The 53,615-nt window shown below is 50.6% G+C and carries 70 protein-coding genes and 6 pseudogenes; 11 read left to right on the forward strand and 65 right to left on the reverse strand.

What is annotated here, in order from left to right:
- The 4 genes from VU18_RS20145 to rpsU form a co-directional block, all read right to left on the reverse strand.
- A partial coding sequence (locus VU18_RS20145; protein WP_236687363.1) for a sporulation protein YqfD occupies window positions 1-196 on the reverse strand: 196 nt, incomplete at its 3' end.
- A 15-nt stretch (window positions 197-211) separates the two neighbouring features.
- Window positions 212-496 (reverse strand): sporulation protein YqfC, encoded by a 285-nt coding sequence (yqfC, locus tag VU18_RS10610; protein WP_013144709.1) that lies wholly within the window; start codon window positions 494-496, stop codon window positions 212-214.
- Between the two features lie 101 nt (window positions 497-597).
- Window positions 598-1,044 (reverse strand): GatB/YqeY domain-containing protein, encoded by a 447-nt coding sequence (locus tag VU18_RS10615; RefSeq protein ID WP_011231976.1) that lies wholly within the window; start codon window positions 1,042-1,044, stop codon window positions 598-600.
- A gap of 29 nt (window positions 1,045-1,073) precedes the next feature.
- Window positions 1,074-1,247: a 30S ribosomal protein S21 gene (gene rpsU, locus VU18_RS10620; RefSeq protein WP_008879912.1), complete on the reverse strand. Its 174-nt coding sequence runs from the start codon at window positions 1,245-1,247 to the stop codon at window positions 1,074-1,076.
- 184 nt (window positions 1,248-1,431) lie between these two features.
- On the opposite strand from rpsU, the gene VU18_RS10625 reads away from it, so the two are divergent.
- Window positions 1,432-2,367: a Na/Pi symporter gene (locus VU18_RS10625; protein WP_047758082.1), complete on the forward strand. Its 936-nt coding sequence runs from the start codon at window positions 1,432-1,434 to the stop codon at window positions 2,365-2,367.
- On the opposite strand, the gene deoC is transcribed toward VU18_RS10625, so the two are convergent.
- The 14 genes and pseudogenes from deoC to VU18_RS20155 all read right to left on the reverse strand — a co-directional run.
- A complete protein-coding gene (gene deoC, locus VU18_RS10630; RefSeq protein ID WP_047758083.1) occupies window positions 2,364-3,035 on the reverse strand; it encodes a deoxyribose-phosphate aldolase in 672 nt (223 codons plus the stop codon). The two genes, VU18_RS10625 and deoC, sit on opposite strands and share 4 nt — an antisense overlap.
- Before the next feature lie 137 nt (window positions 3,036-3,172).
- The gene (mtaB, locus tag VU18_RS10635) at window positions 3,173-4,522 is read right to left on the reverse strand and encodes a tRNA (N(6)-L-threonylcarbamoyladenosine(37)-C(2))-methylthiotransferase MtaB (RefSeq protein WP_011231979.1); all 1,350 of its coding nucleotides are present in this window, start codon (window positions 4,520-4,522) and stop codon (window positions 3,173-3,175) included.
- A gap of 76 nt (window positions 4,523-4,598) precedes the next feature.
- Entirely contained in the window at window positions 4,599-5,375 is a 777-nt protein-coding gene (locus VU18_RS10640) for a 16S rRNA (uracil(1498)-N(3))-methyltransferase (RefSeq protein WP_011231980.1), read from the reverse strand.
- A 17-nt stretch (window positions 5,376-5,392) separates the two neighbouring features.
- A complete protein-coding gene (prmA, locus tag VU18_RS10645; RefSeq protein ID WP_014196376.1) occupies window positions 5,393-6,331 on the reverse strand; it encodes a 50S ribosomal protein L11 methyltransferase in 939 nt (312 codons plus the stop codon).
- Between the two features lie 5 nt (window positions 6,332-6,336).
- Window positions 6,337-7,485 (reverse strand): molecular chaperone DnaJ, encoded by a 1,149-nt coding sequence (gene dnaJ, locus VU18_RS10650; RefSeq protein ID WP_011231982.1) that lies wholly within the window; start codon window positions 7,483-7,485, stop codon window positions 6,337-6,339.
- A gap of 129 nt (window positions 7,486-7,614) precedes the next feature.
- The gene (gene dnaK / locus VU18_RS10655) at window positions 7,615-9,438 is read right to left on the reverse strand and encodes a molecular chaperone DnaK (protein ID WP_013144701.1); all 1,824 of its coding nucleotides are present in this window, start codon (window positions 9,436-9,438) and stop codon (window positions 7,615-7,617) included.
- Between the two features lie 23 nt (window positions 9,439-9,461).
- Window positions 9,462-10,103, reverse strand: coding sequence for a nucleotide exchange factor GrpE (gene grpE / locus VU18_RS10660; RefSeq protein ID WP_011231984.1), 642 nt, complete (start codon window positions 10,101-10,103; stop codon window positions 9,462-9,464).
- Between the two features lie 98 nt (window positions 10,104-10,201).
- Window positions 10,202-11,236 carry a heat-inducible transcriptional repressor HrcA gene (hrcA, locus tag VU18_RS10665; protein ID WP_011231985.1) on the reverse strand — a complete coding sequence of 345 codons (1,035 nt, stop codon included), beginning with the start codon at window positions 11,234-11,236 and terminating at the stop codon, window positions 10,202-10,204.
- An 83-nt stretch (window positions 11,237-11,319) separates the two neighbouring features.
- Window positions 11,320-12,459, reverse strand: a complete 1,140-nt coding sequence (gene hemW / locus VU18_RS10670) for a radical SAM family heme chaperone HemW (protein ID WP_011231986.1) — start codon at window positions 12,457-12,459, stop codon at window positions 11,320-11,322.
- Between the two features lie 74 nt (window positions 12,460-12,533).
- Window positions 12,534-14,363 (reverse strand): translation elongation factor 4, encoded by a 1,830-nt coding sequence (gene lepA / locus VU18_RS10675; RefSeq protein ID WP_011231987.1) that lies wholly within the window; start codon window positions 14,361-14,363, stop codon window positions 12,534-12,536.
- A 257-nt stretch (window positions 14,364-14,620) separates the two neighbouring features.
- Window positions 14,621-14,959, reverse strand: a complete 339-nt coding sequence (locus VU18_RS10680; protein ID WP_011231988.1) for a YqxA family protein — start codon at window positions 14,957-14,959, stop codon at window positions 14,621-14,623.
- A gap of 12 nt (window positions 14,960-14,971) precedes the next feature.
- Window positions 14,972-16,171 carry a stage II sporulation protein P gene (spoIIP, locus tag VU18_RS10685; protein WP_011231989.1) on the reverse strand — a complete coding sequence of 400 codons (1,200 nt, stop codon included), beginning with the start codon at window positions 16,169-16,171 and terminating at the stop codon, window positions 14,972-14,974.
- A gap of 74 nt (window positions 16,172-16,245) precedes the next feature.
- Window positions 16,246-16,955: GPR endopeptidase (gene gpr / locus VU18_RS20150; RefSeq protein WP_236687364.1), on the reverse strand; the 710-nt coding region annotated here is incomplete at its 5' end.
- Between the two features lies 1 nt (window position 16,956).
- Window positions 16,957-17,364 (reverse strand): annotated as a pseudogene (locus tag VU18_RS20155) (GPR endopeptidase); the annotation flags it as partial.
- A gap of 183 nt (window positions 17,365-17,547) precedes the next feature.
- On the opposite strand from VU18_RS20155, the gene rpsT reads away from it, so the two are divergent.
- Window positions 17,548-17,817, forward strand: a complete 270-nt coding sequence (gene rpsT / locus VU18_RS10695) for a 30S ribosomal protein S20 (protein ID WP_011231991.1) — start codon at window positions 17,548-17,550, stop codon at window positions 17,815-17,817.
- A 71-nt stretch (window positions 17,818-17,888) separates the two neighbouring features.
- Here the strand turns inward: rpsT and holA are convergent, their stop codons facing one another.
- Window positions 17,889-18,935 carry a DNA polymerase III subunit delta gene (gene holA, locus VU18_RS10700; RefSeq protein WP_011231992.1) on the reverse strand — a complete coding sequence of 349 codons (1,047 nt, stop codon included), beginning with the start codon at window positions 18,933-18,935 and terminating at the stop codon, window positions 17,889-17,891.
- A gap of 284 nt (window positions 18,936-19,219) precedes the next feature.
- Here holA and VU18_RS17485 point away from each other — a divergent pair, with 284 nt between their 5' ends.
- Window positions 19,220-19,354 carry a YqzM family protein gene (locus VU18_RS17485; RefSeq protein WP_011231993.1) on the forward strand — a complete coding sequence of 45 codons (135 nt, stop codon included), beginning with the start codon at window positions 19,220-19,222 and terminating at the stop codon, window positions 19,352-19,354.
- Window positions 19,355-19,425: 71 nt separating this feature from the next.
- Here the strand turns inward: VU18_RS17485 and VU18_RS10710 are convergent, their stop codons facing one another.
- The 4 genes and pseudogenes from VU18_RS10710 to VU18_RS10720 form a co-directional block, all read right to left on the reverse strand.
- Window positions 19,426-21,675: a DNA internalization-related competence protein ComEC/Rec2 gene (locus VU18_RS10710; protein ID WP_047758085.1), complete on the reverse strand. Its 2,250-nt coding sequence runs from the start codon at window positions 21,673-21,675 to the stop codon at window positions 19,426-19,428.
- The coding region (locus VU18_RS20160; RefSeq protein WP_236687365.1) for a deaminase at window positions 21,672-21,963 on the reverse strand (292 nt) is incomplete at its 5' end. The genes VU18_RS20160 and VU18_RS10710, both read right to left, overlap by 4 nt.
- A 1-nt stretch (window position 21,964) precedes the next feature.
- Window positions 21,965-22,142, reverse strand: a pseudogene (locus tag VU18_RS20165) (ComE operon protein 2); the annotation flags it as partial.
- A 129-nt stretch (window positions 22,143-22,271) separates the two neighbouring features.
- Window positions 22,272-22,895, reverse strand: coding sequence for a helix-hairpin-helix domain-containing protein (locus VU18_RS10720; protein WP_047758087.1), 624 nt, complete (start codon window positions 22,893-22,895; stop codon window positions 22,272-22,274).
- A 102-nt stretch (window positions 22,896-22,997) separates the two neighbouring features.
- Between VU18_RS10720 and comER the strand changes: the two genes are divergently transcribed.
- Window positions 22,998-23,816, forward strand: coding sequence for a late competence protein ComER (gene comER, locus VU18_RS10725; RefSeq protein WP_021322006.1), 819 nt, complete (start codon window positions 22,998-23,000; stop codon window positions 23,814-23,816).
- Window positions 23,817-24,187: 371 nt separating this feature from the next.
- Here comER and VU18_RS10730 read toward each other — a convergent pair whose 3' ends face one another.
- From VU18_RS10730 to VU18_RS10765, 8 genes are read right to left on the reverse strand one after another with little or no spacing between them, the layout of a single operon-like run.
- Window positions 24,188-24,931, reverse strand: coding sequence for a class I SAM-dependent methyltransferase (locus tag VU18_RS10730; protein WP_014196386.1), 744 nt, complete (start codon window positions 24,929-24,931; stop codon window positions 24,188-24,190).
- Entirely contained in the window at window positions 24,928-25,284 is a 357-nt protein-coding gene (gene rsfS / locus VU18_RS10735; RefSeq protein ID WP_011231999.1) for a ribosome silencing factor, read from the reverse strand. The genes VU18_RS10730 and rsfS overlap by 4 nt, the downstream gene beginning before the upstream one ends.
- A complete protein-coding gene (yqeK, locus tag VU18_RS10740; protein ID WP_011232000.1) occupies window positions 25,281-25,859 on the reverse strand; it encodes a bis(5'-nucleosyl)-tetraphosphatase (symmetrical) YqeK in 579 nt (192 codons plus the stop codon). The genes rsfS and yqeK overlap by 4 nt, the downstream gene beginning before the upstream one ends.
- Window positions 25,768-26,418 (reverse strand): nicotinate-nucleotide adenylyltransferase, encoded by a 651-nt coding sequence (locus VU18_RS10745; protein WP_011232001.1) that lies wholly within the window; start codon window positions 26,416-26,418, stop codon window positions 25,768-25,770. The genes yqeK and VU18_RS10745 overlap by 92 nt, the downstream gene beginning before the upstream one ends.
- A 39-nt stretch (window positions 26,419-26,457) precedes the next feature.
- Window positions 26,458-26,751 (reverse strand): ribosome assembly RNA-binding protein YhbY, encoded by a 294-nt coding sequence (gene yhbY / locus VU18_RS10750; protein ID WP_014196388.1) that lies wholly within the window; start codon window positions 26,749-26,751, stop codon window positions 26,458-26,460.
- 3 nt (window positions 26,752-26,754) lie between these two features.
- Window positions 26,755-27,585: a shikimate dehydrogenase gene (aroE, locus tag VU18_RS10755; protein WP_011232003.1), complete on the reverse strand. Its 831-nt coding sequence runs from the start codon at window positions 27,583-27,585 to the stop codon at window positions 26,755-26,757.
- A 22-nt stretch (window positions 27,586-27,607) separates the two neighbouring features.
- Window positions 27,608-28,717 (reverse strand): ribosome biogenesis GTPase YqeH, encoded by a 1,110-nt coding sequence (gene yqeH, locus VU18_RS10760; RefSeq protein WP_011232004.1) that lies wholly within the window; start codon window positions 28,715-28,717, stop codon window positions 27,608-27,610.
- 2 nt (window positions 28,718-28,719) lie between these two features.
- Window positions 28,720-29,235: a YqeG family HAD IIIA-type phosphatase gene (locus tag VU18_RS10765; RefSeq protein ID WP_011232005.1), complete on the reverse strand. Its 516-nt coding sequence runs from the start codon at window positions 29,233-29,235 to the stop codon at window positions 28,720-28,722.
- 327 nt (window positions 29,236-29,562) lie between these two features.
- On the opposite strand from VU18_RS10765, the gene VU18_RS10770 reads away from it, so the two are divergent.
- Complete coding sequence (locus VU18_RS10770; RefSeq protein ID WP_008879941.1) at window positions 29,563-29,703, forward strand: sporulation histidine kinase inhibitor Sda; 141 nt, start codon at window positions 29,563-29,565, stop codon at window positions 29,701-29,703.
- 36 nt (window positions 29,704-29,739) lie between these two features.
- On the opposite strand, the gene VU18_RS10775 is transcribed toward VU18_RS10770, so the two are convergent.
- Entirely contained in the window at window positions 29,740-30,534 is a 795-nt protein-coding gene (locus VU18_RS10775) for a phosphatidylserine decarboxylase (protein ID WP_011232006.1), read from the reverse strand.
- A 123-nt stretch (window positions 30,535-30,657) separates the two neighbouring features.
- Between VU18_RS10775 and pssA the strand changes: the two genes are divergently transcribed.
- Entirely contained in the window at window positions 30,658-31,197 is a 540-nt protein-coding gene (pssA, locus tag VU18_RS10780; protein WP_014196390.1) for a CDP-diacylglycerol--serine O-phosphatidyltransferase, read from the forward strand.
- Between the two features lie 174 nt (window positions 31,198-31,371).
- Window positions 31,372-31,521, forward strand: a pseudogene (locus VU18_RS17970) (flagellar motor protein MotA); the annotation flags it as partial.
- On the opposite strand, the gene VU18_RS10785 reads toward VU18_RS17970, so the two are convergent.
- The 6 genes from VU18_RS10785 to VU18_RS10805 all read right to left on the reverse strand — a co-directional run bounded on the left by VU18_RS10785 (window position 31,484) and on the right by VU18_RS10805 (window position 35,240).
- On the reverse strand, window positions 31,484-31,906 hold the full coding sequence (locus tag VU18_RS10785; protein WP_047758088.1) for a hypothetical protein: 423 nt from the start codon (window positions 31,904-31,906) through the stop codon (window positions 31,484-31,486). The pseudogene VU18_RS17970 and the gene VU18_RS10785 sit on opposite strands and share 38 nt — an antisense overlap.
- A gap of 117 nt (window positions 31,907-32,023) precedes the next feature.
- The gene (locus VU18_RS10790; RefSeq protein ID WP_047758089.1) at window positions 32,024-34,315 is read right to left on the reverse strand and encodes a phage/plasmid primase, P4 family; all 2,292 of its coding nucleotides are present in this window, start codon (window positions 34,313-34,315) and stop codon (window positions 32,024-32,026) included.
- A 10-nt stretch (window positions 34,316-34,325) separates the two neighbouring features.
- On the reverse strand, window positions 34,326-34,538 hold the full coding sequence (locus VU18_RS10795) for a hypothetical protein (protein ID WP_053003356.1): 213 nt from the start codon (window positions 34,536-34,538) through the stop codon (window positions 34,326-34,328).
- Between the two features lie 94 nt (window positions 34,539-34,632).
- Entirely contained in the window at window positions 34,633-34,767 is a 135-nt protein-coding gene (locus tag VU18_RS21115) for a hypothetical protein (RefSeq protein WP_023634618.1), read from the reverse strand.
- 22 nt (window positions 34,768-34,789) lie between these two features.
- Window positions 34,790-34,984 (reverse strand): hypothetical protein, encoded by a 195-nt coding sequence (locus tag VU18_RS10800; RefSeq protein WP_053003357.1) that lies wholly within the window; start codon window positions 34,982-34,984, stop codon window positions 34,790-34,792.
- Between the two features lie 37 nt (window positions 34,985-35,021).
- Window positions 35,022-35,240: a helix-turn-helix transcriptional regulator gene (locus VU18_RS10805; RefSeq protein ID WP_047758090.1), complete on the reverse strand. Its 219-nt coding sequence runs from the start codon at window positions 35,238-35,240 to the stop codon at window positions 35,022-35,024.
- 155 nt (window positions 35,241-35,395) lie between these two features.
- On the opposite strand from VU18_RS10805, the gene VU18_RS10810 reads away from it, so the two are divergent.
- The 3 genes from VU18_RS10810 to VU18_RS10820 all read left to right on the forward strand — a co-directional run bounded on the left by VU18_RS10810 (window position 35,396) and on the right by VU18_RS10820 (window position 37,086).
- Complete coding sequence (locus VU18_RS10810) at window positions 35,396-35,731, forward strand: helix-turn-helix domain-containing protein (RefSeq protein ID WP_047758091.1); 336 nt, start codon at window positions 35,396-35,398, stop codon at window positions 35,729-35,731.
- The gene (locus VU18_RS10815; protein WP_047758092.1) at window positions 35,724-36,401 is read left to right on the forward strand and encodes a restriction endonuclease; all 678 of its coding nucleotides are present in this window, start codon (window positions 35,724-35,726) and stop codon (window positions 36,399-36,401) included. The genes VU18_RS10810 and VU18_RS10815 overlap by 8 nt, the downstream gene beginning before the upstream one ends.
- Window positions 36,402-36,609: 208 nt before the next feature.
- The gene (locus VU18_RS10820; protein ID WP_047758093.1) at window positions 36,610-37,086 is read left to right on the forward strand and encodes an ImmA/IrrE family metallo-endopeptidase; all 477 of its coding nucleotides are present in this window, start codon (window positions 36,610-36,612) and stop codon (window positions 37,084-37,086) included.
- Between the two features lie 15 nt (window positions 37,087-37,101).
- On the opposite strand, the pseudogene VU18_RS10825 reads toward VU18_RS10820, so the two are convergent.
- Window positions 37,102-37,455 (reverse strand): annotated as a pseudogene (locus tag VU18_RS10825) (sigma-70 family RNA polymerase sigma factor); the annotation flags it as partial.
- Between the two features lie 186 nt (window positions 37,456-37,641).
- On the opposite strand from VU18_RS10825, the gene VU18_RS20170 reads away from it, so the two are divergent.
- Complete coding sequence (locus tag VU18_RS20170; protein WP_236687366.1) at window positions 37,642-37,836, forward strand: hypothetical protein; 195 nt, start codon at window positions 37,642-37,644, stop codon at window positions 37,834-37,836.
- 144 nt (window positions 37,837-37,980) lie between these two features.
- Here the strand turns inward: VU18_RS20170 and VU18_RS17490 are convergent, their stop codons facing one another.
- The 26 genes and pseudogenes from VU18_RS17490 to VU18_RS20180 all read right to left on the reverse strand — a co-directional run.
- Window positions 37,981-38,124, reverse strand: a complete 144-nt coding sequence (locus tag VU18_RS17490; protein WP_011232016.1) for a YrzI family small protein — start codon at window positions 38,122-38,124, stop codon at window positions 37,981-37,983.
- A gap of 375 nt (window positions 38,125-38,499) precedes the next feature.
- The gene (locus VU18_RS10835; RefSeq protein ID WP_011232017.1) at window positions 38,500-38,748 is read right to left on the reverse strand and encodes a YrhC family protein; all 249 of its coding nucleotides are present in this window, start codon (window positions 38,746-38,748) and stop codon (window positions 38,500-38,502) included.
- Window positions 38,749-38,810: 62 nt separating this feature from the next.
- Window positions 38,811-39,350 (reverse strand): annotated as a pseudogene (locus VU18_RS10840) (PLP-dependent transferase); the annotation flags it as partial.
- A gap of 64 nt (window positions 39,351-39,414) precedes the next feature.
- On the reverse strand, window positions 39,415-40,683 hold the full coding sequence (locus tag VU18_RS10845) for a cation:dicarboxylate symporter family transporter (protein WP_011232012.1): 1,269 nt from the start codon (window positions 40,681-40,683) through the stop codon (window positions 39,415-39,417).
- Between the two features lie 197 nt (window positions 40,684-40,880).
- Window positions 40,881-41,267 (reverse strand): annotated as a pseudogene (locus VU18_RS10850) (sigma-70 family RNA polymerase sigma factor); the annotation flags it as partial.
- A 28-nt stretch (window positions 41,268-41,295) separates the two neighbouring features.
- Window positions 41,296-42,792: a recombinase family protein gene (locus VU18_RS10855; RefSeq protein ID WP_047758094.1), complete on the reverse strand. Its 1,497-nt coding sequence runs from the start codon at window positions 42,790-42,792 to the stop codon at window positions 41,296-41,298.
- A gap of 212 nt (window positions 42,793-43,004) precedes the next feature.
- Window positions 43,005-43,244, reverse strand: a complete 240-nt coding sequence (locus tag VU18_RS10860) for a hypothetical protein (RefSeq protein WP_047758095.1) — start codon at window positions 43,242-43,244, stop codon at window positions 43,005-43,007.
- Window positions 43,228-43,593: a hypothetical protein gene (locus VU18_RS10865; RefSeq protein ID WP_053003358.1), complete on the reverse strand. Its 366-nt coding sequence runs from the start codon at window positions 43,591-43,593 to the stop codon at window positions 43,228-43,230. The genes VU18_RS10860 and VU18_RS10865 overlap by 17 nt, the downstream gene beginning before the upstream one ends.
- Window positions 43,590-43,928, reverse strand: coding sequence for a hypothetical protein (locus tag VU18_RS10870; protein WP_025949282.1), 339 nt, complete (start codon window positions 43,926-43,928; stop codon window positions 43,590-43,592). Before VU18_RS10870 ends, VU18_RS10865 begins: the two co-directional genes overlap by 4 nt.
- Entirely contained in the window at window positions 43,897-44,553 is a 657-nt protein-coding gene (locus VU18_RS10875; protein ID WP_047752758.1) for an ATPase, read from the reverse strand. The genes VU18_RS10870 and VU18_RS10875 overlap by 32 nt, the downstream gene beginning before the upstream one ends.
- On the reverse strand, window positions 44,553-44,900 hold the full coding sequence (locus tag VU18_RS10880) for a hypothetical protein (protein ID WP_047758096.1): 348 nt from the start codon (window positions 44,898-44,900) through the stop codon (window positions 44,553-44,555). The genes VU18_RS10875 and VU18_RS10880 overlap by 1 nt, the downstream gene beginning before the upstream one ends.
- Window positions 44,900-45,307 (reverse strand): hypothetical protein, encoded by a 408-nt coding sequence (locus VU18_RS10885; protein ID WP_047758097.1) that lies wholly within the window; start codon window positions 45,305-45,307, stop codon window positions 44,900-44,902. The genes VU18_RS10880 and VU18_RS10885 overlap by 1 nt, the downstream gene beginning before the upstream one ends.
- Window positions 45,307-45,450 carry a hypothetical protein gene (locus VU18_RS18245; RefSeq protein ID WP_162488674.1) on the reverse strand — a complete coding sequence of 48 codons (144 nt, stop codon included), beginning with the start codon at window positions 45,448-45,450 and terminating at the stop codon, window positions 45,307-45,309. The genes VU18_RS10885 and VU18_RS18245 overlap by 1 nt, the downstream gene beginning before the upstream one ends.
- Entirely contained in the window at window positions 45,441-45,722 is a 282-nt protein-coding gene (locus VU18_RS10890) for a hypothetical protein (RefSeq protein ID WP_047758098.1), read from the reverse strand. Before VU18_RS10890 ends, VU18_RS18245 begins: the two co-directional genes overlap by 10 nt.
- A 2-nt stretch (window positions 45,723-45,724) precedes the next feature.
- Window positions 45,725-46,198, reverse strand: coding sequence for a hypothetical protein (locus VU18_RS10895; RefSeq protein ID WP_047758187.1), 474 nt, complete (start codon window positions 46,196-46,198; stop codon window positions 45,725-45,727).
- 156 nt (window positions 46,199-46,354) lie between these two features.
- A complete protein-coding gene (locus tag VU18_RS10900; RefSeq protein WP_236687367.1) occupies window positions 46,355-48,055 on the reverse strand; it encodes a fibronectin type III domain-containing protein in 1,701 nt (566 codons plus the stop codon).
- 64 nt (window positions 48,056-48,119) lie between these two features.
- Complete coding sequence (locus VU18_RS18515; RefSeq protein WP_201775863.1) at window positions 48,120-49,178, reverse strand: hypothetical protein; 1,059 nt, start codon at window positions 49,176-49,178, stop codon at window positions 48,120-48,122.
- A gap of 64 nt (window positions 49,179-49,242) precedes the next feature.
- The gene (locus tag VU18_RS10910) at window positions 49,243-49,434 is read right to left on the reverse strand and encodes a hypothetical protein (protein ID WP_023634630.1); all 192 of its coding nucleotides are present in this window, start codon (window positions 49,432-49,434) and stop codon (window positions 49,243-49,245) included.
- Window positions 49,435-49,709: 275 nt separating this feature from the next.
- The gene (locus VU18_RS20175) at window positions 49,710-49,868 is read right to left on the reverse strand and encodes a hypothetical protein (protein WP_023634628.1); all 159 of its coding nucleotides are present in this window, start codon (window positions 49,866-49,868) and stop codon (window positions 49,710-49,712) included.
- Between the two features lie 11 nt (window positions 49,869-49,879).
- Window positions 49,880-50,083 carry a hypothetical protein gene (locus VU18_RS18370; RefSeq protein ID WP_236687368.1) on the reverse strand — a complete coding sequence of 68 codons (204 nt, stop codon included), beginning with the start codon at window positions 50,081-50,083 and terminating at the stop codon, window positions 49,880-49,882.
- A 69-nt stretch (window positions 50,084-50,152) separates the two neighbouring features.
- Window positions 50,153-50,329, reverse strand: a complete 177-nt coding sequence (locus tag VU18_RS18250; RefSeq protein WP_162488675.1) for a hypothetical protein — start codon at window positions 50,327-50,329, stop codon at window positions 50,153-50,155.
- Window positions 50,330-50,686: 357 nt separating this feature from the next.
- Entirely contained in the window at window positions 50,687-50,923 is a 237-nt protein-coding gene (locus VU18_RS18255; RefSeq protein WP_047758102.1) for a hypothetical protein, read from the reverse strand.
- Between the two features lie 121 nt (window positions 50,924-51,044).
- Entirely contained in the window at window positions 51,045-51,521 is a 477-nt protein-coding gene (greA, locus tag VU18_RS10935; protein ID WP_011232025.1) for a transcription elongation factor GreA, read from the reverse strand.
- Window positions 51,522-51,628: 107 nt separating this feature from the next.
- Complete coding sequence (udk, locus tag VU18_RS10940) at window positions 51,629-52,264, reverse strand: uridine kinase (protein ID WP_011232026.1); 636 nt, start codon at window positions 52,262-52,264, stop codon at window positions 51,629-51,631.
- 1 nt (window position 52,265) lies between these two features.
- Window positions 52,266-53,534: a U32 family peptidase gene (locus VU18_RS10945; protein WP_011232027.1), complete on the reverse strand. Its 1,269-nt coding sequence runs from the start codon at window positions 53,532-53,534 to the stop codon at window positions 52,266-52,268.
- Window positions 53,535-53,552: 18 nt separating this feature from the next.
- Window positions 53,553-53,615 (reverse strand): hypothetical protein (locus VU18_RS20180; RefSeq protein ID WP_236687390.1); only part of this gene is annotated, 63 nt, incomplete at its 5' end.

The following is a 53,615-nucleotide window of genomic DNA, read 5'->3' on the forward strand; positions in this document are numbered from 1 at the left end:
TTTGCCGGGCGACATGGCGCAGCCGTTTCACGTCGCTGAGCTTAATGAAAAACGTCGCGGTATCCGCGCTATGCTTTTTCACGTTCCAGACGGCAATCCCTTGGCGGACGCAGGCGTTGATCAACCGTTCGATCCCTTTCCCTCTCGCTTTGACCCGCACGCTGCCGGCGAGCGTGTCGACCCATTCGTTTTTCATCTCCGTTCCTCCTCGCTATTCATCTATATAAACGACTTGGCTGATTTTTCCTTCCAACAAAATTTCTTCCGGCAAAATCGTTTTAATCACAAACTGTTCGCCGCGGACAACGAGCTGTCCGTTCCGCAGCAAAAGGCGGAGCTCTTTATCGCTGAACGCGAGCAGCCCGCGGTGGTTTTCAATGTAAATATGTATGTGCCCAACCATCGTAATGCGGGGCAGATCCATCATAATGTCGGCGGGAAGTTCAAGCTTTTCCGCCATCCACCGCTTCATCTGCTGGCGCCATTTTTTCACCATCAAAAAGAACCCCCTTTCATCTCATATGTATGAGACAAAAGGGGGTTCTAGCACCGCTTTTCAAAAACAACGGGCCTGCCTGCCGGCAAGGCCCATTGCATTTATGACAGCTGTTGTTGGACAAGTTTGTTGACGAGCGAACCATCCGCTCTTCCTTTCACTTTCGGCATGATCGCGCCCATCACTTTTCCCATATCCGCTTTCGAAGAGGCGCCGACTTCCTTGATCGTCTGCTCGATCAATTCGCGCAGCTCGTCCTCTGTCAGCGGCGTTGGCATATACGATTGAACAATTTCAATTTCGGTTTTCACTTTTTCGACAAGATCTGAACGGCCAGCGTTTTCAAATTCTTGGAGGGAGTCTTTACGCTGTTTCAGTTCGCGAGAAAGAACCGTCAGCTCTTCGTCTTCCGAGAGCGGGCTTTTGCCGAGCTTGATCGCTTCGTTTTGCAGCGCCGCTTTCAGCATCCGGAGAACAGACAGTTTTTCTTTCTCCTTGTTTTTCATCGCCTGCTTCATATCGTCATTCAAACGATCGAGAAGACTCACCGATTATACACCCTCTTTAATGCATGCTCTTAGTGCTTGCGCTTTCTAGCCGCCTCAGATTTTTTCTTCCGTCTGACGCTTGGCTTTTCATAAAATTCGCGCTTTCTCACTTCTTGCAAAGTGCCCGTTTTCGAAACGGCACGCTTGAAGCGACGAAGAGCGTCGTCGATCGACTCATTTTTGCGAACGATCGTTTTGGACATCCTGCTTCCCTCCCTCCGAACAACAACCATTGCATATTGTACTTGTCAATTATAATACATGCTGACAGAAAAGGTCAATAAAAAAAAGCAGCGGCGGCCTGCTGGCCGCCTCTTCCCCGCGCTGAAAAAACGGTCATCACCCGCGGACAAGGCCCATACATATAGGGTGAAAGGGGAGTCGCCCATGGGGTCGTTTTGGATGCTGTTTGCCATTTACACCGCTTTGTTTCTTCTTGGCATGTTTATGATGAAAGCTGGGCTTTACACGTTGTCCGGCCATCGGTTAAAACGGTGGCTCATGCGCTTTACCGCCACGCCGCTGCAAGGATTTGCCGCCGGTTTGGCGACGACCGCTCTCCTGCAAAGCAGCTCAGCGGTGATGGTGATGACGGTCGGCCTTGTCGCCGCCGGCTACTTGTCGTTCCGCCAATCGATCGGCATCATTTTAGGCAGCAACATCGGCTCGACGGTCACGACCGAGCTGATGACGCTTGATATCGGCGATGGCGCCATCCCATTTCTTGTCAGCGGCGCGCTGCTTGTTTTTTTCGGCCGCCATCGCCTTGTTCTCGGCATCGGCATGACCACTGTCGGCCTCGCCGCTGTGCTGTTTGCCATGGACGGCTTTGGCAGCCTCGCTAAACCGCTTGCCGCCTATCCGTTCGTTGATGCATGGCTTAAAGAAACGAACCGATCCGTCGCTGTCGGCCTTCTTGTCGGCATCGTCCTCACCGCTCTCGTTCATTCGAGCGCGGCAACGATCGGCATCGCCATGGGATTTTTAAACGAACAGCTGTTGACGCTGTCCGCGGCGATTGCTCTGTTGCTTGGCGCCAACATCGGTACGTGCATCACCGGGCTTTTGGCTTCGATCGGCTCCAGCAAAGAGGCCCAGCTGACCGCCTACACCCATCTATGGCTGAACGTCGTCGGCGCCGCTTTGTTCGCCTTTTGGACCGAGCCGCTCGCCAGTTTTGCCGCCAGGCTCAGCCCAGCGCCTGATGTGCAGCTCGCTCATGTGAGCGTCTTGTTCAACGTCATTTGCTCAGTGGCTGCTCTTCCATTTGTCGGCGCCATCGAAAAGGTCATTCTGTTTTTGCATGACCGAAACCGGGCTTAGTAGTCAGCGCGGCCCGTCCCGCCGGTGACGATCGCCACCCCAGAGCTTGTGCCGATGCGCGTCGCGCCGGCGTTGATCATCGCCTCAGCGGTTTTCCAGTCACGGACGCCGCCTGATGCTTTGACGCCTGCTCTGTCGCCGACCGTTTTCCGCATCAGCGCCACATCCTCCACCGTCGCACCTCCGCCGGAAAACCCGGTCGACGTTTTCACATAATCAGCGCCGGCTTTCACTGCGAGCTGGCAGGCGCGCACTTTTTCCTCATCGGTCAAAAGCGCCGTTTCAACGATCACTTTGACAAGCGCCCTGCCAGCCGCCGCTTCGACAACCGCACGAATGTCGCGCTCGACAAGCTCGTCTTGCCCGCTTTTTAACGCGCCGATGTTGATCACCATGTCGACTTCGCGAGCGCCGTTTTCGATGGCGTTCGTTGTTTCAAACGCCTTTGTTTCCGGCGTCGTTGCCCCAAGTGGAAAGCCGATGACCGTGCAGACGCGGACATCCGTGCCGGAAAGCTCGCGCGCCGCCGTTTTCACCCACGTTGGGTTGACGCACACGGCAGCAAAGCCGTATTGCTTTGCTTCCGTGCACAGTTGCACGATTTGTTGTTCTGTCGCTTCCGGTTTGAGCAGCGTATGATCGATCATTTTCGCGATATTCATCGTCATTCGGAGAAACCCCTTTCTGCCATTTCCGTCAAGATGGAAAGTCTGACGTCTACCATCATACCATGCTCCCTCGACAAAAACTAGCCATCCGTATTGTCTCCGGAAAAAGACAGAAAAAACCCAGCAACTAGGCTGGGTTATGAGCTCCATTTGACCGAACGGGCCATTTCATCCGGCACAACGCGGACGAACTCTCCTTCATTGTACGGATAGCCGGCTTTCGTAATCTTCACTTTGACAAGTTCACCGACCATTTCCTCGGTTGCCGGGAAGCGGACTTTCAAATAGTTGTCTGTATAGCCGACGTACAAATCCGGCCGCTCTTTGTCGCGCTCTTCCGGAATGACTTCGAGCACTTGCCCTTCAAACCGGGAGGCGTACTCTTTCGCCAATTGGTCGGACAGAGCGATCAAGCGGCGGACGCGGTCATGCTTCGTTTCTTCATCGATTTGGTTCGGCATGCGCGCCGCCGGCGTGCCGGTCCGCTTCGAATAAGGAAAGACATGCAGTTCGGAAAACCGTTGTTCACGAATAAAGTTGTACGTCTCCATAAATTCGTCTTCCGTCTCGCCTGGGAAGCCGACGATGACGTCAGAAGTCACCGCCAGCTCTGGAAACACTTCGCGCAGCCGGGCGAGCCGCTCCGCGTAAAATTCCACCGTATATTTGCGGCGCATCCGCTTGAGCACCGTATTCGACCCAGACTGGAGCGGAATGTGCAAATGGCGGACGATTTTCTCCGACCGCTTCAGCACATCAATCACTTCATCGGTGATTTGGCTCGCCTCAATCGACGAAATGCGGAGCCGCTTCAGCCCCGGCACTTGCTCGTCCAAATCGCGCAACAAGGACGCAAAGTTATAGTCTTTCAGATCGGTGCCATAGCCGCCTGTATGAATGCCGGTCAGAACGATTTCTTTATAGCCGGCGGCGACGAGCTGGCGCGCCTGGCGAATGATTTCCTGCGGATCGCGCGAGCGCATTAAGCCGCGCGCCCACGGGATGATGCAAAACGTGCAGAAGTTGTTGCACCCTTCTTGGATCTTAAGCGACGCCCGCGTCCGATCAGTGAATTCCGGCACATCCATCTCCTCAAAAACGCGCGTTTTCATAATGTTGTGAACAGCGTTGATCGGCTGGCGCTCGCGCTGGAATTGCTCGATGTAATCCAAAATTTTATGCCGGTCTTGCGTGCCGATGACAATATCAACGCCCGGAATGGCCATGACCTCAGCCGGCGATGTTTGCGCATAGCAGCCGGTCACGCAGACGACGGCGTCCGGATTGCGGCGCACCGCACGACGGATGACTTGACGGCTCTTTTTATCGCCGGTGTTCGTCACCGTGCACGTGTTGATCACATACACATCCGCACGGCTTTCAAACTCTTTTCGCTCGTAGCCGGCTTTTTTAAACAGCTGCCAAATCGCTTCGGTTTCGTAATGATTGACTTTGCAGCCTAGTGTATGAAAAGCCACTGTCGGCATCTTGTTCACCTCACTCTGCCCCCCGCTTAGGGATCAGCGGGACCGAACTTTTATAAGAAACAGCCAATGTTGCTCACTAAGCGCGCTCCGCTTCGCCGTTCGGCGCGCGCAGCTCCCATTCATAAGAGGCGGCGGAAAGCAAATAGAGCGGAGCTGTTTCGGTCCGCAAAATGCGCGGCCCAAGGCTGCACGGCGAAAAGCCGTGCTGCCGAAGCTGTTCTGCTTCTTCCGGACTGAACCCGCCTTCTGGCCCGAAAACAGCCAGCAACGCGCCGCCCGGACGGAGGCGGGAAAGAAGCGCCGGAAGCGCGGCATGCCGGGCGTTTCGCGCCTCTTTTTCGTAGGCAAACAGCCGAACATCGACCGTTTGGCCAAAGGAGAGGAGCTCGACAAACGAAAGCGGCGCCCGCACGTCCGGCACCACCGTTCGTTCAGCCTGCTCAGCCGCTTCTTTCGCGATTTTTTTCCATCGCTCGACTTTTTTCTCCGCCTTTTTCGCGTCCCATTTCACGACCGACCGGGCGGCTTCGAACGGAAGAAAGCCGGCGGCGCCGAGCTCTGTTCCTTTTTGGATGACGAGCTCCCACTTTTCGCCTTTCGGCAGCCCTTGGGCGATGTAGATGCGCACCGGCAGCTCGCTTCGCTCCTCTTTCCATTGTACAATACGAGCTTGCACATGCTCATTGGCAATTTGTTCAATTTCACACACCGCCGTGCGCCCGTCTGGAAAGACGCAAATGATCCCGTCCCCCGGCTTCATGCGCATGACGCGGGCGATATGATAGGCATCATCGCCGCTGATCGCGACGATCCCGCCTTGTTGCGCCTGGCCGGAAACGAAATAGCGCTGCACAGCCATCCCTTCTTTGCTTACGGTTTCAGGGCGACAACCGCCACCCAGTCTTCCATCACGTTGATTTCCTCAATGGCAAAGCCGGCGGCAAGCAACCCGTCTTTGACGTCCTGCTTTTTCGCCTGAATGATGCCAGACGTGATGAAGCGGCCGCCTGGCTTTAACAACCGGTAGGCGTCACCAGTAAAGCGCAAAATGATTTCCGCTAAAATATTGGCGACGATCACATCAGCCGGTTCCTCGATATGGTCGAGCAAATTGTTTTGTGAGACCGTTACGACATGCTGCACCTTATTGAGCTTCACGTTCAGCCGCGCGCTGTCGACCGCCACCGGGTCCAAATCGAGCGCCCGCACCGACTGAGCGCCAAGCATCGCTGCGGCGATGCTTAAAATGCCGGAGCCGGTGCCGACGTCAATGACATGATCGCCGGGGCGCACATACTTTTCGAGCGCCTGCAGACACATGACCGTTGTCGGGTGCGTGCCAGTCCCAAACGCCATGCCCGGATCCATTTCGATGATCAGCTCATCACTAGACGCCGGCTCGTACGTTTCCCACGTCGGCACGATCGTAAACTTTTCGGACACTTTCACCGGGTGATAATGCTTTTTCCACGCCGTTGCCCATTCCTCTTCGTTTACTTCGCTCAATGTAATTTTATTTTTGCCAAGGTCGATATCATACAGCCATAAATTGTTAATCGCCTGCTTAATTTGTTCGACCGTTTCGCCAAGAAAACTGTTGACCGGCAAATATGCCTTAATGATCACCCCTTCTTCCGGATAGTCGTCCGGGTTGAGCTCGACGATCTCGCCGTACCAGTCGTCCCGTTCTTTGACCAAATCGTATGGGTCTTCGATGACGACGCCGCCGGCGCCCGCTTCATGCAAAATGTTCGAAATCGCCTCGACCGCCTCATGCGTCGTATGAATGCTGATTTCTGACCATTTCATCGCGCTTACGCTTCTCCTTTAAACGCCTTTTTGACTTTCTCAAAAAAACGGCCGTGCGGCCCGTCGTGCATCGTGTCTCCGCCGAGCCGTTCAAACTCGCGCAGCAGCTGCTTTTGCTTTTCGGTCAGCTTCGTCGGCGTCACAACGCGGACAATGACGTGCTGATCGCCTTGGCCGTAGCCCCGTACGTTCGGCACCCCTTTTCCCTTCAAGCGGAAGCGCGTGCCCGTTTGCGTGCCGGCCGGGATTTTCAGCTTCACATGGCCATGGAGCGTCGGCACTTCGATCTCATCGCCGAGCGCGGCCTGGGCGAACGACAACGGCACTTCGCAATAAATATCGTCGCCGTCGCGTTTGAAAAACTCATGTGGTTCGACTCGGAAGATGATGTACAAATCGCCCGGGGGCCCGCCATTGACCCCTGGCTCCCCTTGGCCGGCGACGCGCAGCTGCTGGCCGTCGTCGACGCCGGCTGGAATTTTGACGTGAATTTTTTTCCGCCGTTTGACGCGTCCCGTGCCGCCGCACGTTGGGCATTTCTCCGGAATGTACCGGCCCGTGCCACCGCAGACGGGGCATGTCCGGCGGTTGACGATGCGGCCAAATGGCGTCGCTTGTTCGCTTGTCACTTGCCCGCTGCCGTGGCAATGCGGACAAGACGTCGGGCTTGTGCCCGGTTTCGCTCCGCTGCCCTGGCACGTGTCGCACGTCTCTTCCCGCGGAATTTCAATTTCCGTTTCTTTTCCGAACGCCGCTTCTTCAAACGTAAGCGTCATCATATACTCGACATCCGCGCCTTTGCGCGGACCGCTCGCCCGCCTGCGCGGACCGGCGCCGAAAAACGTTTCAAAAATATCTTCAAAACCGCCAAAGCCGCTAAAGCCGCCGAAATCAAACCCTCCGCCTTGGAATCCGCCGCCGCCAAACGTTTCGTTCGGGTCGGCATGGCCAAAGCGGTCGTAGCGGGCCCGCTTTTCATCATCGCTTAACACTTCGTACGCCTCTTTAATTTCCTTAAACTTCTCCGCGGCGTCCGGGGCTTTGTTCACATCTGGATGATACTGCTTCGAAAGCTTTCGATACGCTTTTTTGATCTCGTCTTTCGTCGCGTTTTTGCTGACGCCGAGAATCTCGTAATAATCGCGCTTCGCCATCGTTGATCATCCACTCCCGATTCACTCACATAAATTTAATTTTATCATTTCCCTCTGCGGCAAGGCAATATGTCAATGCTAGAAAAAAAGTCAAAGCCAAGGCAGGCCTGACTTTGACTTTCGGTTGCATTATTTATCGTCGTTCACTTCTTCAAACTCGGCGTCCACCACGTTGTCTTTATGATTGGCAGCGCCGCCTTGCGATCCTGCACTTTGCGCCTGTTTCGCCGCTTGTTCATACAGCTTGATCGACAGCTGCTGCACCGCTTCTTGCAGCGCGTCTTTTTTCTTGCGGATGTCGTCGATGTCGTTTTTCTCGAGCGCCGCTTTCAACGCCTCTTTCGCATCCTGCGCCTTCTTGATCTCATCGGCGCTCACTTTTCCTTCGACTTCTTTGATCGTTTTGTCGGTCATGAAAATGAGCTGGTCGGCTTCGTTGCGCAACTCGGCGGCTTCTTTCCGCTTCCGGTCGGCTTCGGCGTTTTCTTCCGCTTCTTTAATCATGCGCTGAATTTCTTCTTCCGACAGGCCGGACGACGATTTGATCGTAATCGACTGCTCTTTGTTCGTTCCTAAATCTTTGGCGCGCACGTGAACGATGCCGTTGGCGTCAATATCAAACGTCACTTCAATTTGCGGCACGCCGCGCGGCGCCGGCGGAATGCCGGTCAGCTGAAAGCGGCCGAGCGATTTGTTGTCCGCCGCCATCGGGCGCTCTCCTTGCAAAACGTGAATGTCGACCGTCGTTTGATTGTCAGCCGCCGTTGTGAACACTTGCGATTTGCTTGTCGGGATCGTCGTGTTCCGTTCGATCAGTTTCGTAAATACGCCGCCCATCGTTTCAATGCCAAGCGAAAGCGGGGTCACGTCAAGCAGGACGACATCTTTCACTTCGCCGGCGATCACCCCGCCCTGGATCGCCGCACCGATGGCAACGACTTCGTCCGGGTTGACGCCTTTGTGCGGCTCTTTGCCAAGCTCGCGCTTGATCGCTTCTTGGACAGCTGGAATGCGCGTCGAACCGCCGACCAAAATGACTTTATCAATATCGGCTGGCGTCAAGCCGGCGTCTTGAAGCGCCTGGCGGACCGGCCCCATCGTCCGCTCGACGAGGTGGGCGGACAACTCTTCAAATTTCGCTCTTGTCAACGTCATTTCCAAATGGAGCGGACCGTTTTCATTGGCGCTGATAAACGGAAGCGAAATTTGTGTCTGCGTGACGCCGGACAGCTCTTTTTTCGCTTTTTCCGCGGCATCTTTCAAGCGTTGGAGCGCCATTTTGTCTTTCGACAAATCGATGCCGTGCTCTTGCTTGAACTGATTGACCAAATAATCGATGATCACTTGGTCGAAGTCGTCGCCGCCCAAATGGTTGTCGCCGGCCGTCGCCTTCACTTCAAACACGCCGTCGCCAAGCTCCAAAATCGAGACGTCAAACGTCCCGCCGCCTAAGTCATAGACGAGAATCGTTTGGTCTTCTTCTTTATCAAGGCCGTAAGCAAGCGCCGCGGCCGTCGGCTCGTTGATGATGCGCTCGACTTCGAGGCCGGCGATGCGGCCGGCATCTTTCGTCGCTTGGCGCTGGGCGTCGTTGAAATACGCCGGCACCGTGATGACCGCACGCGTCACCGGCTCGCCCAAATAGTCTTCGGCGTACGACTTCAAGTATTGCAAAATGATCGCCGAAATTTCTTGCGGCGTATATTGCTTCCCTTCGATTTCGACTTTGTAATCCGTCCCCATATGGCGCTTGATCGAGATGATCGTGTTCGGGTTCGTGATCGCTTGCCGTTTGGCGACTTCGCCGACTAGGCGTTCGCCGTTTTTAAACGCGACGACCGACGGGGTCGTGCGGTTTCCTTCCGGATTCGGAATGACTTTCACTTCGCCGCCTTCTAACACGGCGACGCAAGAGTTCGTCGTTCCTAAGTCGATGCCGATAATTTTGCTCATCACTGATCACCCTCCGTTTCCGTTTATTGGCTTACTTTGACCATGGCGGGCCGCAGCACGCGGTCTTTCAGCTTATAACCTTTTTGCAGCTCCTCAACAACCGTGTTCGGCTCATAGCCTTCCGCTTCCGCCTGCATGACGGCTTGGTGCAAATAAGGGTCAAACGGCTTTCCGACCGCCTCGATCGCCTCGACGCCTTCTTTCTTCAAGGCGTCAACAAGCGACCGGTACACCATTTCCATCCCTTGCAAAATCGATTTCGCCTGTTCGTTGTCCGTCTCTATTTTCAACGCGCGTTCAAAGTTGTCAAGCACCGGAAGCAAATCGCTCGCCAAGCTTTGGGCGCGGTATTTTTCAGCCGCTTCCATCTCCTGGCGCGTCCGGCGGCGGAAGTTTTCAAAATCAGCGTACAGGCGGAGATACCGGTGTTCCATCTCTGAAAGCTTCGCTTCCAATTCGGCGATCTGCGCCTTGGCCGCCGCCAACTCCTCGGCCGTTGGCGCTTTTTCCGCCGGCTCCGCCGCTTCCTCCCCACCGGCCTCTTCAAGCGGAACGCCGCCTGATTCCTCCTCGGGCTGCGGGGCGGCTTCTTCCTCGATCGGTTGCTCCCGCTCCGGCTCATCGTATGTAGCTTGTTCCATCACTTGTTTTTCTCCTTGCTCCATCGCTTTCACCTCCCTGCCGGGGCTCTTCCCTTTTATGTATCAATGGCCACAAGGAAAGGATGGATGCGCGATCCATCCGTTATCCAATATGGCCATTCTTATTGACTTTGATACCATTTCGCGAGCGCGGCCGACAAATCGGAAGCGACACGGTTTAAGACAGTGATGACGCGCGAGTATTCCATGCGCGTTGGACCAAGAATCGCGATCGCCCCGAGCGGCTCATCGCCGACCGAATACGTCGCTGTAATCAAGCTACAGTTTTCCATGCCGCGCAGTTCGTTTTCATGCCCGATCGAAACCCGCACTCCTTTTTGGGTTTGCTTGCGGAGCAGGCGATAAATGTCTTTTTCCTGCTCAATGATGTCCAGAAGCGGGCGCACTTTTTGGATGTCGCTGAACTCCGGCTGGTTGAGCATATTCGCCTTGCCGGCGAAAAACACTTTTTCTTCTTCAGGGGCATCGAGCGTCTCAATGAGCGTATTGAGCACGCTGTCGTAGTTGCGGATGTGCCGGCGCAATACGTCGGCCACTTCCGTCTCCATTTTTTCTTTCAAATCAATGAGCGGAACGCCGTTCAACCGCTCGTTGAAAATGTTGACCATTTTTTCGAGGTCGCCTGCGTCCATCGATGACGGAATCGTCACGACCCGGTTTTCAACATGGCCGGTGTCCGTCACGACGATGGCGACGGCTGTCTGTTCGTTGAGCGGAACGATTTGCATCTGCTTCAGTTTGCTTTCTTTAAACGTCGGCCCGAGCGCGATGGATGTATAGTTCGTCAGCTCGGATAAAATTTGCGCCGACTTTTGCATCAGTTTTTCCAGCTCATAGATGCGCTCGGCAAACACGGAGCGGATTTTTTGAATGTCCGCCCTTGTCAGCCGCTGCGGCGGCAGCAAATGGTCGACGTAGTAGCGGTACCCTTTTTCCGACGGCACACGGCCGGAAGAAATGTGCGTTTTTTCAATATAGCCGAGCTCCTCCAAATCCGCCATCTCATTGCGGATCGTCGCCGAGCTGAACGCGATTTGATGCTTTTTCGATAACGTCCGCGAACCGACCGGCTGCCCAGAACGAATGAAATCGTCGATAATCACCTGCAAAATCAGCAGTTGGCGGTCCGTTAGCACGTGTCTCACCTCTGTTAGCACTCGAACAATTCGAGTGCTAAATCTACTACTAGGGTAGCAAATCGCCCGGCAAATGTCAATGTTTACATTTCGCCGAGGAACGCGGCAAACACTTCATTGCCGAGCAGCTTGCCCCGTTTGGTCAAGCGGATGTGAGTCTCCGTTTCCTCGAGGCGTCCGTTTTCGATTTCCCGGCGGATCGCCGCGCCAAATATGTCGTGGAGGTCGCGGCCGAACTTTTGCCGAAAGCAGGCTTTGGACACCCCTTCCGTTTTGCGCAGCCCTAAAAACATTTCCTCTTCCATCTGCTCGCGAGTGGTCAAGCGGCGCACGTCGCGGTGCGGCCATTGGCCGCGTTCGATCGCGCTGATGTAATGCCGGATGGGACCTATATTCGCCCGCCGCACCCCGTCGATATAGCTGTGCGCCCCAGCGCCGATGCCGTAGTACTCCTCATTGTTCCAGTACGTCAAGTTGTGCCGGCTTTCAAATCCCGGCAAAGCATAGTTGCTGATTTCGTATTGCCGATAGCCAGCGGCAGCCATCTGCTCCATCGCCGCTTCGTACATCTCGGCTTCCATCTCTTCGCCCGGTAGACGGAGCCGCCCTTTCCGCCATTCGTTATAAAAAATCGTCCTTGGCTCCAAAATGAGGGAATAAGCAGAAAGATGCGGCACATGAAGCGAAAACGCCGCTTCTAAATCGGCCGTAAACTGCTCAAGTGTCTGCCCCGGCAAACCGTACATTACATCAATGCTGATGTTCTGAAACCCGACTTCTCTGGCCAACGCTACAGCCCGTATGACGTCGCCTCGCCGGTGCGTGCGGCCGATCGTTTGCAGAAGCTGATCGTCAAATGTCTGCACCCCCAGGCTCAGCCGATTCACTCCGGCATCGCGCAAAATAGCGAGCTTTTCTTTCGTCAAGCCGTCCGGGTTGGCTTCGACGGTAAATTCGGCCGTTTGCGAGTCAAACTGAAAATGGCGGTGGATGCTCGCAAGCAAACAGCCGAGCTGCGCCGGCTCAAGCACCGTCGGCGTGCCGCCGCCGATAAACAGCGTCTTGAGTTGGCTGCCAAATTCCGCCGCCGTCCACGCCATTTCTTTGTCCATCGCCCGCAAATAGTCGTCAATCGGCTGGCCGGCGGCGAATACTTTGTTAAAATCGCAATAATGGCAAATATGGGCGCAAAATGGAATATGAAAATACGCTGAAACGGCCATCGGTCCTCCTCCTTTCAGCCGGCGGCGCCGCAGGAAACAAACAAGGCTATCCCCAACGGAGACAGCCTTGCTCGTTATTTTTTCTGGTCGTCGATTTTCAAGACGGCCATAAACGCTTCTTGCGGCACTTCGACCGACCCGATTTGTTTCATCCGCTTCTTTCCTTCTTTTTGCTTCTCAAGCAGCTTCCGCTTCCGCGACACGTCGCCGCCGTAACATTTTGCGAGCACGTTTTTGCGCAACGCTTTGATTGTCGAACGGGCGATGACCTTGTTGCCGATCGCCGCCTGCACCGGCACTTCAAATTGCTGGCGTGGAATCAAATCTTTCAGCTTTTCAACGATCGCTTTGCCGCGCTCGTACGCAGAGTCGCGATGGACGATAAACGATAAGGCATCGATTTTTTCGCCGTTTAGCAAAATATCCATCTTGACGAGATTGGACGGCCGGTAGCCGATCAATTCGTAGTCGAATGACGCGTACCCTTTTGTGTTCGACTTTAAAGCGTCGAAAAAGTCGTAGACGATCTCGGAGAGCGGAATATCGTAAATGAGCATGACGCGCTTTTCATCCAAATATTGCATATCGACAAACGTGCCGCGCTTTCCTTGACACAGCTCCATCACCGGACCGACATAGTCGTTTGGCACCATGATCGTCGCTTTCACATACGGTTCTTCAATGCGGTCGATTTTTTGCGGGTCGGGCATGTTCGTCGGGTTGTCGACGTCAACTTCCGTTCCGTCGGTCAAATGCACCTTGTAAACGACGCTCGGCGCGGTCGTGATCAAATCGATATGAAATTCGCGCTCGAGCCGCTCTTGGATGATTTCCATATGAAGCAAGCCGAGAAATCCACAGCGGAAGCCGAACCCAAGCGCCTGCGACGTTTCCGGCTCAAAGTGGAGCGCCGCATCGTTCAATTGCAGCTTCTCGAGCGCCTCGCGCAAATCGTTGTAGCGCGCCGTATCGATCGGATACATCCCGCAAAACACCATCGGATTGAGCTTCCGATAGCCCGGGAGCGGTTCAGCTGCCGGCCGTTCGGCATCGGTGATCGTATCGCCGACGCGCGTATCTTTCACGTTTTTAATCGAGGCGGTCAAATAGCCGACATCACCGACCGTCAATTCGTCGACGACTTTTTGCTTCGGCGTGAACACGCCGACTTCCGTCACTTCAAACTCCTTGCCGGTCGACATCATTTTAATGCGCTGCCCTGGCTTCACCGTTCCGTCGACGACGCGGACATAGGCGACGACGCCGCGGTACGGGTCATAAAGGGAATCAAAAATGAGCGCCTTCAGCGGCGCATCCGGATCACCCGAGGGAGCCGGAATTTTTTCGACGATTTTTTCCAAAATTTCTTCGATGCCGATGCCGACTTTGGCCGAAGCAAGCACCGCGTCAGAGGCGTCCAAACCGATGACATCCTCAATTTCTTGACGCACCCGCTCCGGTTCAGCGCTTGGCAAATCGATTTTGTTAATGACCGGCAAAATTTCTAAATTGTTGTCGATCGCCAAATACACGTTGGCGAGCGTCTGCGCTTCAATGCCTTGCGCCGCATCGACGACCAAAATCGCCCCTTCGCAAGCGGCCAAGCTGCGCGACACTTCGTACGTAAAGTCGACGTGGCCCGGCGTGTCGATCAAATGGAAAATATACTCTTCGCCATTTTTCGCTTTATATGTCAACTGAACCGCATTCAATTTAATCGTGATGCCGCGCTCGCGCTCAAGCTCCATCGTATCGAGCGTCTGCTCGCGCAATTCACGCTCCGACAGCGCCCCCGTCTTTTCCAAAATGCGGTCCGCCAGCGTCGATTTTCCGTGGTCAATGTGAGCAATAATCGAAAAATTGCGGATCCGTTCCTGCCGTTTCAACCGTTCTTCCCGGTTCATCGTCTCTCACTCCTGCTTCTTCGCAAAACTACACTAGCTTTGATTATAGCAACAGCGCGAAGAAGATTCAATGATGAACGAAAAGCCAAGCCGCCGTTCGGGCTTTCCGGAAAGACGCGAAACGGCCAGAGCCGCGCCAAGAAAACAATCGACAATATGGAAAGCGCAGCACTTTGTGCTCCAGCCGGCGGACGGCGTCCAAAAGAAAAAGCCGCCATTGTGACGGCACGTTCCTGTTTCGTCCGCACATGAACGGGCTAGTCCAACACCCGGCCGACGAGCGAAAACAGCATTTCCATGAGCGCGGTGACGGCATCGGCAAAAAGTTGGCCGAGCCTAGAGAACAAGTTGAACGTTTTCAGCTCGCGAATCGTTTCTTGCTTTTCTCCTAAATCTCCAGCAACGACCGGCCGGCCAAACACCGCCGCTTCCACCTCACCATTTTCCCTTTTTTTCATATCGATGACGGATGGAAACGACGGATCGGCATAACCGCGCATCCGTTCCATGCCGCGATGCGCCTCTTGCATGCCAAACAACACGCCGAAAAAAAGAAGAAAGATCGCTAGAGTAAAGCGGATGAACCATCGTGCCATAGTGACGCTCCTTTACTTTTTCTCCGCCGGAGCCGGCGCTTCGACTTTTTCCGCCTGCCAATAATAGTCGCTGAACACATCGGCCAACGCCGACACGGAACGAAACAACTCAGTAAACGTATTGTCAACACCGCCGACTTCAATTAAAATCGCGTTTTCCGATAAATCTTGATTAAACTTGCCGTTCGTCCCGGCTCCTTTTTTCTCGATCACCCCGCGGCTCAACCCTGGATATTTCTTTTGCAGCAACTGATGCAACGCGGTAGCCAGCTGCAAGTTTTTCTCGTATGTCGCGTTTTCTCCGCCAATAATGAATGCGACACGCGCATAATCAACGCCGTTGATCGTAGCCGTCGTATATTTCCGCCGCCGCGAATCGCGATGGATATCGATGAAGTAGTGCAAGTCACGATTTTGCTTCATTGCTGCGACCACTGTTTGGCGGGACATATCATACGATTGGGAGTATTTCATCCCTTTCTTTAACAATTCGCTGACAATGTCGATTTTGCTCACTTCAGCCCCGATGCCGCGCTTTTCCAGTTCTTCCGCTAACTTTTCCCCCACTTTTGTGATGTTGACCGTCGGGTGAAACGCCAAATCCGGGTCAGTGACCCCTTTGAGCGCCGGCAAAAACGACTCATGCGTATGGGTATTGTAAATGTAGACCACTTTTTTCCCTCCGGTCGTCTGCGATGGCGGGGGAACCGGTTTTTCATCTTCGTTCTTGTTTGCTTGTTCGAGTTCATCGACCGAGGCTTGCCGTTCCGCAAGCATCGCCTCAAGCGGCGGCGCTGATTCGTATGGCATGTTCGTATAATCCGTTCCTTCACCAGCGATGAGAATTTTGCTGTCATAAAGGGCAAAGCCCGGCAGCTCGCTGCCAAGCAGGCTGCGCGGGTCATCGGGATTGATGCTCGTCGCCAGGCGGAACAATAGCGATGAGTAATTCGTCTGCCGCCGATCTTTCGGCAGCAGCTGCGCAAAATATCGATTTTCCAAGGCGAACAGACGAATGAACGTCTCTTCCGGAAAATGGGCCGCCATATCGTTCAGCGATGATGACGACGGACGGTATTCCGGCCGCAGCGATGTGAGCGCTCCGACAAGCATAAACATCATCATGCAGCCAAGGATGATGAGCATCAACAGTTTCTTTATGCTGGCTCCTGGAATCGCGATCATGACGTTTGGGGAGCGCCATCGTTTCATATTCCCACCCTTTCCCGGCTTGTCTCCTCAGTTTAACGTATGGCCAAGCGGGAAAAGATAGAACTGTTTTTTGTCTAATGGGTGTAGGAGCCGACATTGCCTTGGTCGACTTGCCGATGCAGCGCCGCATTCAAGCCGCCGGCTAATAAGTTGGCCATATCGCCGATAAACGAATCGATCTCTTTTGGGGTCACCATCAAATTATGCCCAAGCGGCGCGAGCACTTCATAGATGAGGCGCCGCTTTTCTTCATCGCCAAGCGTGCCGACCATGCCAAGAAACGTCGACCGTTCTTGCGGCGACGGCATGTCTTGTTCCGTCAATTTTCGTTTGCGCCCAAACGTCCAGCCCGCCGGAGCGAGCGCGCTTGACGGCCGTTTCCCTTCGCGCATTTCGCGGCCGAAGTGCTTCAAAATGAAATCGATCGTGTCGCTCGTGATGGAGACCGCATCGACAACCGTCGGAACGCCGATCGAAATGACCGGAATGCCAAGCGTTTCATAGCTTAACTCTTTCCGCTTGTTGCCGACCCCGGAGCCAGGATGGATGCCGGTGTCAGAAATCTGAATCGTCGCGTTGACTCGTTCGATCGAGCGGGCAGCCAAGGCGTCAATCACAATGACAAAATCCGGCTTTGTTTTCCGGACGACGCCGTCGATAATGTCGCTCGTTTCAATCCCGGTCGTCCCCATCACCCCCGGAGCAAGGGCGCTCACCGGCCGGAAGCCTTCCTCGACGCTTTCCGGCTGCAGCTGGAACAAATGACGGGTGACAAGCACGTTTTNCACCGTGAGCGGCCCGAGCGCGTCCGGGGTGACGTTTTGGTTGCCGAGCCCGACGATCAAGCAGCTCGCTTGATCGGGAATGCGGAGCCGCTTGAAAAAGGCGCTGAGCTGCTCGGAAAAAATGCGCTGCACGTTTTGCTGCAGCTCGGTGTTTTGTTCGCGGATGCCTTGCGCTTCAATCGTCACGTAGTGGCCTGGCTTTTTGCCGATCGAGGCCGCTCCTTGTTCCGTGACATGCACATGCGACAGCTTGACGCCGTTGATCTCCTCGTCATGAATGATGACCCCCTCAATCGGCGCGGCGCTTTCTTGTTTTTGCTGCAAGCGCTCCTCGAGTGCGATCTCATGCGCTTCGATCGCTAAATCCGTGCGCACCGAGTACTGGCGTAAATCGAGCGGCTGTTCCATGTCGTTCCTCCCCATTTCTGCCGTTTTCTTTTATTGTCGCCGCAATCAGGCCCGGTCATTCATGTTTCGTAAAGGATTTTCGCTTGAACACTCTTGCATAATCCAAACACGTTTGATAGAATAACACTTGTTCTTCCTGTTGTTCACAACAGAAAGTAGGAATGGTAACGGAGGTGAACGAACGTGGCTAACATCAAATCAGCGATCAAACGCGCGAAAACGAGCGAAAAGCGCCGGGCTCACAACGCCTCGATGAAATCGGCCATGCGTACGGCGATCAAAAAATTTGAAGCGCTTGTTGAATTGAAAGACGTGGAAAAAGCGCGCGAGGCATTCATTATTGCGTCGAAAAAATTAGACAAAGCTGCAAGCAAAGGCCTTATCCATAAAAACGCCGCCAGCCGGCAAAAATCGCGCTTAGCGAAAAAATTGAACAGCATCCAAGCTTCCTAATCAAAAACGACCTGGCGCCAGGTCGTTTTTTTGTTTTTCTTTTGTTCACGGCAAACGGCCGGGCGATCGCTTCACCGCCGGCCGTGACGCCCCGCTTGCGCCGGGCGGGTGCCCCACCGCATCAGAAGCAGCTCAACGGCCAACCGGCGATCGACCGCTCCGCTTTTCACTTCGTAATCGGCGTCAGCGAGCTCGTTGATCGCCTCAGCAAGCTCTCCGTCAGCGAAGCGGGCCGCTTGAGCAAGAGCGAGCTTGACGCGGAACGGGTGCACCTTGAGCGCCGCAGCAATTTGCGCCTGCCCGTAGCCTAAGGAGGCAAGCCATTTCACTTGCGAAAGCAAGCGGAAATGGGCGGCGAGCAGCGCCAAAATTTTGATCGGCTCTTCATTGTTTTCAAGCAGATCATAAAACGTCTGCAACGCCGCTGGAATGTCGCGCTTCGCCACTTGCTCGACAAGCACAAATACGTTTTCTTCCGGCGTGCGGGCGACAAGCCGTTCAACCGCCGCCGCCTCGATGGTTCCGCCCGATCCGGCAAACAGGGCCAATTTATCGATTTCATTCGCCAAGGCGGAAAGCTGCGTCCCGGCCCGCCGCAACAGGACATCAATCGCCTCGTCGCTTGCTTGCGCCCCTTGGCTCTCGATGCGGCGCCGCACCCAGGCGCGCAGCTCCGCTTCGGCGAGCGGGGCGGCGATGACGACTTCGCTTTGCTCTTTGGCGAGCTTCGTAATTTTTTTTCGCTCATCAAGCTTCTCGTACGGCGCAAAAAAGACGACGATCGAAAACGGCGACGGCGCCTTCAAGTACGCCTCCAGCTTCGCCAAATCATGTTCGATCTCCTTCTCTTTTTCAGACGTGAAAAAATATGGATGCTTGATGAGGATGACACGCCGCTCGCCGAAAAACGGCACCGTCTCGGCCTCCTCAAGCGCCGCCTCGACCGGCGTTTCCTCGCAGTCGTACACAGCCAAGTTCCACTCCCGCTCCTCGGGGCCAAGCGCTGCGTTCACCAATCGCTCATACGTTTCCGTTAATAAAAACGGCTCATTGCCGTATAATAAATAAAGAAGAGAAAAACGCCGTTTTTCAATGTTTCCCCATACGCGTTCCAGCATGTTCCCGTCTCCATTCCCTAGCAAACGTCTCTGCTAGAAAAGATACACCGTTTTTCGTCATTTTACAAGGGAACCGGCTGCCGAAAAAACCGGTTCCCCTTTATATAAACGCCAGCCTATAAGTCCTAGGACCTTATTGGCCAGCGGGTTATTTTTATGTTTTCCCGGCTGTTTGAAAGTATTTGTGTCAACTGTTGTCAAGGAAGGAAAAGAAGCGAGCGGCGGTAGATTTTTCACGCGTTTTCGTCTATACTAAAAATGATTGAACGAGGAGGGGGAAAACGATGAACGTATTTGAAAAGGAAGTGCAAAGCCAACGAAATGACGCCGTCGATTCCGCCGTCGGATTCATCGTGTCGTTCGGCTTTTTCGCTACCATGTTCATCATCGCAACGTTGATCGAATTTTTCGGTCGATAAGGATTGCTTACATAAGCAATCCTTATTTTTTTGTTTCTGCTGAAACGTTCCGCTTTTTTGTGCACTACATCTTATGGTTTCATCACCTGAAAGGTTCCACCGTTTTCGTCATACACATAGCGAATGGCCCCGTTTTCATCCGTCCGCCAAATGATCGCCCGTTGTTGCCGAAGCCGCATAAGCACCTCGGGGGACGGATGCCCGTAGCGATTGTAGCGGCCGACGGAAATGATGGCCGCTCGCGGCTTGACCGTCCGCAAAAACAGCTCTGTTGTCGACGTTTTGCTGCCGTGGTGGGCGACTTTCAATACATCGGCGCGCAGCTCTGGATAAGCGCGGATGAGCGCCTGTTCCGCCTCTTCCTCGATATCCGCAGCAAACAGCCATGTCAAGCGGCCGAGGCGGGCGAGCAATACAAGCGAGCCGTTATTATCCTCATTGTTTCCCGCCTCCGGGTGCAATACGGAAAACGCGGCATCCCCCACCTTCCACCGATCCCCCCGCACGCTGGCGGCCACCGGCACAGAAAACGGGCGCGCCATCGCCTTGACGGCCGGCAGCGCTCCTGGGCTTGTGACAATCTTCTTGACGCGCACGGCTCCCATCACCTCGGGAGCAGCCCCGATATGGTCGGCATCATCGTGCGTCAAAATCAGTTGATCAAGCGTCCTCACCCCTTGGGCTTTTAAAAACGGCACGACAACGTCGCGGCCGACGGCAAACGGCCGAGACCGCTTGCGCCACGGTTCGCGCACCCATTCCGGCGTCCCGCTGGTATCAATGAGATAGACTGCTTTTCGATAAGGGAGCTCAATATAAATACAGTCCCCTTGCCCAACATCCAATACCGTCACTTCCCCTTTCGGATCCACATACGGGGCGGCCAGCTGAAGCGCCGTCGCCGCCGCCACCGCTGTCAATCCGCGGAGCAGGCGGCCGCGTTCCCAATCCAAAAACGCCGCCGCGATGGCCGTCAGATAGCCAGCTAAGCACCACGGCCCCGGACGCCCGAGCACAAGCATAAACGAGTAATCGACCGAGAAAAAACGGACAACCGCGTCCGTCAGCTCAATGAGGCGGCTAAACAGCCAAATGAGCGGAGAAAAGGAAAAAACTGCGGATAGAAAAGCAATGGGCAAAATGACAAATGAATACCAAGGGACGAAGAAGACATTCAGCCCTATGCTCCAAACAGAAATTTCATAAAAATGGTAAAGCAAAATCGGCAGCGCGGCAAGCTGAGCGGCGAGCGCGGTCTGAAACAAGTTTTGGAGCATCGAACGAGCAGAGGCGAGCACCGACACATGGGCGAGAAGGGCAAACGTGACAAGAAATGATAGTTGAAAACCGACATCCCAAACCATATATGGGTCAAAGACGAGCAGGGCAAGCGCTGTCCAACTCAACGCATCCAGCGGATGGATCATTCCTTTTTTCCACTGGACGGCCAATACAATCATCCCGGTCGCACAGGCGCGCAGCACCGACGGCGAAGCGCCGGCGAGCACCGCATACATAGGCAAGAAAACGAGCAAAGCAAGCACGGCCGCTTCGCGCGTCACAAACCGAATGGCAGCGGCCAACGCAGCGCCGACAAGCAGGGTGACATGGCCGCCGGAAATGGCCAACAAATGGATGATCCCGAGCTGCTGGTAACCGCTAATCACTTCCTCGTCCAACGAGCGGCGTTCGCCATAAATGAGCGCAGCGGCGATGCCGGCCGCTTCCGGCGGAAACCGGGCTTCAATGCGGCGGACGCCAGCCTCGCGAATCGCCTCAAGCCGTTCGATGATGGTGGGACGGACGCGCACGCAAGCGGAAAGATCGATCGCCTCAGGGAGAAAGAGCCAATGGATGCGATGGCGGCGCAAATAACGGCGGTAATCAAATGCATACGGATTGCTGGCTGGCATAGGGCGCTCGAGCATTCCGCTCAGCCGGCACACGACCCCGGGCATAAGACGCGCACGCAGCGCTTCTTTTTCCGCAGCCGTCCGAATGATGTAACGAAGCTGCACCCGCTCCTTGCCAGCTTGCACCGCCGCCTGCAATCGATCGCCGTCGATCGCCGGCGCGGCGGAAAAACGAACGGAAAGCGAATGACGGCCGCCGGAAAGGGAAGTTTTGTTATGATGGTCAACGATGAGAAAATAGACAAAAAAGAAGAGAGCTGCAACGAGAGCAGGAAGGAAACAGTGCGGCCGGCGGATGAAAAGAAGAAGGAGATAAATGATAAGGAGAAGACATGTGGTTTTGGACGGCGAGGCCGCCGCCACGGCAAAGAGCGCCGCCGCGGCGGGATAGACGGCTTGTCCTTTCATGCTCCCCCTCCGCCGCCGGAAAGCAAGGCGAACACATCCGTTTTCAGCGGCACTTGCACAAGCCGGACGCCAGCTTGAGCAAACAGCTCCAAGGCGTACGGGTGGTTTTTGTAGTCTTGGGCGTAATAGACCGCGCGGATGCCGCTTTGAATGATCGCCTTGCAACAATGCAAGCACGGAAAATGAGTGACATACATCTCCGCCCCCTCGGTCGGGACGCCGAACTTGGCGCATTGCAAAATGGCATTCATTTCCGCATGAATCGTCCGTACACAATGGCCGTCAATANCGTAGCACCCTTCATCGGTGCAATGGGCGCCCCCGGCGATCGAGCCGTTGTACCCGCCGGCGATGATGCGCTTATCGCGCACAATCGTCGCCCCGACCGCCAGCCTTGTGCACGTGCTGCGCAGCGCCAACAGATGGCTTTGCGCCATAAAGTATTGATCCCATGTGATGCGTTCCATTCTACGTCCCTCCGCTCGTTTCCATACTTTTAGTCTACCCGCCGCCGCCTGCCCCCGTCAACGCCGAAAAACGTCCGCAGCAGCCCTGATCCGCCCATAAACGAGAAGCATTGCGCTCCCCCGCCTCGTTTACGGCACAAGCAAATACGGTTTCAATTTCTCCAGCGTTTTTTCGCCAATTCCGGTTACATTCAACAAATCTTCCACCCGCTGGAACGGCCCGTGTTCTTCGCGATAGGTGATGATCGCTTTTGCCTTCGCCGGTCCGATGCCGGGAAGCTGCATCAACTCCTCTTCCGTCGCCGTATTGACCGCCACTTGCGGCCCGTCCCGAGCTCCATCGCTTGGAGACTTGCCGACGGCATCTGACGCTGGTGCGGCCTCGTCTTTTGCCGGCACGTAAATCATCATCTCATCGCGCACTTTTGCCGCCAGATTGATTTTCGTTTCATCCGCCTCGTCCGTCAATCCGCCGGCTAGGGCGATAACATCGCGAACGCGGGCGTCCGCCGCCACTTCGTACACTCCTGGCTTCGCGACCGCCCCTTTCACATCCACCACAGCGGTTTTGGGCGCCTCGTCCTTTTTTTCTTCCGGCCGGGCGGCATCCGTTTCAGCCGCCGCCGGCAAGACGACTTGCTCCTTTTCATCCGTCGGATGACGAAACACCCATAACCCCGCCGCCGCGGCAAACAACAAGAGCACCCCCGCTTTCCCATAACGTTTTCCAAGCTCCTGCACATGCTCCCACATACGATCCCATCCTTTCCATCTCCAGTCATAAACCGAGCCTTTTTCTCATACATATCGAAAAAGAGAGTTCCGGTGAACCAAAACCGGGAGGGGGGACAATGCATGAACATCGGCGTTATCGGCACGGGGAATATGGGCACCATCTTAATCGAAGCGTTCCTCGACTCCGGCGCCGTGAAAGCGGATCAGCTCGTCATAACGAACCGTACGCTTGCGAAAGCGTTCGCGATACAACGCGCGCATCCCGGCATGGCAGTGGTTGCCGATGCGGCTGAAGTCATCAAACAATCCAGCCTCGTCTTTTTATGCGTCAAACCGCTCGACATCCACCCATTATTGCAGCAACTGGCCCCGCACTGGACAAACGAACACTACCTCGTATCGATCACAAGCCCGATCAGCGTCGAACAGCTTGAAGCAGCCGTCCCTTGCCAAATCGTGCGCGCCATTCCGAGCATTGCAAACCGGGCGCTCTCCGGCAGCATCCTTGTCACCTTCGGCTCGCGCTGCTCAGCCGCCTGCCGGCAAACGATCGATGATCTTCTCCGGCGCATCGCCTCGCCGGTGTACATCGACGAGGCCATCACCCGCGTCGCTTCCGACATCTCAAGCTGCGGTCCAGCGTTTTTCAGCTATTTGCTTCAGCGCTTCATCGACGCCGCAGCGGCCAAAACCGCCATCACGAAGGAACAGGCGACGATGCTGGCGACCGATATGATCATCGGCCTTGGGGAACTGCTCAAGCGGAATCTGTACACATTGCCAACGTTGCAGGAAAAAGTATGCGTCAAAGGCGGCATTACCGGGGAAGGAATCGCTGTGCTGGAACAACGAATGAACGGCGTCTTTGAAGAAGTGCTGGCGAAAACACATGAGAAGTTTAAAGAAGATGTGGAGAAGGTGAAGCAACAGTTTCCTTGATTGATTTTCATTTGACAAGCAGCAGCGAAAATCCTGCTTCGTTCGACAAAAAAATGGACCCCAGCTTGTACGGCTGGAGTTTTCATATTTACGGATTTTTCGTTGGATTCCATCGTCGTTCAACCTTTTAGCTGTTGCTTGTTTTTATCTATATTGTTTCGATCCTCATTCGGCTATTGAGCCGGGCACAAGATTTCTTCCAATTACGTTTGGTTGACATTACACTCGTTTCAATCCTCAGCCAGCTATTAAGCCGGATGCAAAACGATAGAGCATTTTCCCTGCATGATTTTATGTTTCAACCAAAATCTCCCTAAATCTTCCTCATCCACGTTTCTTTTTATGATTTATGATTTCTCGCTCTTCGCCCCTCACCGCTTCCGCGCGACGAAAAACAACCGCTCCGCCGTCTCGGTCGGGGGCGCATCGGTGAAATCGGCGGTCACTTCAAGCACCTCGAAGCCAGCGGATTCGAGCCATCGCTCATAGACGGCGCGCTCGAACGTACGCTGTTCGTGCCATTCGTCGAAACGTTCGTATAGATCGCCGCGGCGGACGAAAAAGGTTAATTCATGCCCGACGCTGTGCGGCCAGTCAAGCGGATGGCACATCCATATGTAGCTGAGGTCGTCATCCTGGTCCGCAAACACGGCGTCGCGGAACAGGACGTCCATTTTGTAGACCGAATGGACATCAAACAAAAGCAGCCCGCCGCCGCCAAGGGCGCGGGAGACGGCGGCGAACGTCCGCTTCACATCCTCTTCATTCGTTAAATAGTTGAGAGCATCGCAAAACAGGAAGGCGCCATCCAGATCAGAAAACCCGTCGAGCTCCGCCATGTTTTGCTCGAAAAACGGCACCTCCACTCCCTCCGCTTCGGCTTTCGCCTGGGCGACGGCGAGCATATGTTCAGAGAGATCAACGCCGGATACTTGCCATCCGGCCTTGGCAAGGCGGATGGCAAGCTCTCCCGTCCCGCAGCCGATGTCAATGACCCGTCTCCCCGGCCGTTTGGTGTATTGGGCGAATGCCCGTTCAACAAACGATTGCCATGCGTCATACGGCGCCTCAGCCATGAGCGCATCATACCAGTCGGCGAAGCGGCCGTACGTCATGGCTGCAACACAGCCGCGACGTCTTCCGTCGGGGCGTCCCCCCAGAGCCGTTCGAGGTTGTAATACTCGCGCTCCTCTTTGGCAAAAACATGCACAACGATGTCGCCCAAGTCGACAAGCACCCATTTCGCCTCATGGAATCCTTCAACCCGCTTCACCACTAGGCCGTGTTCTTCCGCTTGGTCTTGAATTTCGCGGGCGATGGCCTGCACTTGTTTGTCCGAATTGCCATGGCAAATGACAAAATAATCGGCGACAAGCGAAATGCCTTTCATGTTCAAGACGACAATTTGTTCCGCCTTTTTATCATCCGCCGCGCGGACGACAAGCTGCAACGCCTCTTGTTCCGTCACCGTTTTGCTTCCCCCTTCACTTCACGCATGAGTGAATTGTACGCATGAATCGTATCTGGATAAATGAGCTGGCGCTTCTCAAGCAAAAACGCGATCGTATTTTTCACCGCCTGCAAAAGCGCCCGGTTGAGGTCTTCTTCCGCCAAGCGCCGTACGTCGTCGACGCCGGGGAAGCGGCGCCCTGGTTCAATATAGTCGGCCAAATAAATAATTTTTTCAAGCACCGTCATTCCCGCCCTCCCGGACGTATGGTAGCGAATGGCATCCAGCACCTCCGGATCGTCGATGCCGACTTCTGTCTGCACCAAATAGGCGCCAACGGGCGCATGCCATAGCTCACTGTTGTAAGCAAGCAAATCGTTGGGCATATTTTGCGCCAAAATGATTTGTTTCATTTCCTCGACCGGACGGAATTTGGCATAGTCGTGGAAAATCGCCGCCAGTTCCGCCTTTTTCGCGTCGGCGCCGTATTGCCTGGCGAGCTTAACAGCGGTCTCGACAACGCCAAGCGTATGCTCGTAGCGCTGCTCTGTCAGCTGTTGTTTCACGATCAGTAACGCCTGTTCTCGCTCCATATAGCCCCTTCTCCTCAATATAAAGTCTAACGCCTTCCGGCACAAGATAGCGAATCGTCTGCCCGTTCCGCACCCGCTCGCGGATGAGCGAGGAAGAAACGGCAAACTGCGGCGCCTCAACTTCGATGACCGGATACGGCGTTTCCATGGAAAACCCCGGCCGCTTGACGCCAACAAACGTCACCAACTCGATGAGCTCATCGATGCGGTGCCAATGGGGCAAATATTCGACCATATCGGCGCCGATGATGAAATAAAACTCGTCATTGGGATGCATCGCGACAAGCTGCCGGATCGTATCGTACGTATACGAAGGCCCTTCCCGCTCGAGTTCGATCGTCTCAATATGAAAGCGCGGATGGCCAGCCACTGCCAACTCGAGCATGCGCAGCCGGTCTTCGCTTTTGGTCACTTGTTCGTGCTGCTTATGGGGAGGAAGGCGGTTGGGCAGAAACCAAATTTCTGACAACTGAAGGGCGTCAAGCACTTCATTCGCCATGAGCAAATGACCGTAATGAGGCGGATCAAACGTGCCGCCGAAAATCCCGATTTTTCCCATCTTCTTTCCTCCCGCCGCCTGCCGTGGCTGCTCCCATTGTCAATCAGGCAGAACGATTTGTTTATGCTCCTTCGATTCTTTGTATAAGACGATCGTATTGCCGATCACTTGCACGACTTCCGCCCCCGTTCCAGCCGCGAGCTGCTCGGCGACGGTGCAGCGGTCTTCTTCACAGTTTTGCAAAACGCTCACTTTCAACAGCTCGCGCGCTTCGAGCGCCGCCGCAATTTGTTCGGTCATCGCTTCCGTCACGCCGCCTTTGCCGACTTGGAAAATCGGTTTCAAATGATGGGCTTGAGCGCGCAAAAACCGTTTTTGCTTTCCCGTTAGCATATGTTACCTCCTTAACGCTTCGATGACAAGCTGTTTCATCCGGTTGACATCCGGCCATTGGCCGGTCCACTTTTCGAACGCTAGCGCCCCTTGGTATACGAGCATGCCGACGCCGTTTTGCACACGGGCGCCGCGGGCTTTCGCTTCTTTCAGCCATTTTGTTTCCAGTGGATTGTAAATAATATCGGAAACGATCACCCCTGGGCGCAGCCGTTCAAGAGAAAGCGGCTGCACCTCGACACGCGGATGCATGCCGACAGAAGTGGTATTGATGATAATATCGTATTCGGCCAGCCGCGTTTCGGCCTCGGCGAGTGAAAAATACGCCGAGCGGCGCTCGTCCCCTTCGCGGACGAGCCGCTCCGCTTTTTCCACCGTCCGGTTGGCCATATCGATGCGCTCGGCTGCCGTCGACAGCAACGAAAAGTAAATGCCGCGCGCCCCGCCGCCAGCGCCGATCACCAAAATCCGCTTGCCGTCCAAGGTGATGTTCATTTCCTCTTCCAACGCTTGGACATAACCGAGCCCGTCTGTATTATAGCCGACGAGCCGGCCGTCGTTGTTGATGATCGTATTGACCGCCCCGATGCGGCGCGCATGTTCGTCCACTTCGTCCAAAAACGGAATGACCGCCAGTTTGTGCGGAATCGTCACGTTCACCCCGGCGATGCCGAGCGCCCGCACGCCAGCGATCGCCGCACCGACTTGCCCCGGTTCGACGGAAAACAAATGATAGCGCGCCGGAATGCCCAAACGGGCGAATGCATCATTATGCATGAGCGGCGACAGCGAGTGCTCGACGGGAAACCCAATCAACCCGTATACCTTTTCCACGTTTCTCCCCTCCCGCTTTCCATTAAATCAACGATTGACGGATAAATACGTCGACCCCTTTTGGAGCATGGACGACGAGCTGGGCACCCGGGTCGTTGCACGTCACCCAGCCGAGTCCGGAAAAAACGATGTCCGTCTTCCGCTCTTTGACAGACAGCGAGCGCGGCACAAGCGGCGGAAATTCAGCGGCATAGCGTTTGTTTGGCGGCGACAGCAAATCGCCAAGCTGATTGGCATAAAGGGAGTCGGCTTTTTCCAACTTCGTCCGATGAACCGTCAACTCATTGGCCATGTAGCAGACGAACGAGCGGCGCCCGCCTTTGATGTAATCGAGGCGGGCCAAGCCTCCGAAAAAGAGCGTCTGCCCTTCGTTGAGCTGATAAACGCGCGGATGGATTTCCCGCTTCGGCGTAATGATCTTCAAATCGCGCGCATCAACAAAGTGCGCCATTTGGTGATGGTTGATGATCCCCGGCGTATCATACAGCGTCGCTCCACCCTCAAGCGGAATTTCGATCATATCGAGTGTCGTCCCCGGGAAATATGACGTGGTAATCACATTCCCTTTGCCGGTCGCCTCTTCAATGATCCGATTGATGAACGTCGACTTGCCGACATTCGTGCAGCCGACGACGTAGACATCGCCGCCCTCACGGTAGCGATTGATCGCTTCCATCACCTTCGCCATGCCAATTCCTTTCGCTGCGCTGACAAGGCAGACGTCAACCGGACGCAGCCCGAGCTCTTCCGCCATGCGGCGCATCCAGCGCAGCAGCTTCGGGTATTTGACCGACCTCGGCAATAAATCCGCCTTGTTGCCGACAAGCAAAATCGGATTCTCGGCCGCAAACCGCGGCAAGCCAGGAATCCAGCTGCCGTTGAAATCGAAAATGTCGACGATGTTGACGACAAGCGCCTTCGATTCCCCGATGCGGTGCAGCATGTTTAAAAAATCGCTGTCATCAAGCGGCACGTCTTGCACTTCGTTGTAATGTTTCAAGCGGAAGCAGCGCTGGCAAATGATTTCTTCCTCGTCTTTTTCGAGCACGCTTTTCGGCGCATAGCCCGCCTTTTTCGGATCGTCAAACTGAATGGCCGCTCCGCAGCCGATGCAACGCAGTTGTGGCTCCACGATCATTCCTCCCAGTAAATCATCCCTTTTTTGCGCATCACCTTTAAAATTCTCCGCTCCATTTTTCGATTGAAACGCGTCCATAATCCGTCCGTCTGGGCGACCGGGACGACTAAAATCGTGTTCAGTCCGAGCCGGTTGCCCCCAAGCACATCAGTCAGCAACTGATCGCCGATGACGACGACTTCCTCTTTCTTAAGCTCCATCATCTTTAATGCCTGCAAAAACGCGCGTGTCAGCGGTTTGCGCGCTTCAAAGATGAACGGGATGCCAAGCGGCTCAGCAAACGACTGCACGCGTTGTTTATTATTATTCGATACGATGACGACCTTAATGCCCGCCTGCTTCATCGCATCAAACCATGCGGCCAGCTCCGGGGTGGCGCTCGGCCGATCCCATTCAACGAGCGTATTGTCCAGATCGGTGATGATCCCTTTGACCCCTTTTTGTTTCAGCTCATCCGGAGTAATGTCGATCACACGCTTGGCAAACTGGCTTGGCAAAAAGTAGTGAAGCATGCCGGACACCCGCCTTTCCATTTGCTTTTCCCATCATAGCGAATTTGATCGTTTGTTTCAAAACAAAGTTTGCCAATGATAAACAGAAAAAATTTTCGACAAATTTTGCATCTCTCCATCTTGTGGATAACTGTTGCCCACATTATACACAAGCTGGCCATCACACTTCCTACTCTTTATAAACATGTTTTCCACATGTTATCCACCGCTTCCTGTGGATAACAGAACGGTTGTTCTCTTTCACAAGTCATGGTACATTGTAAGTAACCTACCATTATATGTATGACATGTTTGGCATATTCCATCCAAAAAAGGAGGACGCCCCCGATGAAACATTTGTCCGACGAGCTGTTGATCGAGTCGTACTTCAAGGCGAAAGAACTCAACCTCAGCCCGGAATTCATCGAGTTGATTGAAAAAGAAATCCAGCGCCGTTCATTGACCCACAAAATTAAGCTGTCCTCATAAGCGAAGGCCTTCGGGCTTTTTTTGTTTCGGAAAGCCTTAGCGCTCATGCGCCTCGCACCAATAGCCGAGCCGCTCGCCGACTTTGATCGGCATGGGCGCAACAATGCGCGGGTCAGGGGCGAAACTTCCGCGTTCAAACAGCAAGACGACCGTTGAACCGAACGAAAAATACGCCATTTCCTCTCCTTTTACAAGCTGCTCACCCTCATGGGTCAATTCAATGCTGTTGACGAACATGGCGCCGATTTTCACGATCGCCAAGCGCTTGCCGCCGGCTGTGACCTCGGTGATGAGGCGGTAATTTTTCTCGAGCGGCCGACGCCCATATTTTAAGCCAAGACGGTTGACCGGATACGACTTGCGGCCGAGCGCCCACTGCTTTTCGATCACTCCAGATATTGGGCTGTGGATGCGGTGATAATGACTCGGGCTTAAATACAGAATAAAAAAGAACCCGTTCACATACGGTTGTGCCGCTTCAACGCTGCCGAGCATTTCTGCAATGGAATACGGCTTTCCCTTGACGATCATTTCGCAGTTTTCTCGAATCGTGCCCATGTCTTCAATGACGGCGTCGACCGGGCTGACGACCGTATGCTCATCAGCGTCGACCGGCCTCACCCCAGCCTTCAGCCGGCGGACGAACAGTTGCTGCAACGTCTTATAATTTTTTAAGCTTTTTTCCATTTCGTCTTGGTTAATATGATAAATTTTTGCATACGATGATATCAATAGCCCGCTGAGTCGCGATTTGGCAAACGAAGCGAGCAGCTTTGAAGAAAGCGAGTGATTGGTCAGCTCGATGAACAAACGATAAAGCCATTTTCGCAAGCACGTTCCCTCCAATAGCGCAACATCGCCATTCGTTACTACCTTCCATATTACCGCCAAAATGAGTATAATGGTAGTAGAATTTTCTTTTGGCGTTTTCTGTTGGAAAAGGAGTGGGGAAACTTGTTCTTATCGGACTATTTAGATTATACGTTAAAAAAGCTGAAAGCAAACGTGGCAAACATTTTGACGATGACAAACCTGTCGCTTGGCGGCTTTTCCGTCCTGGCTACGCTGAAAGGGCAGCTTCATATGAGCGTGCTGCTCGTTTTTTTAGCAGCGTTTGTCGATCGCTTTGACGGCGCTGTGGCGCGCAAGATGAACATTGAATCCGAACTTGGCAAGCAGCTCGATTCGATGAGCGACATCGTCTCCTTCGGCGTCGCTCCCGCCTTGCTGATGTACCAAGGCTTGTTCCATGAGTTCGGCGCGCCCGGCGCGGTATTCACCGTTTTGTACATCGCTTGCGGCGCCTTCCGCCTCGCTCGCTTCAACATCACAGAAAACAACGGCTACTTTGCGGGGCTGCCGATCACCGCCGCCGGGGTGCTGATGACGCTCGGCTATTTAGCCATCCCGTACTTCCCGCCGCAATCGTTTATGTTTTTGGCGCTCATTTTATCGTTTTTAATGGTCGGCACGTTTAAACTGAAAAAAATATGATGATCATCGGAGCTGCCCTTTCCGTCATCCTAATGGAGCGGGCGGCTTTTTGCGTCTCATGTCACACCTTTTTCCCTTTTCAACCTCCTATATTCAGTATATGATAAATATGGTTTCTTCATAAAAACGCCCAATGGCGTAGATCGTTCGTATGGAAAAAGCGGGGGGATTCATTTGGACAAAACATCGGTCATCGGCATCATCCTTGGTGTCATTGCCGTCGGGCTGGGCATGTACTTTAAGGGCGTTTCGCCTGCTGTATTGATCAATCCGGCCGCCATCCTCATCATTCTCGTCGGGACGGCGCTTCCTGCCTTTTTAGCCATTCTATGAAACCAACTGCTTCGGCCAATGCATGATGAAAAGGAACGCGATTAGCTAAAACTTTTATTCGATACGGACGGGGATCACCGTGAATGTAGCTTCCTCGCCAAACGATAGCTTTATTTCCTTCCCGCTCAATAAACAAGTACGATCCTTTCCCATATCGGAACTCATAAAGCTCTCCATACGCATATATCAAAAATCCATACCGCCGGGCTTGTTCATTTTCTTCCAACCGCCTTTTGATTTCCTCCTTGTGCTGCTGGATTTGTTTTTTTAAATCCATTGGCAAGCTCCCATCTTTATAAAGCAAGCTGATTTTGTTGTTTTTTACTTTTATTTGAATATTTAGATTTTCCAATCTGTAAAAAATGTTATATAACATATAACTCCCCCTTATCAGTTACTTAGTTACTTCAAGTTACTTAAAAAGGGGTATTTTCCGTATAATTCACCCATAGAGAATATTCCTAAAAACGGGTAACTCATGGTAACTAAGTAACTATATTTCTTCCTCAACTAAGTTACTAGTTACCTCAAGTGACTTATTTTTCGGTATTTCCTCAAAATTATCGCCTATAGACGATTTACCGGAATTTGAGTAACTGGAGGTAACTTTATAACTTTCAGCGGAAAGACCGATGCCGAAAAAGAATGTTTTGTTTCCGGTGGATTTCCGTTTTTCGAATCCGCGCAGCACCAATCTCGCAGAAAACTTTTGCTTTTTCAACGGGATTTCACTGTTTTCCTCGCACCAGCTGATATATTCCTTATACAACTCGTTCAGCTGGACTTTTGCTCCTGGATGGATCACACAACAATCATTCAAAAAATTGCTGAGCAGATCCATTTCCTCTTTATATTCATCCGTCGCGTTTTTCACTTCGTCCGGCTCGCCTAAACCTTCTTTTTGCCATTTCAAGCATCCTTCAACAGCCCAACGCAAAATGCCTGGAAGCTCATTCAGCAATTTTTCAGGTAGATGCTTGTCTACCTGTTCTTTTGGGATCGTATACGTGAATGGCACAAGACGAATACGTCGCCATATCCCTTCATCATCGCCTTTGATGATTGGCTTATGATTTGTGGTGAAGAAAATCTTGAATTCAGGCACAAATTCGAAAAATTCCTTGCGTAGGAAACGGGCTGTGATCGGTTCGCCTCCCGTCAGCTGCTTGATGAGTGATTCACTGAGGCGCTGGCCGTCTTCGCTCTCAACGGCTGATACAAAACGTGCTCCATGCAGTCGGGCAATATCGTTATTGATCCCTGAATCGTTCATTTTTGCCGTGAATGTATTGGAGTTCGTCTGTTTTGCATAGTCTCCTAGCAACGCCTTGACAGTGTTGATAAACGTTGATTTACCGTTTCGCCCCGTTCCCCATAAAAAGAAGACGACTTGCTCGGATATATCACCCGTTAGTGCGTATCCGATCGCTTTTTGAAGGAAATTGATAATGTCGTGTTTCACTTCCTCGCCATCGCGAAAGATCGATTCAAGAAAGGCAATCCATGTCGGGCATTTTGCGTTCGGATCGTATGGAATATGCGTGTTTTTCGTCATCATATATTTTCGATCATGTGGCAACAGCTCTCCCGTCCTGAGATCGACCACGCCATTTGCACAATTCAACAAAAACTTGTCTTTATTCAGCTCATCTTGACTGATCGGAAGCATTGCTTCTGCTCTTGCAATTGAGTTTAAAAACACCGAACTTTTCTCACTCGCTTTTGCCCATTTCAACAATTCATTGCGCGCGTCGTTATTTTCCTCTTGCGCTGCTTCCACATACATTTCGCGAAAAGTTTTGATTGCGATGCGTTCAATTTGTTTCTTTTTGTCCTCTACCCATGTCTTTCCGTCCCATATGAGCCATTCTTCAAATTCAACACAATACCGCAAGTTTTGGCCGTTCCGCGCAACAAGTCGTTCGGCGTTTCCCATTTCGGTTAGATTGAACTTTTTCTGCTCTCCTTTTCGTGGAGAAGTCATCGGCGGCGGAGAGGAATAGTTCGTTCCGCTTGGTTCATGTTTCAATGCACTATTTATCGTGTTTGCAAACTCTCGCTGGTCTAACGGAGGAAGGAAAAAGTAGCAATTTAGGAATCTAGCGATTTCGTGCACTTGCTCTTGTGTATAGCCAAATTCAACAAGCCGGCAACAATGCGCATATAGCGCGTTGTTCCGTCCCCCCTCGTGCATCGGAATCGGAAACGGGCGTTGCGCTTTATCAATCTTTTTTAATCGCTCAAAATAGATCGGCATCGGCGAAAGTTCCCCGTCTGCAATATGTACCCATTGGCGTCCGCCTGTATTTTCGCTTGGAAGAACTACTTGACCGCGCCCGGAGAGACGATAGTCACCGACAAAGCCGCCAGCCATGAGCACTGTCGCGTCTTGTCCTTTGATTTTCCCTGTCGAGCGAAAGAAAAATTGAAAACCTCGTATTGTGCGAATCGCATGAAATTTATATCCTTCCCGCAAAAGCGCCTTAAAAATTAGCTCCCCTTCTGTCTGTTCATCGATGTCAATCACGTCATAGCCATCGGGAATGACAAGCCCTGTCCAGCCTTTTTGCCGCAGCCAGGATCGAATCTCTCCTTCTGTCATACCTGGTCGATTTAGATCTTGCCAGCCTTTCATGCACGGCCGTTTCGCGACACTGTATGCCTTTTGCGGATCAGATTCATTGTTCATCCGTGAATAGCCAACTAGACGGATAATCTTGAGGGGCTTTTTCGCTGATGGAAAAAGCCTCTCAAGACTCATTTGAAAGTCAAGTGCTGCCTGCATACTGTGATCCTCACTTTTTCGGGAATGTATATTTCACTTGATCAGTCCAAACATCGTAAAACACTACCATGGTGTGTCCGTTTTCATCGCGTATCAGCTTTCCAGCTGGAAACACGGAAAAATCTTCGACTTGGATAGCGGTCATATCAAACGCCTCCTCGATCCACTGCATTACAATTGGAACATATTTTTGCATCGGATCGGCCTTTTGTTTTGTCACCATTCGGAGTCCCCCTTTTTGATCTTTCTTCGCTATGTTATATTTTTAATAGGCATATTTTTTAGAGCAGTGAGCGTTAGGGCGCTTGCTGCTTTTTTTATGACGCTTTTTCATCAGCGCTCCGTCTTTCTTGCACTTTTTTATATTCATCGGGCAAGACTTGAGCCAAATATGCGTACACATCTTTCTCCACTTGGCTGAACATTGGTCCCTTTATGATCGTTACTTTCATCCAAGTTTCCCCCTTACCACCCTTATAGCCCTATGTTTCGAGCTTTTTTCATCTCGATTTCTTGCAACTTATCCAGCACAGACTCAAACGATTTAATGACTTGACGTGCAGCTTTGTAATCTTTTGTCATGACTGCATCGAGCATATGATCAATGCATCCAATTGCTCTGTTAAAGTGTTCTTTTTCCTCAACAATCAGCGAAATTTTTACTCTCACTCTTTCACTCCTTTTCAATACAATGGATGTATAGGCATTATGCAGTCGCAATACACGAAACGTGACACTCATCTTCAAAAAAATATGTCCAGTCGAAGGAAAGAACGTTGGCGATTCGCTTTGCCACTTCCACGCTGGGATTTCTTTGACCATTTTCAATCATGGCGTAAGTACTTCTCGAGATCCCAGCTAATTCAGCGAGTTCTTTTTGAGTCATCTTTTTGCTTAGACGCATATTTTTAAGCCATTTCCTCATTAAGTTATCACCTCCTTCAAAGTCACAAAACGCGTATCGTTAACCAAAGTATATGTCACAATTCGTGTAATGTCAATATAAAAATACACTATTTGTGTAAATTATTTTTTTGTCACTTTTTGTGACTATAATTAAATCTAAGGAGGATGTTAACAATGGTCGGTTTAGGGAATCGTTTACAGGAACTTAGAAGTAAATTGAATATGCGGCAAGAAGATGTAGCAAAAAAGATTGGCGTAGGCCGTACTACCTATGCAATGTATGAACAGGGAAAAAGAGAACCTGACTATGAAACGCTTCTCAAGCTTGCCGATCTATTTGAGGTTTCAACAGATTATTTACTAACCGGAAAAACAGTTGAATCTAAAAAACCAACAAATCTCTTCTTTTTCGACACCGAAGGATTAACCGAAGAAGAAATCGATGAAATAAAAAAACATATTGAGTACGTAAAATGGAGAGCCCAACAGGAAAGGAAAAGTCATGAATAAACGAGATAGACAAACGCTGGCAAGATTAGGCGGATTCACTTTTTTGGTTTTCATTTTTCTTATCCGTTCAAAGTTTAACAATCCATATGTTTTCTTAGGACTTTTGATTTTTGGAACAGCCTTTGTTGTCACTCTAATTGAATCATTAATCCCTGTCAAATCTTCAGCAAGGAAAAGACAATCCCCGCAGAAAAAAATATCGGAGTCCAAGAAAGTCACTAAACCGGCAACTGGAAAATACGGCGTTCGTTCGGATCACGTTATTTTGCAAACACCACTTGAGCATTTATCAGGGCTGGAATTCGAGCAACTTGTGTATTTGTACTTAAAATCAACCGGCTGGCGGCCGATCAAAACACCTGAGGCAAAAGACGGGGGCGTCGATATCATTGTCACTAATAAGGCAGACGGTCTTAAGATAGCGGTGCAAGTGAAGCATTACTATCGTTCCAAAAGCCAGGTGACGGTTAAGGATATACGTGAACTCGACAGCGCCAAGAAGAACCACGGGTGCATCGGAACATGGTTCATTACATCTGGAACGTTTACGAATGCCGCACTCCTGGAAGCCGATATGCGAAAAATGCAAACATCCGACATCACATATATTGAAACCAAAATTTTGCCCTGGAGAGAACGTGCTAAAAAGCATCAAAAAAGCCACTCCTAGAGAGAGTGGCTTTCGAAACACTTCATCTTTCTCCTATCCCCGTAACTTCTGCTATTGGGCGAATAAATTCCTGTCTTCTCTCCCCCCTCCCTCGATTATACCATATTCTTCTTGCAAACAGGAACATATGTTTCTATAATTAAAGACAAATGATATAACAGAGGTTGAGGGAAAAATGAACTATTTATATAAGCCTGGAGATCTAGAAATGCATATATCAACCGTTTATCAACAGTACGACATCTTGTATCCGTATCAGCTCGATGAACAATATTTGGCGGATGTCTTTGACATTTCTATCGTGTACGCATCAAGATCATTCGGCTATTGGGATGATTGCCGCATTATTGGGCTACATAAAGATTTGCGTTTTGATTCTGCTAAACGTCGTGAAGTGTTTTTCCACGAGCTTGGGCACTTATTGTTGCACGTGGGGGATCAGCTCAACATGTCCAAGTCATTTCGAGATTACCAAGAAATCCAGGCGAACCGGTTTATGCTATTCGCGGCAATTCCTTATCACATGCTTACATACATTGACTTATCAGCCAAACGAGATTTTATATTATGTGAGATGCAGGACGTGTTTAAAATGCCGATTGATGTATGCGCATCTCGTTTAGATTACATTGAAAACAAAATATTGCAGATCTGCGCGGAAAATTCGCTGTATTACAGATTGTAATTTATTTCCGCACACTAAAGACATTAGGATTTCGTTCTCGATACATCGAGCCGCATACGTTGCCAGCTTCGTTCCTTTGCCCGGCGAATAGCTTTCAATCGCCTTGATCAAGCCGATCGTGCCAATGGAGATTAAATCCTCGACCTCTTCTCCCGTATTTTCAAACTTTTTCACAATGTGGGCAACAAGGCGCAAGTTGTGTTCGATGAGCCGGTTGCGGGCTTGCTCGTCGCCTTTTGCCATCAGCGCCAAATACTTTTCCTCTTCTTGAGCGCTTAACGGCTGGGGAAACGCATTGTTTTTAATATACGAGACAAGAAACGTCAGCTCTTTCAACAGAAACGTAAACGCCGTGAAAATGCCGGACATGCTCTCACCCCCGCCTGCTGTCATCGGCGGAAACCGCCTATCGTTATGTATATGCAGGGGCGATGTTGTCCGTGTCTTTACGACAAAAATAGACCGGCCCGAAATGAGCCGGCAATGACCTGACCAATCAAAAACGATTGATGCCAACGTTCTGCTGATGCGGTCCGCCTGCTTATCCCCCTCCCGATGCAGAAGAACCGCCGTGCTTACGCTCTTGCCTCAACGCTGACTTCCGCGGCGACAACAAGCGCAATCGACGCGGTAATGATGATCGACATGACAATGGCGAACATCCCCGTTCCCTCCTTGACCTTCTCTTCTAGATTTTATTTTACCAAAGAAGACAAGGAGCGCTTCCGCCACATTTTGAACAATTCGTGAAATTCGACCGTCAACAACAGCACGCGGAGCACCGATATCCCCCCTTTAGCCTGAGTCAAGTCGAGTCTCCCGTCTGTTTCATCCACATCACAAGCCATACTGGTACAATTGACATGAATCTTCTCCCCTTTCATCTCCATTGTTTTAAAACAACCGTTGATGAGCGGAACATTTGCGGTCAAGCAACTCCTCCTCAGCTGCACGCGCGAACCGCTCCTCTTCGATGTTCCGTTGCCGCGGCTTTCTCCGCTCAATCGTGATCGTGATAAAAAACAAATGGATCGTCATACCCCCTCACCTCCTTTCCATGCAAAAAAACCGCAGAAGGAAGGCGTTTCTGCGGCTAAGCGTACAAAAAGGCCGCAGAAAGCGAGACTACTCCCCTTCTGCGGCCTGATCGCTGTTTTTCGTCATCGGTGCACGTTCATTCCCGGTCGGCGGAAGGTCGAATAGCCGTTTGATAGAATGGATGCGTTACTGTTGTCCACATCATCATTGTCATTGTCTTCGACCTCCCTTTGGAAATGATGCTACGTAGGCAATTATATCCAAAATTATTTCCATTGTAAACCGTTTTTTTGCAAAATAGGCAAAAAGCTTGCTTTCCCTTGAACGCCAGCATGGTGGCTAAACAAAAACCCGCCTTTCGGCCAAAAGGCAGGTTTACGGTTCGAACCGCTTTTCTTCTTCCTCAAGACGGCGGGCATAGCGGGCGGCTTGGCGCAAACAGGAAAGCGACGCGGTAAAACAGACGGCGACTGCCAATAGGGCGAACGGCTTTTTCGCTGTCTCAACCGCTCCTGGGATGATCGTTCCGAAATAGAGAAACGCTCCAAACGCGAACAAGACGAGGCTGTATGTTTTAAAGTCGCCCGCCTTGGCCCGCAGCTCGTTTCGTTGCTGCTCGTTCAAGCCCGATCCCTCCTCTCCCCTTTCACTGTATCATACATGGACAGAAGGGGGGAGCGGCAATTTCAGCCAAGCGCCTTCGCCAAATCGTCAAGCAGATCGTTGACATCTTCAAGCCCGACCGACAAACGGATCAGGCCATCGGTAATGCCGAGCTGTTCGCGCCGTTCCTTCGGGATCGAGGCGTGCGTCATTTTCCCTGGCAACGAAATTAAACTTTCGACCGCCCCTAAGCTTTCGGCAAGCGTAAAGTAGCGCACGCGCGACAGCACTTTCTCGGCGCGCTCCAAGCTGCCGACATCAAACGAAATCATGCCGCCAAATCCGCGCATTTGCTTTTTCGCCAACTCGTGGTTCGGATGATCCGGAAGACCTGGATAATGGACGCGCTTGACCGCCTTGTGTTCAGCCAAAAAAACAGCGATTTGGCGCGCATTTTCTTCATGTTCCTCCATCCGCACGGCGAGCGTTTTCATCCCGCGCATCAATAGCCATGAATCTTGCGGCCCGAGCACGCCGCCGGTTGAATTTTGCACGTAATGGAGCCGCTCGGCAAGCTCCGGCGTGCGGACAACCGCCAACCCAGCGACGACGTCGCTATGGCCTTCTTTGTTGCATCTATATACATAGTTATTATTGGTTAATCAACACATCTGAGCCACTTTTCTCTTAGGCGCTTTGCTGCTGCAGCTCAGCGATGTATTGTTTTCCTTGTTCTTCGTTATATTGCCCTTCCCATTTCGACATCACAACCGCCGCCAGCGAGTTGCCGATGACGTTGACCACTGTGCGCGCCATGTCCAAAAGGCGGTCGATGCCGGCGATAAACGCCAATCCTTCAACTGGAATGCCAACCGTGCCAAGCGTCGCCAATAAGACGACAAACGATACGCCTGGGACACCGGCAATCCCTTTGGACGTCACCATTAAAACGAGCACAAGCGAGATTTGCTGCGAAATCGGCATGTCGATGCCGTACAGTTGAGCGATAAAGACAGCCGCCAGCGCCTGATAGAGCGTCGACCCATCCAAGTTGAACGAATAGCCGGTCGGAACGACAAAGGATGTTACAGCCTTTGAACAACCGAATTTCTCCATTTTTTCCATAACCTTAGGCAACACGGTTTCCGAGCTCGACGTGCTATAGGCAAGCACTAATTCATCCTTTAAGATTTTTATAATATGGAAAATATTTGTACCTACCAATTTGGCCACAGCGCCAAGCACCACCAACACGAAGAACGCCATGACCGCATAAACGAGCACAACAAGCTTGCTGAGCGGAAGGAGCGAAGCGACGCCGAATTTCGACACCGTCACGCCGATCAAGGCGAAAACGCCAAACGGCGCAAACTTCATCACTTGGTTCGTCACATAAAACATCGCTTCCGCTGTGCCTTGGAAAAAGCGAAGCACCGGTTTCCCTTTTTCACCGATCGCGGCTACGCCCAACCCGAACATCACCGAGAAGAAGATGATCGGCAGCATATTCCCGGTCGACAGCGCTTCAAACACGTTTTTCGGCACGATGTTGACAAATGTTTCAACCATCGAATGGTGCTGCACTTCGTTCGTCGTATCGACATACGACTGGATATCCGTTTTCTCAAGCGACTTCATATTGACGCCGACGCCTGGTTGGAAAATGTTCGCTGCCAAGAGGCCGACGATAATGGCAATCGTCGTAATGATCTCAAAATAAAGGATCGTTTTGCCGCCCAACTTTCCGAGCTTTTTCACATCACCGACGTTGGCGACGCCGACAATCAAGCTCGAGACGACGATCGGGATGACGATCATCTTAATTAAACGGAGAAAAACATCTCCGATCGGCTGCAAATACGTCGCTACTTTAGGGCTTCCGTAAAAAATGGCCCCAACCATAATCCCGAGAATAAGGCCGATGAAAATTTGCCATGCCAAGCCGATCTTGCGCATGATGCTTTTTCGCCTCCTTTAGACAAATTTAGACAAAAGACGACAAAATTATTTTACTTTTAAAAATAAAATCTGTCAATATTTTTGATTGAAATCGCTTCATCAAAGGATATAAATGAAAGAATTCAGTTTTTTAAAATAATTTCTATTCTTCCACTACTGAAAAAGCGGGTCGCTGCACCAGCAACCCGCTTTTGTTATGACCGCCGTTTTTCTTTTTCCTGCCGATAAAACTCGTGAAACATTTTCATTAATGCCCGTTTTTCAATGCGCGAGACATAGCTTCTCGAGATGCCGAGCTCTTTGGCGATTTCACGCTGCGTTTTTTCCCGCTGCCGACCGAGGCCAAAGCGATTGATGATCACCTCTTTTTCCCGCTCATCAAGCACGCTGATATATTGTTTGACTTGTTCGAGCTCCATGTTCAAGTGGATTTCATCGACGATGTCTTTGCCTTCGGCTTTTAAAATATCAAGCAGGCTGATTTCGTTTCCTTCTTTGTCCTGGCCGATTGGCTCATGCAACGAGACGTCTTTGCGCGTTTTTTTTAATGAACGCAGGTGCATCAGGATTTCGTTTTTTATGTCATTAGTGTGCGGAAATAAATAGAAATCAAAACAAAACAATTTCAATATCATCTTTGTCAAGTACACGAATTTCTCTTATCACTTTGCGCACTATTGCCTGTTTTGTCTCAAAGCTTAATTCATCTTTATGCCGCGTGAAAAAGTCCATCGCTTCACGTAATATATGCTCGCTAGGTTTTTTCTCTTGCAGTGCCCTTAATTGTTGTTCCAGCTGAGTGTATTGCTCTGTTAAATCCTTTTCCCACTGTTGTAGACGGCGAATTTCTTGTTTGATTTCCTCTAAGTCAATCTCATCATCGGACATTGCCACAAGACTTAATAATCTTTTACGCCCCTTCCTTGCCCGTTCAATTTCTTTTTTCAACCTGTCGAGCTCGGCTTTTTCAAATTTGCCCTCCGTTCCCGCAGGCTGGAAATCGTGTAACCGATCCGGATTGTTGAATATTTCAATCAGATGCGCCCATACGACATTTTCAATCTCGTCAGCCCTGACAGTCATCCCACAGCCCCGGTGTTTAGCGCCTGCTGTGTTCTTTACGTCCGTATACTCGCGATAATACTTCCCCCAATTTTTCGCATATCGCCCTGTCATCGTATTGCCACACTTGGTGCAACGTAATAAGCCGGACAGCAAGTATTTATGCTTGGTCGTTTTTGCATAACGCCGCCTGGACTGTTCCAACAGCATTTGCGCTCTCTTGAACTGTTCTTCCGTAACGATCGCAGGCACATCGACATAAATCCATTCCTCTTTTGGGCGCAGCCTCATGGGCACTTTCTGATCCTTGCGATATCGGTTTGCAATCATTCCTTCCGTATTCCATTTATTTTGCGGCCTTTTCCCCATATACGTTTCATTCATCAGGATTTGCCGCACCACTTGACGATGCCAGACCGTTTTGCCTGTTTTCGTTGGCACTTTTTTCTCCGTCAAGTAATGAGCAATCCCATTGATCCCTTTAAACCGATCCTGGCGGATAAAACTATCAAAAATAAACCGGACAACTTCAGCTTCTTCTTCGTTTATCACAAGCTGTCCCGTTTGTTTATCATAATTATAGCCATAAATCTTATCATCTTTGACAATCTCTCCTTTTTTGGCTTTTCTCAGCCTTCCAGCCATTGTACGCTCACGGATCTTCGCTTTCTCAAACTCGGAGATCGCTCCCCTGAGCGAAAAAAACAGCTTTCCTTCAGGTGTGTTTTCGTACTCCCCGTTAACAAAAATGAGCTCAACGTTATTTTTGCGCAACTCGTCGTCAATGAGCAACTGATGCATCAGATTTCGTGCCAAGCGATCTGGATCGTATACAATTACAGCATCAATAAGTCCTTTTCGTACATCATTTCGCAACCTTTCTAATCCTGGTCGCTCTAAAAACTCCCCAGAGTAGCCTTCATCCGTATATATCAGCACTTGGTCCGTTCCTGCTTTTTTCTTGGCCTCATCAATCTGATGGGCGATCGAATACCCTTTTTGAGCTGATTCCTCCGTCGATACTCTTGCGTAGATCGCCTTCATCTTTTTGGGCTAGCTCCCTTCGTAACATGTATATCTTTATTAAATAATGATAACAGTCCTTAATTGCCTTGTCAGTATGCTCCCCATATATGATGCGGACACGCATGCGCATACCCCCTCTTGCTGAAGGATATGCGCTCATCGTTTGTACACATGACCCACAAAAAAACAGATAACATGTCCACGCATGCTATCTGCTGCCAGTTCTGATCTCATGTATATGCTCTTTTGTTGCTATTCTTTCGTTCATTTTCGTTCATTATTGCTTTCATCAAATGCTTCGTCTCTCCTAAAAATTCGCCGATAAACAGGCCAGTTAGTAAGCACGTTGCAAACATGCCTTGCATGACATCCGGGAACAAGTACGGGACAATGATATAGCTAAGCGCAATGCCGCATAAGGCCGTAGCCAGGCTTAGCCAAAAATCCGGTTGTTTAAATAGTTTCAGCATATGCATGCCGCCTTCCCTCTAATCGAGCAGCTATATTTTCAAACGCCTGCAAAATATCACTGGCATCAATCTTCTCACGCCCGGCCTCCTGCTTAATGATCGTGGTGTACGAATATATGAATGACGCCAGCATTTCTTTCTGTTCATCTGAAAATTCTATATAACACAGCTTCTTAGTATCATCGGCAACACGTGCAAGCAAGTCAATGATCGAATCGTAACAAGCAAGCTGTCTTTTTGCCTCAAAAAAACTATAATTTCGTTTCAATGCCTTTTTGATTTCTTTGCGCATGATCCCCATGTGAATCAATAACATGCCTACTTCCGTATTTGTCAATTGAATCTTCATGATTTCTCCCCTTTTTTTATTTCGTCGAGATATTCTTGTAACTTGCGACGTTCAGACTCTGTCAACTCATTAGGACGCATCATAAAAAAGGAGTTTCGTCCGATCCTAATGCGCCTATCAGCAAACTGCTTTACTCGTTCCCAGTGCATACAGGCGGACGGAAGTAAAATATAGCCCATGCGATTTACGATGTCTTGCGCGATTTCAAGCTGTTTGAAAAAATAGAATTTCTGTGTGATTTTCGCGAACTTCACAACCGGTATCGACGGAAAATGATACAACAATGTACGCGGATCTTTATCTTTATAGTGCTCCGGCACCAGTGAGTAGTTCACGAGCAGCCCTCCTTACGGTTTGACGCGATTTCTCATGTATTTCCTCAAGAGTCCTGAAAAATTCGTTCCCTTCTCGTTCGGTAGACGGCAACGGAAACCCTAGCACCATTGTGTCTGTGTCATATAGTCCGAGTTTAAATATTTTCTTCGCCTTCCACATCGGCAAAAACTGTTTATGCATAAATTCACCTGTCTGATAATCCGTAAAATGGATTGCAAAACCGCGGTCGCCAATCTTTCGGACATTAATCAAAACCTCGACGATCTGCCGGATGCGGCTGTCCACGTTGTTGATTGACGGCGAGCAATATATTTGTACGCTCTTCATTTTTCGCGTAAACATCATAACTTCTGTGGCGATCGTCGCGCCGTATTTTGACCATTTGCGGTTTGAAAACGCCATTTGCGCTTCGTCCCAGCAACAAATGCTGCCTTGCGCTTCTGCTACCTTATACCAGTCTGTATAGTGTTCAAGGGGAATCGAATCTTTCAAGCCGTAGTTTGAAAAAAGTTGAATATCACCGCCACGCGCACGCACCTTTTCACGCCAGTGATGAGCTAAAAGCGACATCATCAATGTTTTCCCAGCCCCGAGCGGACCTTGTATGAAGAAATGATGTGCCACTATCGTTTTCCTCCCTTCTCAACGCCATTCGGCGCGACAATGACCGGCTTCGGCGGTTTAGGAATAAGCGCTTCGATTGTATCAATGTAATATTGCGGATCAGCGACAAGAACCTTACCTTGCATGATAAAGTTGATAATTTCACGATACGGATCGGTTTTTCCATGTAAGTATTCATTCTTCGAAAGACTTTCCAATAACAAAACCGCTTTAATTTGCCATTCTTGCAGCTCTTGCGCTTTTGTCGTCATTTCTTCGAGGACTTGTTTGACGTCTGATATGTGCTGCACTTGCGGAAACAAGTCATCGGAAATGACGCTTTGTAACTTTTCGGCATTGCTTTGCATCACGATCCTCCTCCGCCTCCGCAGCTGGAAATGCCAATAATGATAAACGCAAAGAACACAAGCCCGAATAAAAGGATTTTTGTCATGTCAAGTTGGCTTGGTGGCTCTGGCGGACGATAAGATGTGATTTGTCGCAGTACGATACTTTTTTCTAGCTCTGCCAGGCGTTGTGTTTCCTGTACCGACCGCGACGGAGCGCGATAGAAAAAGTGTCGTCCCTCAGGTCCAGTCGTAATCTCACAGTCATGTATTGGCACTTTATATTTGCCTGTCACATACACTGCACCGTCGCGAATTTCGTCAATACGCTGTATATCACTCGTTTTTTGTTCGTCGTCAAACACTATCAATATGTCGTTTGTCTCTGGAAAAAACTCGTCCTTTTCCTTTTTCCTTAGCAATCCCATCAGATTACCGCCCTTCTTTGCTGTTTTTTCGCTTTTCTATTTGAAAATTGAACAATTTTCCACCCAATAAATGCAATAACACCCACGCCGGCCGCACCACCAGCGCCTAGCGTAAACATATAGAAAAACGCATCTACCACCATTTCACACCTTCTTTCAGACTGTAATATAGGCGCATAACTGACCTGAAAATCAGCAATGATCCTAAAATGACCACGGAGGCTAGCGCTGATGAAACGACAAGCTGCCAGGCTGTTGGTAAATCGCCGAATACAGATAGGTATTTTCCGACATTCAGCCCTTGTGCTGTTATTTGTCCAACAGCACGAAGCTTCTCTATACCCATATCTAAAAATGTGATCGGGGGATTAAAAATTTTATCAATGAAACTGTGTATGGCCTCTTTAATGTTCACTATCAATCTCCCCCTACTCTGATCGACGACAGCAGCTTGATCGCTGCCACAGCCGTAAACATCCACAAAATAAAAAGTAATATATAGGCGATTGGATCCAACTTCAAAGGCTGCATCGCCGCAAAAATCTTGCCTAACATTTCAGAATAGCCGTTTCCACTTCCGCCGCGCGGAACATATACAAGACTGGCAAGCGTTTTTGCAAAGCCAACAAACAGCGAAACAATCATTTTCGCCAGCTCGAAAAACAGCAAAAACAGCTTTACAGCTAGAACGCCGATTTTATACAAAAAGTACAGCATCCCGTCAATCAACGCGTAAATGACTTCAAAAAACCCGACGATTAAATCAATAAGCCCTTGAAACAGCTTTTTTAACAGTCGCCCTATCCACTTTATGACTGACCATATGACATCAAAGAGCTTACCAAACGCATCGCCGAGTATGCCTGCTACTACTAACGGCACAAAAATCATCGTTACCACTTGCTTATCACCTGCGAACCAGACTATACAATAGGCCAATCAGTTTTTCGCCGAACATTGCTACTGCGAAAATAAATAGGATGGGCGTCATATATGGCATGTATCGTTGAAACACGATTTCAATGACCTCCTGTACGATATTGACATTCATGATTTCATACGCCCTCCTTTTACGAAAATCGTTTTTCGCAAAAATACAATAAATGGCCTCCAAAAAATGAATACAAACAATACTAAGATCAGCGGAGCCGCCCAGGAAAGAATGTTAACAACAGTTTTCATGAAATCATCGAATGTTATGGGGAATTCAATTTTCTTCCCTACTGCTGGCACTTGTACAGCCTGTCCTTCTGTCCCAAATTGTCCGACCGGCACTAATTTTGCGTCATATCCTCCAAAGAAGTCCGTCTTCATATCTTCTTTTTTAATCATTACTTGCTGGGATGCTGCATCAACGACTGTATATTTCTTTCCACCGATCAGCACTTTCACTGATCCTTTTGTGGGGCTTGTCCATGTAACGATATAGTCGCCGTTTTCGTTTTGCGTTGTCGCCACACCAGTTAAGACCGGGGCAGGCTCTGACGGTGTTTTCGTTTTGATCGTTACCCCTTGCGACTCATTTCCCTCTATATTGACCGATGTTACCTTGTACGCATACGTCGTGTCCGGTGTGACCGTCAAGTCCGTCCAGTACGTTCCGTTTGTTTCAAACATCGGCGTATAGCCATCCGATGTCGTAGCGGCAGAAACAGCGGTCGCACCAAAAAGTTGATCCCAGAACGATTGTTGTTCTAGCTTTTTTCGATATATCTTCACATGCGAGAAAAACTCGCTATGTTCTGGAAGTGCCCATGATAACTTCACACGGTCGTATTTTGCGTCGGCTTGAAGGTCAGTGATGTCTTCTACTGGAATTGTTGTCTTTGTGGTTGCTGTCTGTCCTGACGATGAATATCCTCCACTGTATTTCGAAACAATTTTTACTGTGTAGGATGTGTTTGGACTCAGATCAGTAAATGTATACGTGGTTGCGTTTTTATCCAAAGATGTGATGATTTTTCCGTCTAAATAAAGATCATTTCCCAAAAATCCTGAGTCGTCAGGATTTATCCATTTTGCCAAAATCGAATAATCAGAAGGAAATAAATTCAAGTTTGTAACATCGGGCGGCGGTAGAGTTTTTACCAATGTTGTTATCCCGTCTGATTCATTGTTACTAGTATCGAACGTCGTTATTTTAATATTATATATGGTGTTAGGTTTTAATTCCGTTAACCTATAAGATGTTATGGTGCTCCCCAAAGTTTCCACTAAAACACCGTTTACATACACTCTAGTTCCCGCATAATCACTGTCAGCAGGTTGATTAAAGGTAATAGTTATGTGATTATATGACGATGACGTTACTAGATTTGTCACTTCGTGTGGTGGTGTTTTGTCAATTGGCACCGTCATTTCAACCTCATGAACCAGCAAAGCATAATAATCTTTATAGGATGTAGAATAGACTGTAACTACTGTAGCCGTAGAAGGAATATTAAAATCATACGAAACTAAACTGCTATAAACTTTCTTGTTCCCACTATCCCAAACTGTTCCTTGAGAGTTAGAAAACACAATTCTATATGAAGCGGTGTCTTCGCTACTAATAGAACTTCGTAAATGTATTTTCATTGAACTTGAACCAGAAGGAATTTGATATGTGATATATCCATTCCCCCCTAAGTTAGCGAAGGAATTTAGATTACTATCAACAGATTTTTTTAAAATCCCCCCTACATTGCTTTCACCTTTAACAATCACAGGAGATACATAACCGCTCGTTACAGCTGCAAAAGCAGACAAGCAACTGGAAAAAAATGAAACAAAAAATATACAAACCATAAAAGTTATTCTTCGCATCATTTATTCATCCACTCCCATCCGGATCATCGGGGTGTTTTTTGTAGTATTTCGAGCCCTGCATGCCGTCGTCTTGCGGTATTGGTGGATTGTCACTACTGTCTCCAGGGCTTGGTGGCGTGTCGTTGTTTTGGCTCGGTATTGGCGCGTTGCTGGTGTCTGGCGTACCGGTTTGGTCTTTTGGGATCGGCAGCTGGTCATCCTGCTGTTGTGGGTGGCCCGCGTCCCATCCCCCTGCGTCAGTGTTCCCCGGCTCAATTTTGTCTGGCAATGCCGGCAATGTGTCGAGTGGATTGACGATGTCAAAACCGCCAGAGTCATCGTTTCGGAATGGAATTTGCGGTGCTTCACTTTCAATTCGACTTTTCGTGAAGCCGGATGTATCAAGCCCCGAATCAGGCATGCTCGGCACTTTCGTTTCGATACCATGCGTATCCACCCCAGGCAAATCCGCCGGTTCAGCTGGCGGTGTCGGCGCTGTGCCAAGCATGACTTCCATATCGGCGATCAACCGTGGCACAATCGTATCGCGAAAAATGGCCGCGACTTGGTTCCAGTTCGGTGCAGGTGGAATGGCATCTCTAATTTCATTGAGCTTCCCCATATACTCACTCCATCCAGGACAATTGAATAGGTCGCAACCAATACAGCTGTTTCCAGCCGAATCAGCCCCCATAAAAACTACATGAAGTGAATTTGGATTGTCTGACCATGCCTCTAACGCATGAAATTCTCCTACTGATGCCCGAATCCTAAAACCTTTTGCTCCTGGAGGAAAGTTATAATCAGAAAATCCAGCCAAGGCTGATGATCCCAATAAATTCCCCGACGCATCAAACCATTGCAGTGCACCTTGTCCGGATCCTTGAATTTTTACCCTTGTCCAGTTGTCGTCATGATATATACTGTCTGCCCAAAGGATTGCATCTCCGCTTTGAGACCCAAAATATCCATAGATACATTCACCGTTTGAACATACCGCATCAGCTGCATACGATCGATCGGGCAAGATCATCACATATGCAACCGCTATGGCTAAAATCATCAATGTCATTTTTTTAACCATATAATATATCCCACGCCCCCTATGTTAAAAAAGGGGGACAGTGACATCCCCCTTTTTTGGCTCATTACTTAGCCGTGGCGCGTCCAAAAATAGACTTGATAAAAGAAATGATTTTCGGTGCGAACCCAAGCGCCAAGGCAAGCAACACAAACGGACCCACCCAAGAAATGAGGCTGTTGACACTGCCGATTAAATCTGAAACCGAAAACGGCAACGTCAGCCCAGAAAGATCAATAGCGGCACCTAAAGCAGGCATGAATGATTCCTCCTTGATTTAATAAATTTATTTCACTAGCAATGCTAGTTGAAACCTAATACCGTCGTATTTCATAATCATCAGTCTCATCCTGCCTGTTGATCTCATTTTCGTTCGCGAAACTTTTCTTAATCATTGGGATCAACAGTGATATAGCACCGGCCGCTGCCATGATCATAATGGCAGGTGCCGCATAAAACAAAATCCATTTGACGTAATACCAAAACTCATCCAACCTTGCTGGCGTAAAAAACGTCTGAAACTGTGGCATCTTATCACGACCTCGATCTGATCGCCACGATCACGCCATGCAACAGCATCCCGACGGCGACAATGGCGACGACAAGCATGACGAAGGGAGCAACAGTTTTCAATAAAAATCCGAAAACACCCCAAAAAAACGACCAATCGAACACATTCCCGATACTGGACATTTTCTCCCTCCTTATCTCATCGCCTGATAAATCGCCGTCGCCACGAAACAGAATGTCAAAAAAATCGCCCATGATGCTAACGCAGTGATGACATCGCCGTTACCAAATACAACCTTAAATGCATAGACAACCAGCGTTCCTGTGGTTACCATCGCTGTTTCGCCCCTTTCAGAGCTGAAACCAAAAACATCACAATGGGATGCAATATCAAGCACGATCCGATGATGACGAGGTAGGCACCTAAAATATCCTTAGGGGTGGCATAAATAAGGCTGTACATTATCCTACCTCCTCATAAATCGCTCTAGTACCATAAAAATCAACATAGCCGCCAATATAACGGAAATGACGACATCGCCAAGGGTGATCTCGTGAATGACCATCATATTTCCTTCCTTTGTTTCGATGACGGTATGTTCACGCATCTCAACATATCCGATGTTCGATGTTTGGCCATTCATTTTTTCACCCCCCATCTTAAATGTACAAGCCCATTTTGCTCTTTCATATCACCAAAAAATTTTGGTCATATCAAAACACAAACCGGGCAAGCTGTCTCCACCCGGCCGGCCAACACGCCTTTCATAATTCATTTTTAATTTCCCCGTACAGATTAAAGATTAAAAATCGCGTCGTGCATTTTTATAGATATATAATATCTTTAAAACCTTACACGTTTACGATAAAGTTCCTACCCGTTTTTGTTTTCCCCGTTTCAATCGTTGTAATCCAGTCGTTTAAATCTTGTTCTGAACATCCAAGTTCTTTTAGTTCTTGTGGAAACTCATAAAATTTCCTTTTCCACCGGCGCATCTTCTTCAACGCCTGCCTAGCCTCCCCGAAGGCATATACTCGCCGTTCGCGTCTCGTTGAATATTCCTGACTACCATCATACACACACAGATAAATATATCGCTTGCGACGCTTTCGGCAATTAAATTATGATTGGCGAACGACTCGGCGTCAATCAGCTGGATCTGCGCCAATCGCCCGACAAGCAACAACAAGCCCAGTTGAATGAGGGCGAGCATGGCAAGCGTTCGTTTTTTCCACATAAAGAAAACACCTCATCATCAGTGTTGACGAGGTGTTTCCGTTTGAAACGTCAAGCGGCGGCAATTTTCTTCGCTTCGCTTCGCACACCGCCGCTTGTTCAGGTCGGCCGCCTCCTGCTTCTTATTTCACAGCCACGATTTTCACAAGCATTTCCCCGCCCGGCGTTTGCACCGTCACCTCATCGCCGACGCGGCGGCCGAGAAGCGATTTCGCAATCGGCGAGTCGTTGGAAATTTTCCCTTCAAACGGATCGGCTTCAGCGCTGCCGACGATCGTATACGTCTCTTCCTCGCCGTCTGGAAGTTCAATGAACGTGACCGACTTGCCGAGCGAGACGACGTCCGGGTTTTCTTTGTCTTCTTCAATGATGACGGCGTTGCGGATCATGTTTTCAAGCATTTGGATGCGCGATTCGACAAACGCCTGCTCATCTTTGGCAGCATCGTACTCCGAGTTTTCCGACAAATCCCCGAACCCGCGCGCAATCTTAATGCGCTCCACCACTTCTTTCCGCTTGACCGTTTTTAAGTACTCAAGCTCTTGTTCCAGTTTCTCTTTTCCCTCTTTCGTCATCGGATACTGCTTTTCGTTCGCCATTCATCTCACTCCTCTATGTTCTGCATTATGTAAAACGTACGAACAGAAAAACAACTGTTCGTACGCTTACTTGGTATATAATATATTGTTTTGTCTCTGTTATGTTATTACAAAACCGCTTTTTGTTCAAGAACTGTGCGAATTTTTGCCACCATTAAATCGATGGCGACGACGTTCTGTCCGCCTTCCGGAATGATCACATCCGCGTAGCGCTTCGTCGGTTCGACAAACTGGTTGTGCATCGGCCGGACGACGGACAAATATTGCTCGATGACCGAATCGAACGTGCGGCCGCGCTCTTTAATATCGCGGATGAGACGGCGGATGATGCGGATGTCCGGGTCGGTGTCGACATATACTTTAATGTCCATTAAATTGCGGAGTCGCTCATCCTCCAAGACAAGAATGCCCTCCACGATGATGACATCCTTTGGCTCCACGCGAATGACGTCGCTTGAGCGAGTGTGCAGCGTATAATCGTACACCGGCTTGTCAATCGGCTCATAGCGAAGCAGCTTATGAATATGCTCAATCAACAAATCGTTGTCAAACGCCAGCGGATGGTCATAGTTCGTCTTCAGCCGCTCTTCAAACGGAAGATGGCTTTGATCTTTATAGTAAAAGTCTTGCTCCAAAACAAGGATCGAGCGGTCGCCGAAATGGTCGTAAATCGCGCGGGCGACGCTCGTCTTCCCCGAGCCGGAGCCGCCGGCGACGCCGATGACAACGGGCTTCTTCCCCATCTTAATTCTCCTTTCTCATCATGTTGTACGGGAAGAGAGGGCGCTTGACCTTAAACTTCACGATTTGCAGCGGATGGCGCGCCGCATCAAGCTCGTTGCCGTCTTCGTCCCAAATTTTCTCAATCACTTGGGTGAAGTTTTCAATTTCCGGACCGAAAAATTCGACTTCATCGCCCGGGCGGAAATGGTTGCGCTGCTGGACGGTGGCGATGCCCGTCTCCGGGTCATAGCCAAGCACCAAACCGGCGAATTCATGCGTCGTTTTCCGGCTGTGCGTCCCGTACATATGGTTCGTATAATCCGGGAAGCCGTCAAAGAACGACGGCGCCGTCTCGCGGTTGGCGCATTTCTCCAGCTCCCGCACCCACTCTTCGCGGATCGTGAAATGGTCTGGGTCAGCGCAGTAGGCATCAATGACTTTCCGGTAGACACTGACAACCGTCGCCACGTAATGGATCGATTTCATCCGCCCTTCAATTTTCAAGCTATCCACACCCAATTCGATCATCACCGGAATGGCGCGGATTAAGTTCAAATCTTTCGCGCTCATCGCAAACGGAGCGTCCCCTTTTTCAAACAACGGAATTTCCCGGCCGTCCGAGAGCTGATACAAATCGTAATCCCAGCGGCACGACTGGCAGCATCCGCCGCGGTTTGAGTCGCGCGCCGTCATATGGTTGCTCAATACACAGCGGCCGGAGTAGGCGGAACACATCGCCCCATGGATGAACGCCTCGATTTCAATATCGACTTTCTCTTTGATCTGCCGGATTTCTTCTGCGCCCACTTCACGAGCGAGCACAACCCGCTCGAGCCCTTCCTCTTTCCAAAATTGGACCGCTTTCCAGTTGGTAAGCGATTGCTGCGTGCTTAAATGCACTTCAAGCTTCGGCGCCACCCGGCGCGCCGTTTCGATGATGAGCGGGTCGGCGACGATGATGCCGCAAACACCGGCATCTTCAAGCGCCCGCAAATAGTCATCAAGGCCAGGGATGTTTTCGTTATGGGCGTAAATATTGGCCGTTACGTATACTTTGGCTCCGTATCGATTGGCAAATTCGACCCCTTCGCGAATTTCCTCGATCGTAAAGTTGTCGGCGTTGGCGCGCAAGCTGTACTCTTGGCCTCCGATAAAGACGGCGTCTGCGCCGTAATGGACGGCGATTTTCAGTTTTTCCAAGTTGCCGGCCGGGGCGAGCAGCTCTGGCTTTTTCACAATGACGCGCTTGCCGTCAATGATTTCGGAGATGCGATCATTTTTTAAAAGCATGCTGCTTCCCTCCTTTTCTCAATAAATGGTCTCTTTGAAGAAAAATCCGGTGTCGATGCGGCGATGCGGCGGCTGAAGCGC

The sequence above is a fragment of the Geobacillus sp. ZGt-1 genome (assembly GCF_001026865.1).
GTDB classification, from domain to species: Bacteria; Bacillota; Bacilli; order Bacillales; family Anoxybacillaceae; genus Geobacillus; species Geobacillus thermoleovorans.

Excerpts from the sequence above, each read along its gene's own strand:
- yqfC (WP_013144709.1), bottom strand. The coding sequence starts at position 496 with ATGGTGAAAAAATGGCGCCAGCAGATGAAGCGGTGGATGGCGGAAAAG.
- rpsU (WP_008879912.1), bottom strand. The coding sequence starts at position 1,247 with ATGTCCAAAACGATCGTTCGCAAAAATGAGTCGATCGACGACGCTCTT.
- VU18_RS10625 (WP_047758082.1), top strand. The coding sequence starts at position 1,432 with ATGGGGTCGTTTTGGATGCTGTTTGCCATTTACACCGCTTTGTTTCTT.
- deoC (WP_047758083.1), bottom strand. The coding sequence starts at position 3,035 with ATGACGATGAATATCGCGAAAATGATCGATCATACGCTGCTCAAACCG.
- mtaB (WP_011231979.1), bottom strand. The coding sequence starts at position 4,522 with ATGCCGACAGTGGCTTTTCATACACTAGGCTGCAAAGTCAATCATTAC.
- prmA (WP_014196376.1), bottom strand. The coding sequence starts at position 6,331 with ATGAAATGGTCAGAAATCAGCATTCATACGACGCATGAGGCGGTCGAG.
- dnaJ (WP_011231982.1), bottom strand. The coding sequence starts at position 7,485 with ATGGCGAAGCGCGATTATTACGAGATTCTCGGCGTCAGCAAAAACGCG.
- dnaK (WP_013144701.1), bottom strand. The coding sequence starts at position 9,438 with ATGAGCAAAATTATCGGCATCGACTTAGGAACGACGAACTCTTGCGTC.
- grpE (WP_011231984.1), bottom strand. The coding sequence starts at position 10,103 with ATGGAGCAAGGAGAAAAACAAGTGATGGAACAAGCTACATACGATGAG.
- hemW (WP_011231986.1), bottom strand. The coding sequence starts at position 12,459 with ATGGCCGTTTCAGCGTATTTTCATATTCCATTTTGCGCCCATATTTGC.
- lepA (WP_011231987.1), bottom strand. The coding sequence starts at position 14,363 with ATGAACCGGGAAGAACGGTTGAAACGGCAGGAACGGATCCGCAATTTT.
- VU18_RS10680 (WP_011231988.1), bottom strand. The coding sequence starts at position 14,959 with ATGGCACGATGGTTCATCCGCTTTACTCTAGCGATCTTTCTTCTTTTT.
- spoIIP (WP_011231989.1), bottom strand. The coding sequence starts at position 16,171 with ATGAAACGATGGCGCTCCCCAAACGTCATGATCGCGATTCCAGGAGCC.
- holA (WP_011231992.1), bottom strand. The coding sequence starts at position 18,935 with ATGCTGGAACGCGTATGGGGAAACATTGAAAAACGGCGTTTTTCTCTT.
- VU18_RS17485 (WP_011231993.1), top strand. The coding sequence starts at position 19,220 with ATGAACGTATTTGAAAAGGAAGTGCAAAGCCAACGAAATGACGCCGTC.
- VU18_RS10710 (WP_047758085.1), bottom strand. The coding sequence starts at position 21,675 with ATGAAAGGACAAGCCGTCTATCCCGCCGCGGCGGCGCTCTTTGCCGTG.
- VU18_RS10720 (WP_047758087.1), bottom strand. The coding sequence starts at position 22,895 with ATGTGGGAGCATGTGCAGGAGCTTGGAAAACGTTATGGGAAAGCGGGG.
- comER (WP_021322006.1), top strand. The coding sequence starts at position 22,998 with ATGAACATCGGCGTTATCGGCACGGGGAATATGGGCACCATCTTAATC.
- VU18_RS10730 (WP_014196386.1), bottom strand. The coding sequence starts at position 24,931 with ATGACGTACGGCCGCTTCGCCGACTGGTATGATGCGCTCATGGCTGAG.
- yqeK (WP_011232000.1), bottom strand. The coding sequence starts at position 25,859 with ATGGAGCGAGAACAGGCGTTACTGATCGTGAAACAACAGCTGACAGAG.
- VU18_RS10745 (WP_011232001.1), bottom strand. The coding sequence starts at position 26,418 with ATGGGAAAAATCGGGATTTTCGGCGGCACGTTTGATCCGCCTCATTAC.
- yhbY (WP_014196388.1), bottom strand. The coding sequence starts at position 26,751 with ATGCTAACGGGAAAGCAAAAACGGTTTTTGCGCGCTCAAGCCCATCAT.
- VU18_RS10765 (WP_011232005.1), bottom strand. The coding sequence starts at position 29,235 with ATGCTTCACTACTTTTTGCCAAGCCAGTTTGCCAAGCGTGTGATCGAC.
- VU18_RS10770 (WP_008879941.1), top strand. The coding sequence starts at position 29,563 with ATGAAACATTTGTCCGACGAGCTGTTGATCGAGTCGTACTTCAAGGCG.
- VU18_RS10785 (WP_047758088.1), bottom strand. The coding sequence starts at position 31,906 with ATGTTATATAACATTTTTTACAGATTGGAAAATCTAAATATTCAAATA.
- VU18_RS10790 (WP_047758089.1), bottom strand. The coding sequence starts at position 34,315 with ATGCAGGCAGCACTTGACTTTCAAATGAGTCTTGAGAGGCTTTTTCCA.
- VU18_RS10795 (WP_053003356.1), bottom strand. The coding sequence starts at position 34,538 with ATGGTGACAAAACAAAAGGCCGATCCGATGCAAAAATATGTTCCAATT.
- VU18_RS21115 (WP_023634618.1), bottom strand. The coding sequence starts at position 34,767 with ATGAAAGTAACGATCATAAAGGGACCAATGTTCAGCCAAGTGGAGAAA.
- VU18_RS10805 (WP_047758090.1), bottom strand. The coding sequence starts at position 35,240 with ATGAGGAAATGGCTTAAAAATATGCGTCTAAGCAAAAAGATGACTCAA.
- VU18_RS10810 (WP_047758091.1), top strand. The coding sequence starts at position 35,396 with ATGGTCGGTTTAGGGAATCGTTTACAGGAACTTAGAAGTAAATTGAAT.
- VU18_RS10815 (WP_047758092.1), top strand. The coding sequence starts at position 35,724 with ATGAATAAACGAGATAGACAAACGCTGGCAAGATTAGGCGGATTCACT.
- VU18_RS10820 (WP_047758093.1), top strand. The coding sequence starts at position 36,610 with ATGCATATATCAACCGTTTATCAACAGTACGACATCTTGTATCCGTAT.
- VU18_RS20170 (WP_236687366.1), top strand. The coding sequence starts at position 37,642 with ATGCAGAAGAACCGCCGTGCTTACGCTCTTGCCTCAACGCTGACTTCC.
- VU18_RS17490 (WP_011232016.1), bottom strand. The coding sequence starts at position 38,124 with ATGACGATCCATTTGTTTTTTATCACGATCACGATTGAGCGGAGAAAG.
- VU18_RS10845 (WP_011232012.1), bottom strand. The coding sequence starts at position 40,683 with ATGCGCAAGATCGGCTTGGCATGGCAAATTTTCATCGGCCTTATTCTC.
- VU18_RS10855 (WP_047758094.1), bottom strand. The coding sequence starts at position 42,792 with ATGAAGGCGATCTACGCAAGAGTATCGACGGAGGAATCAGCTCAAAAA.
- VU18_RS10860 (WP_047758095.1), bottom strand. The coding sequence starts at position 43,244 with ATGCTGAAACTATTTAAACAACCGGATTTTTGGCTAAGCCTGGCTACG.
- VU18_RS10865 (WP_053003358.1), bottom strand. The coding sequence starts at position 43,593 with ATGAAGATTCAATTGACAAATACGGAAGTAGGCATGTTATTGATTCAC.
- VU18_RS10880 (WP_047758096.1), bottom strand. The coding sequence starts at position 44,900 with ATGCAAAGCAATGCCGAAAAGTTACAAAGCGTCATTTCCGATGACTTG.
- VU18_RS10885 (WP_047758097.1), bottom strand. The coding sequence starts at position 45,307 with ATGGGATTGCTAAGGAAAAAGGAAAAGGACGAGTTTTTTCCAGAGACA.
- VU18_RS18245 (WP_162488674.1), bottom strand. The coding sequence starts at position 45,450 with ATGGTGGTAGATGCGTTTTTCTATATGTTTACGCTAGGCGCTGGTGGT.
- VU18_RS10895 (WP_047758187.1), bottom strand. The coding sequence starts at position 46,198 with ATGATTTTTGTGCCGTTAGTAGTAGCAGGCATACTCGGCGATGCGTTT.
- VU18_RS18515 (WP_201775863.1), bottom strand. The coding sequence starts at position 49,178 with ATGGTTAAAAAAATGACATTGATGATTTTAGCCATAGCGGTTGCATAT.
- VU18_RS10910 (WP_023634630.1), bottom strand. The coding sequence starts at position 49,434 with ATGCCTGCTTTAGGTGCCGCTATTGATCTTTCTGGGCTGACGTTGCCG.
- VU18_RS20175 (WP_023634628.1), bottom strand. The coding sequence starts at position 49,868 with ATGTCCAGTATCGGGAATGTGTTCGATTGGTCGTTTTTTTGGGGTGTT.
- VU18_RS18250 (WP_162488675.1), bottom strand. The coding sequence starts at position 50,329 with ATGAATGGCCAAACATCGAACATCGGATATGTTGAGATGCGTGAACAT.
- VU18_RS18255 (WP_047758102.1), bottom strand. The coding sequence starts at position 50,923 with ATGTGGAAAAAACGAACGCTTGCCATGCTCGCCCTCATTCAACTGGGC.
- greA (WP_011232025.1), bottom strand. The coding sequence starts at position 51,521 with ATGGCGAACGAAAAGCAGTATCCGATGACGAAAGAGGGAAAAGAGAAA.
- udk (WP_011232026.1), bottom strand. The coding sequence starts at position 52,264 with ATGGGGAAGAAGCCCGTTGTCATCGGCGTCGCCGGCGGCTCCGGCTCG.
- VU18_RS10945 (WP_011232027.1), bottom strand. The coding sequence starts at position 53,534 with ATGCTTTTAAAAAATGATCGCATCTCCGAAATCATTGACGGCAAGCGC.